The organism is Geobacillus zalihae NBRC 101842 (genome assembly GCF_001544135.1).
Taxonomy (GTDB): domain Bacteria; phylum Bacillota; class Bacilli; order Bacillales; family Anoxybacillaceae; genus Geobacillus; species Geobacillus zalihae.
In genome coordinates this window covers 1-48,557 of record NZ_BCPV01000029.1, presented here as the reverse complement: position 1 = coordinate 48,557, position 48,557 = coordinate 1, and the positions used below count along the sequence as shown (strand labels likewise).

The 48,557-nt window shown below is 54.2% G+C and carries 45 protein-coding genes and 6 pseudogenes; 6 read left to right on the top strand and 45 right to left on the bottom strand.

Annotated features, from left to right (window positions below):
- From GZ1_RS19615 to ilvD, 21 genes and pseudogenes are all read right to left on the bottom strand, one after another.
- Positions 1-163: pseudogene (locus tag GZ1_RS19615) on the bottom strand (RNA-guided endonuclease TnpB family protein); the annotation flags it as partial.
- A 138-nt stretch (positions 164-301) separates the two neighbouring features.
- Positions 302-1,137, bottom strand: a pseudogene (locus GZ1_RS09895) (NAD(P)H-dependent flavin oxidoreductase); the annotation flags it as partial.
- A gap of 49 nt (positions 1,138-1,186) precedes the next feature.
- Positions 1,187-1,786, bottom strand: a complete 600-nt coding sequence (locus GZ1_RS09890) for a trypsin-like serine peptidase (protein WP_255211284.1) — start codon at positions 1,784-1,786, stop codon at positions 1,187-1,189.
- A 326-nt stretch (positions 1,787-2,112) separates the two neighbouring features.
- On the bottom strand, positions 2,113-2,370 hold the full coding sequence (locus GZ1_RS09885) for a hypothetical protein (RefSeq protein ID WP_060788396.1): 258 nt from the start codon (positions 2,368-2,370) through the stop codon (positions 2,113-2,115).
- A gap of 57 nt (positions 2,371-2,427) precedes the next feature.
- Positions 2,428-2,787: a DUF3221 domain-containing protein gene (locus GZ1_RS09880; protein WP_033008036.1), complete on the bottom strand. Its 360-nt coding sequence runs from the start codon at positions 2,785-2,787 to the stop codon at positions 2,428-2,430.
- 398 nt (positions 2,788-3,185) lie between these two features.
- Positions 3,186-3,335 (bottom strand): zinc ribbon domain-containing protein, encoded by a 150-nt coding sequence (locus GZ1_RS19610; protein ID WP_227412597.1) that lies wholly within the window; start codon positions 3,333-3,335, stop codon positions 3,186-3,188.
- Positions 3,336-3,587, bottom strand: coding sequence for an IS200/IS605 family accessory protein TnpB-related protein (locus tag GZ1_RS19605; RefSeq protein WP_080729534.1), 252 nt, complete (start codon positions 3,585-3,587; stop codon positions 3,336-3,338).
- A 93-nt stretch (positions 3,588-3,680) separates the two neighbouring features.
- Positions 3,681-4,538: a phenylacetic acid degradation operon negative regulatory protein PaaX gene (gene paaX / locus GZ1_RS09870; protein ID WP_060788395.1), complete on the bottom strand. Its 858-nt coding sequence runs from the start codon at positions 4,536-4,538 to the stop codon at positions 3,681-3,683.
- 210 nt (positions 4,539-4,748) lie between these two features.
- Positions 4,749-5,960, bottom strand: coding sequence for a thiolase family protein (locus tag GZ1_RS09865; protein WP_060788394.1), 1,212 nt, complete (start codon positions 5,958-5,960; stop codon positions 4,749-4,751).
- Between the two features lie 26 nt (positions 5,961-5,986).
- Complete coding sequence (locus tag GZ1_RS09860; RefSeq protein WP_015375100.1) at positions 5,987-6,850, bottom strand: 3-hydroxyacyl-CoA dehydrogenase; 864 nt, start codon at positions 6,848-6,850, stop codon at positions 5,987-5,989.
- A 251-nt stretch (positions 6,851-7,101) separates the two neighbouring features.
- A complete protein-coding gene (locus tag GZ1_RS09855) occupies positions 7,102-8,619 on the bottom strand; it encodes an aldehyde dehydrogenase family protein (protein WP_015375101.1) in 1,518 nt (505 codons plus the stop codon).
- 17 nt (positions 8,620-8,636) lie between these two features.
- A complete protein-coding gene (locus GZ1_RS09850; RefSeq protein WP_015375102.1) occupies positions 8,637-9,410 on the bottom strand; it encodes an enoyl-CoA hydratase-related protein in 774 nt (257 codons plus the stop codon).
- A gap of 12 nt (positions 9,411-9,422) precedes the next feature.
- Entirely contained in the window at positions 9,423-10,199 is a 777-nt protein-coding gene (locus tag GZ1_RS09845; protein ID WP_015375103.1) for an enoyl-CoA hydratase/isomerase family protein, read from the bottom strand.
- Entirely contained in the window at positions 10,192-10,503 is a 312-nt protein-coding gene (locus tag GZ1_RS09840) for an EthD family reductase (protein WP_025950499.1), read from the bottom strand. Before GZ1_RS09840 ends, GZ1_RS09845 begins: the two co-directional genes overlap by 8 nt.
- 24 nt (positions 10,504-10,527) lie before the next feature.
- Positions 10,528-11,004, bottom strand: a complete 477-nt coding sequence (paaD, locus tag GZ1_RS09835) for a 1,2-phenylacetyl-CoA epoxidase subunit PaaD (RefSeq protein WP_015375105.1) — start codon at positions 11,002-11,004, stop codon at positions 10,528-10,530.
- Between the two features lie 155 nt (positions 11,005-11,159).
- Positions 11,160-11,993 (bottom strand): 1,2-phenylacetyl-CoA epoxidase subunit PaaC, encoded by an 834-nt coding sequence (gene paaC, locus GZ1_RS09830; protein ID WP_060788393.1) that lies wholly within the window; start codon positions 11,991-11,993, stop codon positions 11,160-11,162.
- Positions 11,969-12,322 (bottom strand): 1,2-phenylacetyl-CoA epoxidase subunit PaaB, encoded by a 354-nt coding sequence (paaB, locus tag GZ1_RS09825; protein ID WP_014196085.1) that lies wholly within the window; start codon positions 12,320-12,322, stop codon positions 11,969-11,971. The genes paaC and paaB overlap by 25 nt, the downstream gene beginning before the upstream one ends.
- A gap of 12 nt (positions 12,323-12,334) precedes the next feature.
- On the bottom strand, positions 12,335-13,303 hold the full coding sequence (gene paaA, locus GZ1_RS09820; protein WP_060788392.1) for a 1,2-phenylacetyl-CoA epoxidase subunit PaaA: 969 nt from the start codon (positions 13,301-13,303) through the stop codon (positions 12,335-12,337).
- Between the two features lie 95 nt (positions 13,304-13,398).
- Positions 13,399-13,797: pseudogene (locus tag GZ1_RS09815) on the bottom strand (ABC transporter permease); the annotation flags it as partial.
- Entirely contained in the window at positions 13,751-13,861 is a 111-nt protein-coding gene (locus GZ1_RS19795) for a phenylacetate--CoA ligase (protein ID WP_164832339.1), read from the bottom strand. The pseudogene GZ1_RS09815 and the gene GZ1_RS19795, both read right to left, overlap by 47 nt.
- A gap of 258 nt (positions 13,862-14,119) precedes the next feature.
- Positions 14,120-15,799 carry a dihydroxy-acid dehydratase gene (ilvD, locus tag GZ1_RS09810; protein WP_033006220.1) on the bottom strand — a complete coding sequence of 560 codons (1,680 nt, stop codon included), beginning with the start codon at positions 15,797-15,799 and terminating at the stop codon, positions 14,120-14,122.
- Positions 15,800-16,303: 504 nt separating this feature from the next.
- Here ilvD and proB point away from each other — a divergent pair.
- Both proB and GZ1_RS09800 read left to right on the top strand, forming a co-directional pair.
- Positions 16,304-17,428, top strand: a complete 1,125-nt coding sequence (gene proB / locus GZ1_RS09805; RefSeq protein ID WP_033006218.1) for a glutamate 5-kinase — start codon at positions 16,304-16,306, stop codon at positions 17,426-17,428.
- Complete coding sequence (locus tag GZ1_RS09800; protein WP_060788391.1) at positions 17,425-18,669, top strand: glutamate-5-semialdehyde dehydrogenase; 1,245 nt, start codon at positions 17,425-17,427, stop codon at positions 18,667-18,669. The genes proB and GZ1_RS09800 overlap by 4 nt, the downstream gene beginning before the upstream one ends.
- A 91-nt stretch (positions 18,670-18,760) precedes the next feature.
- On the opposite strand, the gene GZ1_RS09795 is transcribed toward GZ1_RS09800, so the two are convergent.
- The 3 genes and pseudogenes from GZ1_RS09795 to GZ1_RS09785 all read right to left on the bottom strand — a co-directional run.
- Positions 18,761-19,165, bottom strand: a complete 405-nt coding sequence (locus GZ1_RS09795; protein WP_020755996.1) for a GtrA family protein — start codon at positions 19,163-19,165, stop codon at positions 18,761-18,763.
- Positions 19,137-19,631, bottom strand: a pseudogene (locus GZ1_RS09790) (glycosyltransferase); the annotation flags it as partial. The gene GZ1_RS09795 and the pseudogene GZ1_RS09790, both read right to left, overlap by 29 nt.
- Positions 19,624-19,995: pseudogene (locus GZ1_RS09785) on the bottom strand (ArnT family glycosyltransferase); the annotation flags it as partial. The pseudogenes GZ1_RS09790 and GZ1_RS09785, both read right to left, overlap by 8 nt.
- A gap of 153 nt (positions 19,996-20,148) precedes the next feature.
- Between GZ1_RS09785 and GZ1_RS09780 the strand changes: the two are divergent.
- Entirely contained in the window at positions 20,149-20,559 is a 411-nt protein-coding gene (locus GZ1_RS09780) for a hypothetical protein (protein WP_060788390.1), read from the top strand.
- Positions 20,560-20,694: 135 nt separating this feature from the next.
- Here the strand turns inward: GZ1_RS09780 and GZ1_RS09775 are convergent.
- The 6 genes and pseudogenes from GZ1_RS09775 to GZ1_RS09750 form a co-directional block, all read right to left on the bottom strand.
- Positions 20,695-22,790, bottom strand: a pseudogene (locus GZ1_RS09775) (hypothetical protein).
- A 138-nt stretch (positions 22,791-22,928) separates the two neighbouring features.
- Positions 22,929-23,495, bottom strand: a complete 567-nt coding sequence (locus tag GZ1_RS09770) for a shikimate kinase (protein WP_020755990.1) — start codon at positions 23,493-23,495, stop codon at positions 22,929-22,931.
- A gap of 16 nt (positions 23,496-23,511) precedes the next feature.
- Complete coding sequence (locus GZ1_RS09765; RefSeq protein WP_033006215.1) at positions 23,512-24,540, bottom strand: LacI family DNA-binding transcriptional regulator; 1,029 nt, start codon at positions 24,538-24,540, stop codon at positions 23,512-23,514.
- Positions 24,541-24,716: 176 nt separating this feature from the next.
- The gene (locus GZ1_RS09760) at positions 24,717-25,916 is read right to left on the bottom strand and encodes a CaiB/BaiF CoA transferase family protein (RefSeq protein ID WP_020755988.1); all 1,200 of its coding nucleotides are present in this window, start codon (positions 25,914-25,916) and stop codon (positions 24,717-24,719) included.
- A 27-nt stretch (positions 25,917-25,943) separates the two neighbouring features.
- Positions 25,944-26,717 carry a type I 3-dehydroquinate dehydratase gene (aroD, locus tag GZ1_RS09755; protein ID WP_020755987.1) on the bottom strand — a complete coding sequence of 258 codons (774 nt, stop codon included), beginning with the start codon at positions 26,715-26,717 and terminating at the stop codon, positions 25,944-25,946.
- Positions 26,718-26,729: 12 nt separating this feature from the next.
- Complete coding sequence (locus GZ1_RS09750; RefSeq protein WP_060788389.1) at positions 26,730-27,488, bottom strand: IclR family transcriptional regulator; 759 nt, start codon at positions 27,486-27,488, stop codon at positions 26,730-26,732.
- A gap of 482 nt (positions 27,489-27,970) precedes the next feature.
- Between GZ1_RS09750 and GZ1_RS09745 the strand changes: the two genes are divergently transcribed.
- The gene (locus GZ1_RS09745) at positions 27,971-29,287 is read left to right on the top strand and encodes an MFS transporter (RefSeq protein WP_020756270.1); all 1,317 of its coding nucleotides are present in this window, start codon (positions 27,971-27,973) and stop codon (positions 29,285-29,287) included.
- A 102-nt stretch (positions 29,288-29,389) separates the two neighbouring features.
- On the opposite strand, the gene GZ1_RS09740 is transcribed toward GZ1_RS09745, so the two are convergent.
- The 11 genes from GZ1_RS09740 to GZ1_RS09690 all read right to left on the bottom strand — a co-directional run bounded on the left by GZ1_RS09740 (position 29,390) and on the right by GZ1_RS09690 (position 43,170).
- Positions 29,390-30,673: a TRAP transporter large permease subunit gene (locus GZ1_RS09740; RefSeq protein ID WP_020756271.1), complete on the bottom strand. Its 1,284-nt coding sequence runs from the start codon at positions 30,671-30,673 to the stop codon at positions 29,390-29,392.
- On the bottom strand, positions 30,674-31,264 hold the full coding sequence (locus GZ1_RS09735) for a TRAP transporter small permease (protein ID WP_033006415.1): 591 nt from the start codon (positions 31,262-31,264) through the stop codon (positions 30,674-30,676). It abuts the gene before it with no gap.
- 79 nt (positions 31,265-31,343) lie between these two features.
- On the bottom strand, positions 31,344-32,360 hold the full coding sequence (locus tag GZ1_RS09730; RefSeq protein ID WP_060788388.1) for a TRAP transporter substrate-binding protein: 1,017 nt from the start codon (positions 32,358-32,360) through the stop codon (positions 31,344-31,346).
- Positions 32,361-32,633: 273 nt separating this feature from the next.
- On the bottom strand, positions 32,634-33,470 hold the full coding sequence (locus tag GZ1_RS09725; protein ID WP_060788387.1) for a sugar phosphate isomerase/epimerase family protein: 837 nt from the start codon (positions 33,468-33,470) through the stop codon (positions 32,634-32,636).
- 35 nt (positions 33,471-33,505) lie between these two features.
- Positions 33,506-35,269 carry a thiamine pyrophosphate-binding protein gene (locus tag GZ1_RS09720; RefSeq protein WP_013145031.1) on the bottom strand — a complete coding sequence of 588 codons (1,764 nt, stop codon included), beginning with the start codon at positions 35,267-35,269 and terminating at the stop codon, positions 33,506-33,508.
- Positions 35,266-36,264 carry a zinc-dependent alcohol dehydrogenase gene (locus GZ1_RS09715; RefSeq protein ID WP_033006416.1) on the bottom strand — a complete coding sequence of 333 codons (999 nt, stop codon included), beginning with the start codon at positions 36,262-36,264 and terminating at the stop codon, positions 35,266-35,268. Before GZ1_RS09715 ends, GZ1_RS09720 begins: the two co-directional genes overlap by 4 nt.
- Before the next feature lie 17 nt (positions 36,265-36,281).
- Positions 36,282-37,709 (bottom strand): aldehyde dehydrogenase family protein, encoded by a 1,428-nt coding sequence (locus GZ1_RS09710; protein ID WP_033006417.1) that lies wholly within the window; start codon positions 37,707-37,709, stop codon positions 36,282-36,284.
- Positions 37,710-37,718: 9 nt separating this feature from the next.
- The gene (locus GZ1_RS09705; RefSeq protein ID WP_060788386.1) at positions 37,719-38,561 is read right to left on the bottom strand and encodes a citryl-CoA lyase; all 843 of its coding nucleotides are present in this window, start codon (positions 38,559-38,561) and stop codon (positions 37,719-37,721) included.
- 318 nt (positions 38,562-38,879) lie between these two features.
- The gene (locus GZ1_RS09700; RefSeq protein ID WP_050572318.1) at positions 38,880-40,274 is read right to left on the bottom strand and encodes a hypothetical protein; all 1,395 of its coding nucleotides are present in this window, start codon (positions 40,272-40,274) and stop codon (positions 38,880-38,882) included.
- 185 nt (positions 40,275-40,459) lie between these two features.
- On the bottom strand, positions 40,460-41,311 hold the full coding sequence (locus GZ1_RS09695; protein ID WP_060788385.1) for a Cof-type HAD-IIB family hydrolase: 852 nt from the start codon (positions 41,309-41,311) through the stop codon (positions 40,460-40,462).
- 293 nt (positions 41,312-41,604) lie between these two features.
- Entirely contained in the window at positions 41,605-43,170 is a 1,566-nt protein-coding gene (locus GZ1_RS09690; RefSeq protein WP_014196111.1) for a plasmid pRiA4b ORF-3 family protein, read from the bottom strand.
- 273 nt (positions 43,171-43,443) lie between these two features.
- On the opposite strand from GZ1_RS09690, the gene GZ1_RS09685 reads away from it, so the two are divergent.
- Positions 43,444-43,857, top strand: a complete 414-nt coding sequence (locus tag GZ1_RS09685) for an EamA family transporter (protein WP_060788384.1) — start codon at positions 43,444-43,446, stop codon at positions 43,855-43,857.
- 280 nt (positions 43,858-44,137) lie between these two features.
- Positions 44,138-45,256 (top strand): Delta(10) desaturase DesB, encoded by a 1,119-nt coding sequence (gene desB, locus GZ1_RS09680; RefSeq protein ID WP_060788383.1) that lies wholly within the window; start codon positions 44,138-44,140, stop codon positions 45,254-45,256.
- Between the two features lie 150 nt (positions 45,257-45,406).
- Here desB and GZ1_RS09675 read toward each other — a convergent pair whose 3' ends face one another.
- The 4 genes from GZ1_RS09675 to GZ1_RS09660 all read right to left on the bottom strand — a co-directional run bounded on the left by GZ1_RS09675 (position 45,407) and on the right by GZ1_RS09660 (position 48,545).
- Entirely contained in the window at positions 45,407-45,793 is a 387-nt protein-coding gene (locus GZ1_RS09675; RefSeq protein ID WP_021321731.1) for a DUF302 domain-containing protein, read from the bottom strand.
- Between the two features lie 142 nt (positions 45,794-45,935).
- Positions 45,936-46,718 (bottom strand): sulfite exporter TauE/SafE family protein, encoded by a 783-nt coding sequence (locus GZ1_RS09670; RefSeq protein ID WP_060788382.1) that lies wholly within the window; start codon positions 46,716-46,718, stop codon positions 45,936-45,938.
- 72 nt (positions 46,719-46,790) lie between these two features.
- On the bottom strand, positions 46,791-47,927 hold the full coding sequence (locus GZ1_RS09665) for an MBL fold metallo-hydrolase (RefSeq protein ID WP_060788381.1): 1,137 nt from the start codon (positions 47,925-47,927) through the stop codon (positions 46,791-46,793).
- Between the two features lie 48 nt (positions 47,928-47,975).
- Positions 47,976-48,545, bottom strand: coding sequence for a sulfurtransferase TusA family protein (locus tag GZ1_RS09660; RefSeq protein WP_060788397.1), 570 nt, complete (start codon positions 48,543-48,545; stop codon positions 47,976-47,978).
- Between the last annotated feature and the right edge of the window lie 12 nt (positions 48,546-48,557).

Below are 48,557 nucleotides of genomic sequence, written 5' to 3'. Positions count from 1 at the left end.
AGTTTTTCTCATAATTAAGAAATTCCTTGTGTTCAAAATAGTATTGTCTGACATTGTACAATCCGACGTTGTACATGTTCTTGGCAATATGGCACAGTTCTCGAAGAGTCAAGTATTCTTCTTTGGTCAAACCATTTAGCTGTTGTTTGATACAAAAATACATGTTTTCACCTCCCATCTAACTATATGATACTATATTTTACTGAATCTATCCTATTTTCAGCAAAATATAGTTAAGGCGATTCATCTCCCACTTACTCCGCTTCGCTTCGTTGAAGTGGGAGTCTTCTCGCCTAATTAAGATAAATCCTTCATGAAAATCGCCAAGAAGGGCGCCGCGGCGATGACGATCCTCCGATGTATATTCTTGAAACTGCTCGAGCGGCATGCCTTGCTGTTCATACTCCAGCAGCTTCTCGACATACGGCGTGCGCATGACGCGGCGGATGCGCCCGACCGAGCGGCCGACGATGACCGTTTCATTTTCTTTCGCCTCGACAAGCCGCCGTTTATACGCGTCATGAAACGGCGCTTCCTTCGTGGCCACCAGCCTTGTGCCAAGCTGCACCCCTTGGGCGCCGAGAGCGAAGGCGGCGAGCAGCCCGCGCCCATCGCCGATGCCGCCCGCGGCGACGACGGGGATGCGGACGGCGCTGGCGACTTGCGGAATGAGCGTCATCGTCGTCAACTCAAGCGGCGAGTTGATGCCTGCCGCCTCATACCCCTCGGCGACGACGAGATCCGCTCCAGCCGCTTCCGCTTTTTGCGCTTGGTTGACCGAGGCGACGACGACAAGCACCTTGATGCCATGTTCCGCAAAACGCGGAATCCACGGCGCCGGATTGCCGGCGGAAAGGGAAACGACCGGCACTTGATGGCGGATGACGAGTTCGGCGATCTCCGCGGCGTGCGGCGTCACTTGAAGCGGAATGTTCACCGCAAACGGACGGTTGGTGCGCCGCTTCGTTTCAACGATCAGCGCCTCCACCTCATCGGGCGTCATCGTTCCGGCTCCGATCGTTCCAAGCCCCCCCCCGCTTCCGATACGGCGCTCGCCAACTCGGCGTTGCTGATGTTGCCCATCCCCCCTTGAATGATCGGATAACGAAGGTCGAGCAAACGGCAAATATCATTCATTATGATCACACCTTTTAGAAATATTAAGTCCATGTTTCTAATCCTATGGTTAATTTTGCATTGCTGCTCGAATAAAATCATATACCGGTTTAATCATTTTCGGTCCCCCATTGTAAGTAGTACCATTGATACGAAAGCTCCCTCTATGAACAGCAATGATTTCGTTTGATGAGTTTAGTAAAGAGGAACCGGATTGTCCATTATAAGTATCAATCTGATAAAATGCAAGCTCACCGGTTTCTTTGGAAACGGAGCCAGCCATTCCCCATTGAGATATTTCCTTATACTGTTCGATTTTATCCCCTGGATATCCATAAATTTTTACTGACGTACCTTGAATGTTAGATACTTGTCTTAATGGAAGATATCCGACTACATCACCAATATTTTTTCCTAAATATGTGCTAAGCTTAAGAACTGCAAAGTCTTGAGTTGGGTCTCCTGTTTGAATATAGTTGCTCGTAATATAATAATCTACTATTTGATACACACCGTATGAATATATATTATTATTCATGGCGGGATATACATAACCATTTATCGCGCCGGACTGATTCACAACGTCCATAACACAATGTGCATTTGTAAGAACTTTATCTTTTCCGATAACAGTTCCTGTGCAAGCATACCAACCGTCTCTAAATTCCAATTCAATGTACGCAATTTGTCTGTAAGGGGCGACTGAAGTATTGGAGACTTTTGCACGGCCATCAGCACCAATCACAACCTGAGGAAAATATTGATTTGGAGATTTATCACCGATATATGTTGTTTCAGGGTTTAAATTATATTTGTAAGGCTTACTTTTTTTGAAATCTCCTGAATCCGTGATAAAGACGCGTTCAAAGCTGCCAAGAAAACTGGATCAATCAACAAAATATTGCACTCGGGGTTCTTCACCTAATAGGTGAACATTCGAAATGGAGTCGAAGTCTCGACACGATTGGGTTTCCCAGCATTTTTGATACACTTCTGTCACGGATTCAGGAAATCTGTATTTATCTCTGCTTTTGGAAGAACTTCACCGGTTCCTTCTGATCCTTCGGTGACCAAAACTCTTGAATTCTTTAACTTTTTCATGTAATCTTCATACTTAATGATTTCACCTTTTGAATTAATCATGTCATAAGCATTATTACTGTTTTTTTGAGCAAGAACGGTTGCCGGGATATTCATTATAGACGACATAATAAACCCAATCATTACAAAAATGATAAATACAATTTTTTTCATTAAAGTAAGCCCCCTTATAAAATTCCAAAACTATAGCACCGAGATAATTTATATGTTTCAATTATATTGAACAGGCTCAATTTTCGTAACTTTGATTTTACTAGGATACGACTCTAAAACCTCTGAGTACCACACTCTGACCTTTTGCCCGTTTTTTATTCCTCCCAAAGCACCAGCTCCCGTAATCCATAACTTACTCATATGGTATTTTCTTCTTAATTCCTGTATTGATAATTTATTGGCGTCGTCCTGAATAAAATCTTGATCTTCAACTAAATAGACCTCCCCTTCTTTCATAATAATAAAACCTTCTGAAACAGTTGCTTGATTAGGAGATCGATTCGCGCTATATTCACTAAAGAAGAATAATAATGCTATGGAACACAAAATAATACTCACCAAGATATATCTCCTCATACCATCCCCCCAGCAATTTCGTTTCCCGGTCCATCGTTATGAACAAATTTCCCTTTCAGGACAGAATAACACACTAATGAACATTGATGATCCCAAGTGCATTCACGTCTTTGATACCGAACTAGCCAGCTCGGCGTTGCTGATGTTGTCCATCACCCCCTTGTGATTGGATAACGAAGATCAGAAAACGACAAACATCATTCATTATATTCAACAAACGTGAAAAAAACGTTATACATTAACAATACCATATTTTTATGAAAATGAGAATAATTTGAGTGTAACTTGAACGTTCTCCCACCTACACTAATGTTTCGAAGTGGGGGATTCTTGGTAACATCCGCTCTTCGGTAGGTTGTTCACCAAGCCATCCCCGTGCATCCCACAGTTCGACTTCCCTACAACGACAACAAACGAAGCCCTTCATTCAGGATATTTCGGGCGGCGTTATGGTTCCGGTCATGTTCGGCTCCGCCGTTCGGGCACACCCACTTGCAGATGCCAAGCCACTTCATCTCAACCTGCCGATGCCGGTAGCGCGAGCACAATTAGCTGGACGGGAAGATGCTCGCGACACGAGCCACCACCCGCCCGTACCATGTCGTTTTATACTCAAGCATATTGAGAAAACGCCCCCACGCGGAATCGGAAATGGATTTGGCAAACTTGCCGTTTTTTTGCATGCTCCGCACACGCAAATCCTCCACGTACACCACTTGGTTTTCACGGATCGAGCGGGTGGACAACTGATGCAGGAAATCGTTCCGGCAATTGGTGATTTTTTCATGAAGACAGCACATTCGGAGGCAACTTTCCTCTTTCACACTCCTATACCAAACACTCCATAAACGGCAACCGGGATGCCCAGCTGCTGTTGCGCCGTGCATCCCGGTTCATTCCACGGAGGTCTCTTCCTCTTCTTTTTTGTCAAGCTCTGCCCCTTCTTGAAACACCGCTTCAAAGAAACGGCTAGCCGGCGCGGCGAGCTGTTGGTAATAGTCATTGAACAAGGCGGCGGCATGGCTTCCCATCCACTCGTTCGGCAGCAGCTCTTCCGGCAAGCCAGGGTCGATGAACAAAAACTTCCGGTACTCATGAACGAGCTTCGTTCGCTCGACAAAACAGTCCGCATCCGACATTTCGCCGCGCTCGATTTTATGTTTGTCAATGACATATTTTTGGCTGTAGACGGCAATAAACTGCTCGTATTTTTGGTTGATCTCTTCTAAGTTCCAGCACTTTTCCACAAGCTGCTTGTTCGTATGCGGTCCATCGTATTCGGCCAAAAAGAAGTCGACATACGGGCGGATGTCGTACTTGTCGATCAAGTCGTACACTTGTTGCTCCAAATTGTTCGGGGACATCCAGCAGCTGTTGGACATCGTGCCGAACCCGCTCCAAACAAGCTCCTTTCGCAGTTCGTCGCGCAAATGCCGCTTCTCCTCAGGAATCGTATAGATCAGGATCCGCCATTTCCCGTCCCAATGCTCGGGACGCGTTTTGTAAATGCGCCGCGCCGCCTCCTCCATCCGCTTGACGCCGCGCGCCGTAAGGGAATAGTAGCTTTTATTGCCGCGTTTTTCTGCCTGAATCCATCCTTGCTTGCTCATGCGCGACACCGCTGCCCGCACCGCTTGGTCGTTATGGCCGAATTCACGGAGAAGGCGGATGAGGCTCCCGATCCAAATTTCACCGCCGTAATGGCGGATGTAGTCGCCGTAAATGGTAAAAATGAGTGAGCGCGTATTCATTTTGCCGAAACTCCCTTTATCTTGTGTTCGAACTATAATCGTAACAAACTTTTCTCACGCTGGCAAGACGGACGAAAAACAAACGGAATAAAAAAGAGCCGCACCGCTAAAAAGCAGGCGGCTCTCAGCGGCGCGCCAACGGGCGGCCGCAGCCCGGTCCGGCGTCATTTCGCCAAGCCGCCGCGACAAGGCCAACCTGGCGAAATACTCTCACCGTTCGTCTGCGTTTTTCACAATGGTGGCGATTCCTTGGCCGACGCCAATGCACATCGTCGCCAAGCCATAGGCGACGCCGCGTTTTCGCATTTCGTAAATCAATGTCGTCAAAATGCGGGCGCCGCTCGCCCCAAGCGGATGGCCGAGGGCGATCGCTCCCCCGTTGACGTTCACTTTCGACCGGTCGAGCTCTAGCTGGCGAATGCACTCTAGCGCCTGTGAGGCGAACGCTTCGTTCAGCTCGACAAGCCCGATGTCGTCAAGCGACAACCCGGCGCGGCGCAACGCTTTGCGCGTCGCAAAAACCGGGCCGATTCCCATGACGGCCGGTTCAACGCCGGCGACCGCTGAAGTGACATAGGCAGCCAGCGGCTTGAGCCCGAGTTCTTTTGCCTTTTCGGCGCTCATTAACAAAAGCGCCGCCGCCCCGTCGTTAATGCCGGACGAGTTGCCGGCTGTCACCGTGCCGTTTTCAAACAACGGCGGTAGCTTCGCCAGCTTCTCCAACGTCGTATCCGGACGCGGATGCTCGTCTTTATCGACGACAACGCGGTTGCCTTTTCGATCGTGGTATACAACCGGCACGAGTTCATCCGCAAACCGATTCGTTTCGATCGCTTGTTTCGCTTTCATTTGGCTTTCATAGGCAAACTCATCTTGCGCCTCGCGCGTCACGCCGAACCGCTTCGCCACGTTTTCCGCCGTCTGCGGCATGCTGTCGGTGCCGTACATTTCGTGCATTTTCGGATTGATAAAGCGCCAGCCAATCGTCGTATCGTACATCTCGATGTTGCCGCGCGGGAAATCGCTTGCCGGTTTCGGCATGACAAACGGAGCGCGCGTCATGCTTTCCACGCCGCCCGCGATCATGATATCCGCCTCTCCAGCCAAAATCACCCGCGCCGCATAATTGACCGCATCAAGCCCTGAACCGCACAGCCGGTTGACCGTCACCCCTGCGACTTCAATGGGCAGCCCGGCCAACAGCGCCGCCATGCGGGCGACGTTGCGGTTGTCCTCGCCGGCTTGGTTGGCGTTGCCAAAAACGACATCATCAATTTGTTCGACCGGCAGCCCCGGATTTCGCTCGATAAGCGCTCGAATGACAGCAGCTGCCAGATCATCCGGCCTGACGTCTTTCAACACGCCCTTGTAGCGGCCAATCGGTGTGCGCACCGCATCGACAATCACAACTTCTCTGTTCATATTCTCCCCCATCCTTTTTCGACAGATCAGCCGTTTTCCCGATTCGTATAGTCATAGACGCCGCGGCCTGTTTTGCGGCCGAGCCGCCCCGCTTTGACGTATTGCTCCAACAGCGGCGCCGGGCGGTATTTTTCTCCGAGTTTTTCGTGCAAATATTTTAAGTTGTTCAATCTCGTATCGAGCCCGACTAAATCCGCGAGCTCAAACGGACCCATCGGGAAATTGAGGCCGAGCTTGATCGCTTTGTCGATTTCTTCCGGCGTCCCCACGCCTTCTTGCAGCATATAAAACGCTTCATTGCCGACAAGAGCGCTGATCCGGCTCGTGACGAATCCCGGAAATTCATTGACGACAACGGTTTCTTTCCCCATCCGCGCGGCGACTTCCTTCGCCATTTGCGCCGTTTCGTCGCTCGTCTCCAACCCGCGGATGATTTCCACAAGCTTCATTTTATGAACCGGGTTGAAAAAGTGCATGGCGATCACCCGCTCCGGCCGTTTGGTGAACGAACCGATTTCGGTCGGGCTCATGGTGGACGTATTCGTCGCAAAATAGCACGACGCCGGCGCATGAGCGTCAATCGTCTCGAACACTTGCTTTTTCCATTCAAGTTTTTCCGGCACGGCCTCGATCACCAAATCGGCATCGCGCACAGCGCCGGCTAAATCAAGCGAATACGACAGGCGCGCCTCGGCTTCTTGCCGCTCGCCCGTTGTCAATTTCCCCCGAGCGACCGCTTGTTCAAAAATTGAAGCAATCTCCTTCTGGGCGCTCTCCAATTGTTCTTGCTTAATGTCCACTAAGGTCGTCTGAAACCCGCCGACAGCGCCGACATACGCAATGCCTCTCCCCATCACGCCGCTGCCGACGACAACAAGGCGTTCGATCATCGTCTTCCCCCTCCCGTGTGTTGATGTACGGTGGCTGATGCATCGAGCTAGCGTTCTCTCTCACCAAGCGGCGGACGCCGTCAAATGAATGGGCACCCCATCACGCGCGACGGGGTGCTCAGCAAACGGACAGGCGCGTCTCTTCACGCTTGCCCGAATTCGCTCTTGCCTTCAAGGGCGGCAACTTGAACGTTGCGTCCAAGGACGCGACCCGCTCTCGTATGTTGGCAAACGCCAAACGGCAAAAGCCCTTAGACGCCAAACGGATTAAGCGGACGCGGCCCGTAATACGACAGCACGCTTTTCGTTTCTGTGTACAAATCAAGCGCCTCGACAGACAGCTCGCGCCCGAATCCGGACTGTTTGTAGCCGCCAAACGGCGTGCCCGGGAAGGCGGAGAATGGGCTGTTGACCATGACAATGCCGGAACGCAGCTGCTTCGCTACACGAACGGCGCGGCCATGATCTTTCGTCCAAACGGCGGCGGCCAGCCCATAGTCGCTATCGTTCGCCAATTCAACGGCTTCGGCTTCATCGCGGAATTTCATGACGACGACAACCGGTCCGAAAATTTCTTCGCGAACCGCTTTCATTTGATGGTTGACGTTCGTCAAAATCGTCGGTTCATACCAGTAACCGTTTTCAAATCCCTCGACTACCGCTTCTTTCCCTCCGGCAACGATCGTCGCTCCATCCGCGACCGCCGATTGCACGTATTCATCGATCACTTCCAGCTGCCCGCGGCTGATGATCGCCCCGACATGCGTGCCGGCATCAAACGGGTTGCCGAGTTTCAGCTGCTTCGTTTTGGCCACGAACGATTCCATAAAGGCGTCATAAATGCTTTCATGCACATACAAGCGAGAGCGCGCCTCGCACGATTGTCCGCTGTTGTAGAAAATGCCGAACAATGAGCCGGCGACAGCCGCTTCCAAATCGGCGTCCGCAAATACAAGGCTCGGCGATTTGCCGCCCAGCTCGAGCGTCACCCGTTTTAATGTTTTCGACGCTTTCTCCATAATTTCCTTCCCGACCGGCGTCGATCCGGTAAACGCCACTTTGTCGACGAGCGGATGCTCCACCAAATAGTCGCCGACTTCCGCCCCGGCGCCGGTCACCACATTGACGACCCCTTCCGGCACCCCGGCCTCGTGGCAAATTTCCGCCAGCACCAGGCAGGTGAGCGGCGTCAGCGACGCCGGTTTGACGACAACCGAACATCCTGCGGCAAGAGCAGGCGCGATTTTCCAAGCCGCCATCATGAGCGGGTAGTTCCACGGAATGATTTGGGCGCACACGCCAACCGGCTCTTTTTCCGTATAGTTGTGAAACGCCCCTGGCATCGGGTTGACCGCCCCGCGGTGGCCAATGATCGCTCCGGCAAAAAACTCAAAGTCTTCAATGGCTTGCATTACTTGTCCTTGAGCTGCTGACAGTGCTTTTCCGGTATTCAAAATTTCCAATTCCACCAATTCATTGAAACGTTCGCGCATGATGGATGCAATTTGGTACAAGATGCGGGCGCGTTTTTGCACTGGGAAATGGCGCCATTTCCCATGATCAAACGCCCGCCGCGCCGCCTGCACCGCCCGTTCGGCGTCCTCGCGCGTCCCTTTGGCGACGCGGGCGACCGGTTCGCCAGTGGCCGGATTGATCACTTCAAACGTCTCTCCCGAAGCGCTTTCCACCCGCTCCCCGTTCACAATCAAATGATAGAAATCGCGTTTGGTCGGCATCGGTTCCATTTTCTTTTGTTTCACAGTCGCCATCGTTTCATCCCCCTTGCTTAGTTTCCTCGGAATAATGGTTTTCGTTTTTCAAAGAACGCCTTGACGCCTTCGCGGTGATCTGCCGTCATGCCGGCAATGCGTTGGCATTCCGCTTCCCGTTCCAAGTAGCGGTCAAACGTCGTTTCTTCGCCTTCGCGAAGCAGCCGTTTGATGAGTCCAATCGCCTTCGTTGGCATGGCAGCGAGCCGCTCGGCAAACTGCTTGACTCCCTCCTCCCACTCGGAGAGAGGAATGACCTTGGTCGCCAGCCCGAGCGAGGCGGCCTGTTCAGCGGAGATTTTATCCCCGAGCACCGCCAGCTCAAGCGCCTTCGCCCGTCCGACGAGGCGCGGCAAATAGTACAGATGGCCCGCATCCGGCACAAGACCGACGTGAATAAACGCAGGAGCGAAACTCGCTTTTTCCGAAAGAAGCCGGAAATCACACGCCAGCGCCAAGCTCATGCCCGCGCCGGCCGCCGCCCCGTTCACCGCCGCGACAACCGGCTTTTCAAAGCGGTGAAGCGCTTTCATCATCGGCGCGTACCGGGTGCGCAACACGTCGCCGTGGTTCATTTCTTCCGTCACGCCGCTTAAATCTTCCCCGGCGCAAAACGCCCGCCCTGCGCCTGTGATCACCATGCAGCGGACGTTTGGATCCGCCCCTGCTTGTTTGAGCGCTTTCGTCACTTCCGCATTCATCTGCTCCGTAAACGCATTGAGCTGATCCGGACGGTTGAGCGTCAGCCAGGCCACTTGCCCCTTTACTTCATACCGGATCGTTTCGTACATAAAGCGCCCCCCTTATTTTCCTTGGAAGCGCGGCTTCCGTTTTTCGAGGAAGGCCGCCATCCCTTCTTTTTGGTCTTCCGAGGCGAACAATAGGTAAAAGTTTTTTCGCTCAAATTGCATGCCTTCATAGAGCGGATAGTCGACCGCTTTTTGCACCGCCTCTTTGATCAGCCGAAGAGCCAACGGCGGCTGTTGGGCGAGCCGCCCGGCCAACCGCATCGTTTCTTCCATTAGCAGCTCCGGGCTGACGACGCGCGTCACGATGCCCAGTTTGTGCGCCTCCTCCGCCGGCAAGCGCTCCCCGGTCCATAGCCACTCAAGCGCCCGCTTCGGTCCAATGAGTTTCGTTAATCGCTGCGTGCCTCCCGCACCTGGCATGACGCCAAGGTTCACTTCTGGAAAGCCAAATTCGGCCGCCGACGACGCGACAATCAAGTCGCACGAAAGCGCCAGCTCAAAACCGCCCCCGAGCGCCAACCCGTTCACCGCGGCGATCATCGGCGTTTTCACGATGGACAGGCGATCCCAATCGGCAAACTGGTTCAGCCACTCAAGGCGAATCGGGTCATCATCCGCCATCTCTTGAATGTCCGCCCCTGCCGCAAACGCCCGCCCGCGCCCGGTCAGCACGATGACGCGCACTGTTTCATCCCGGTCAAACGCTTCCACCGCCGCCACGATTTCCGCCACCATTTGACGGCTCAACGCGTTCAACACATGCGGACGGGCGAGTTCGATGATCCCGACCGCTCCTTCTTGCCGCACCGCAATGGAATTCCATTCACTCATGCTCTACTTCCTCACCGACCATAAAGGTGACGAGATCGCCGGCAAACGACATGACATCTTTGGCCGATGCTTTGGCTTCTTTCGTTTTCATCGCTTCTTGAAACGCCTCTTGGCTGTCGTAATACATTTCACACAACAAATAATACTCGCTTTCCGTCCCCATCGGCGTGCCGGTAATTTTCGTCACTGTGATTTTGCGCAGGCCCGGAATTTTTTCCGTCAGCGGCACATGCGTTCCGTAGTAATGGGCGTCAAACTGTTCCTTATCTTTCGGCTGTTTGTACAAGGCGATCATTTTAAACATGGCGAACATCTCCTCTCCCTTTTCTTATCGTGAAACCAATACAGGCTTCATCGCTTCAAACGGATTTTTGCATTGTTTGCAATAGAAAATGCTGCGGCAGGCGGTCGGACCGAACAAGTTCTCCATCACGGTCCGCTCCGCCCCGCAATACGGGCACTCGACTTGCCATGCCCCTGGCGACATTTGCCGAGGCGGCGGGGCGATGCCGAACTGCTTTAGCCGCTCCCGTCCGGCTTCGCTGATCCGATCGGACGTCCACGGCGGATGGCGGAGAAACTCCACCGTCACCGCCGAAGCCCCTGCCTGCTTCACCGCTTCCTCCACCTTGGCGCGGATGATGTCAAGCGCCGGACACCCGAGAAACGTCGGCAGCAAAGAGATCGAGACCGCTCCGTCATGAACGTCAACCCGTTCCACCATCCCGAGATCGACGATGCTAACGGAATGGATTTCCGGGTCTTTCACCAACTCCAACGTTTTCCAAACCTCTTCCTTTGTCATGATTCTCCCTCGCATTTCCCAATCCGCCGCCGTTTTCCCGCTTTGGCTGCCTGGCGCCGCCAATGTTGCATCGTTTTGCTTCTTCAACAAACACCTCGCCGGCACAAAGAGGCATCATGCCCAACGCTGCACGTTGGCAAACAGCGGCGCCGGCATCACCAGACCGCATGCGGGACGGCGCGGTATACTTCTGACAACGTCGCCAGCGCTTCGTCCAAATCCGGCGTATGTTCGCCGTTGCGGCCGTTGCCATGTTTCATGCCAAACGGCATCGGCCAATCAAGCCCCACTTCGGCAAACGCTGGCGCCAGCGCGGCAATCGTCCGTTCTGTCAGCACCTTTTCGTCGTCAATCAATCCCCATCGCACCATGTCCGCTCCCTTCGCCCCAAGCGTCAACACGCCGGCAAAATCCGCCGCCACGTCTTGGATGGCTTTCGTCATTCGCGTCCGCGCTTCACCCGGGGCATTCGTCAGCTGGACAAACCACGTATGCCAATGAAGCAAATGGTAGTGCAGCTCCACTTGAATTTTCGCCGCCACCTCGGCCAACGGCGTATACACCCTTTTTGTCAATGATTCAAGACGGATGCGCTTCGCCTGTGTATAAAAGTACTGGCGAACAACGGTGAATGCCCAGTCATAGCGAGGCTCGCGCAAATAATGCCCCGGGCCGTTTACCCGTTCGAGCAGCACCGCGTTGCGCCGGGCCGCAGCCGGGCGGGCGTGCGCCAGTTCGTCGGCTGATCCACAGCCAAGATCTTCAAGCAGCTGATAATACATGGCCGCATGCCCCATCGTGTCCTGGCTGATAGAAGAAAACGCGATGTCCTCCTCGATATGCGGCGCCAACCCAAGCCATTCCGAGCCGCGGTAGGCCAGCAAAAAATCATCATCGGCAAGCTGAAACAACAGCTCGACAAGCGCTTCCTGACCATCGGGATGAAAATGGACTTGTGTTTTGCTCATCGCTGAATCTCGCCTTTCCATGACAAAATTTCCTTCTCATCAAATGCCTCTTGTTCATATTTGCGCCATCGTTTCTTCACATCCCCATATCCCCGCGTCAGACGATAATCTTTGTTGTCAAGCCGTTTGAGCGCCGCTTTTTCCTCTTCGTTGATCCGCCGGATATAATCCCGCCTCACAACCCAAAGGTCGGAAACCGGCTCGCGGCGCATAAAGTTCTCCTGCGCCATCACGAGCGCGATCTCCTCATTAGGGGCAAGCAAACTGAATTGATGCTGCATCGGTGCATCCGGCGCTTTGCGGCTGAACACTTCAAACACTTGATAAAATCCTTGTTCTTTTCCCGCCATGGCCATCCCTCCTCATCCAGCCGTCCGGACCGCGCCAAGCGCCTCACGCACCCACGCGTTTTGCTTGTACGCCGTCCGCCGAAGCTCAAGCCGCTCCTGCGACTTCGGTCCGTTGTTGCGGATGATTTCTTTAAACCGCTCCCAATCCGGCTGCCGGTAAATCCATTGGCCCTTCTCTTTGTCAAAATGCATGGTCTCATCAGGAATCTTCAGTCCGAGCGCCCAAATGCGCGGCACGTATTTCGTGAAAAAGTCTTGACGCAGCTGCTCGTTCGTTTTCGTGCGGATGCGGTATTTGATCGTGATGTCTTGCTTCGAGGTTCCTGTCGTATCGGCCGTCGGCGGACCGAAAAACATAAGCAGCGCCTCCCACCAACGGTTGAGCGCCTCTTGGAGCATCTCTTTTTGCTCCTTCGTCCCTTCGGCGAGCGCCAAAATAATCGACTCGCCGTGCTGGGCGTGAAACACCTCCTCGGCGCAAATGCGCTTCAGCGCCCGCGCATACGGTCCGTACGAGGCATCGAGCATGTTCGTCTGCGTCATAATCGCTGCTCCGTCGACGAGCCAGCCGATCAACCCGGCATCCGCCCATGTCGGCGCCGCCATATGAAAGACATTGTGAAACTTCAACCGTTCGTTCAATAAATCTTCGAGAATATCTTCCCGCGTTTTGCCAAGCGGCGCCATCAAATCTTCCGCCACCCGCAGCAGCAACTGGCCGTGCCCCATTTCATCCTGCACTTTCGCCATAATGCCGAGCTTGCGGCGCAGCGACGGCGCTTTCGGCACCCATTCTTTTTCCGGAAGCGCTCCCATAATTTCGCTCACCGCATGCATGGCAATGAGCTTGATGAGCGCCGTCCGATATTCGTCAGGCATCCAGTCATCGGCTTCGATCTTCTCTCCCGCCTCGATGCGCTGCATAAACCGTTCGTATTTCTCCTCATCTGACAGGCGGGTGAACGTCATCATAGCCGCCATCCCCCATCCACCTCTCGTTTAAAATATATAACGTTTGTTTAACGTTATTATATTTTAATGTTATATATTTTGCAATCGTTTTTTTCTTTCTCTAGTCAGATGGATTGCGGCGCTTCAAGATGGCGGCGGTCAACGATGCGGACCGCTTTCCCTTCTGAGCGCGGGAGCGTTTTCGGCGAATGGAGACGGACGTCAATCGAAATGAGACAGTGCGTTTTCAACAATGACTGAATGCGCTGGGCAAGCAGAGCAGCCTGCTCGCTTTGCAAATCTCCGCCGACCTCGCTGTAAAAACGATCGGTCACTTCCGCATGCAACTCGAGCGCTTCCAAATGACCGTGGCGGAGACGATGCAGCTGATAGTGCGGAGCCAGTTCCGAGACGCGAAGCAGATGGTGCTCAATTTCCGATGGAAACACATTGACGCCGCGGATGATGATCATGTCGTCAACCCGCCCTTTGACCCGCGACATGCGCGCCGTCGTCCGCCCGCAGCCGCTCAAGCTGGAGAGCCTCAAGCTCGCTGCGCGCAGCCGTTTCGATATCATGCAAAATCATCGTTTCCGCCCCCTATCTTAAAGCGCTTTCAAAAATGTTAAATATATAACGTTATATAAACGTTATATATTTAAATTATCATATTTAATTTTAAAATAGGTGAAATATTTTAAAATGTCAATACTTTTTTAAGGCGCCAAACAGGCAAAAGCATGAAGAAGAGGGATGGCGACTTGGGCTTTTATTAAGGGTTTGAACATGAAAAAGGAAGGCGGCGCTCATGCTGATGGAGCGCCGCCTTCCTTGATCCTATTTCGCCTAAATTTTCATAATCCCCCCCGTGCTCGCCGAGGTGACGTGTTTCGAGTAGCGGGCGAGATAGCCGGTTTTCACTTTCGGTTCAAAGCCTTTCCAGTTCGCCTTCCGCCGTTCGAGCTCTTCATCGGACAGCTTGACGTTGATCGTCCGTTTCACCGTGTCAATCTCGATGATGTCGCCGTCTTGGATGAACGCGATCGGCCCGCCTTCGGCCGCTTCCGGTGAAACGTGGCCGACGGATAGGCCGCGCGAGGCGCCGGAGAAGCGGCCGTCAGTGACAAGCGCCACTTTGGTGCCGAGCCCCATGCCGACGATTTGCGACGTCGGCGCCAGCATTTCCGGCATCCCTGGGCCGCCTTTTGGCCCTTCGTAGCGGATGACGACAACATGTCCCGGCTTGATTTTCCCGCTGGCAATGCCCTCGAGCGCTTCCTCTTGGGAGTCGAAGACGATCGCGGGCCCTTCATGGCGCGTGATGCCGCCTTGCACCGCCCCGGTTTTAATGACGGCGCCGTCCGGCGCCAGGTTGCCAAACAAAATGGCGAGCCCGCCCGTTTCCGAATACGGGTTGTCAATCGGCCGGATGACGTCATAGTTTTTCACTTCGCAGCCGGCGATGTTTTCCCCGAGCGTTTTGCCCGTGACGGTGAGCGTATCTAAATGAAGCGTGCCTTCTTTTTTCGCCAGCTCGTTCAACACGGCCGAAACGCCGCCCGCTTCATGCAAGTCTTCGATGTAATGGATGTCCGACGCCGGGGCGAGTTTGGCCAAATGCGGCACGCGCGCCGCCACTTCGTTGATGCGCTCAAGCGAGTACTCGATGCCGGCTTCGTTGGCGATCGCCAGCGTATGCAGCACCGTATTCGTCGAGCCGCCAAGCGCCATGTCGAGGGCAAACGCATTGTCGATCGCTTTTTCGGTGACGATGTCGCGCGGTTTAATGTCATGCTCGATCAAATACATGAGCTGTTTCGCCGACTGGCGGACAAGCTCTTTGCGCGCTGGGTCGACCGCCAAAATCGTGCCGTTGCCCGGCAGTGCAAGCCCGAGCGCTTCAGCGAGACAGTTCATCGAGTTGGCCGTAAACATGCCCGAGCACGATCCGCACGTCGGACAGCCGTACCGTTCGAGTTCTTCAAGCCCTTTCTCATCGAGCGTTCCCCCTAAATACGCCCCGACGCCTTCAAATACAGATGACAGTGAAATTTTCCGCCCATCCTTCGTCACGCCGGCTTTCATCGGTCCCCCGCTGACGAAAATCGTCGGAATGTTAAGACGCATCGCCGCCATCATCATTCCCGGCGTAATTTTGTCGCAGTTCGGAATGCACACCATGCCGTCAAACCAATGCGCCGAGATAACCGTTTCGATCGAATCGGCGATGATTTCCCGGCTCGGCAGCGAATAGCGCATCCCGATATGGCCCATCGCAATACCGTCGTCAACGCCGATCGTGTTCATTTCAAACGGCACGCCGCCCGCTTCGCGAATCGCTTCTTTCACGATTCTCCCAAACTCTTGCAAGTGAACGTGCCCCGGAATAATGTCGATGTATGAATTCACCACCGCAATAAACGGTTTATCAAAGTCTTCTTCTTTTACGCCCGCCGCTCGCAATAGGCTTCGGTGCGGAGCACGGTCAAATCCTTTTTTGATCATGTCGCTGCGCCGTTTTTTCATCATCGGTCCCTCCATCATGCGGTTTGATTGATTGCTAGTATTGTACCACTTTTTCTAATAGAAAGACAATTACCTTTATTATGAATGCGTTTTCAAAATCCGCTTCGAAAAAACAAGTCAGAAAAATCAGCCTTTCCTCTTGACAACCGGAGCATTTGGCGTCATAATTTCTTACAAATTGCACTCCTTGACAAGAAAACAACAGGAACGGCACGGGACTAGTAAACCGAGGGAACGCGCCAGAGAGTGGAACCCATAGGCTGGAAGGTTCCTCGCGGGAAGCCGGTTGAACCTGCCCTAGACGGCCGCTTATGCAAACATAAGCCGCACGCCTGCGTTACAGGCTCGAGGGGGCGCTTTAGGCGCCAAAAAAGGTGGTACCGCGGAACGCTTTTCCGTCCTTTTGCGAAAGGAGGAAAAGCGTTTTTTATTGGCCGGCCGCTTCGCAGGACGGCTAGGCAATCCAACTCATGCCATTCAACACGCAAAGGAGGGAGGAACGCGATGAAACGGCAGCGCGTGGTGGTCAAAATCGGCAGCAGCTCGCTCACCGATCCGAAAGGTGGCCTTTGCCGCGACAAGCTGCACGGCCATGTTGAAGCCATCGCCTATCTGAAACAGCTCGGCCATGACGTCATTCTCATCACGTCCGGCGCTGTCGCCGCCGGGTTCGGGCCGCTCGGCTACCCGGCGCGGCCGACGACGATCGCCGGCAAACAGGCCGCGGCTGCCGTCGGGCAAAGCTTGCTTATGCAGGCGTACAGCTCGGCGTTCGCCCGCTTTGGCTTCACGGCCGCCCAATTGTTGTTGACGCGCAGCGACTTTTACAGCCGCGAACGGTTTCGCAACTTGTTCGCCACGATGACGACGCTGCTCGAACACGGGGCGATCCCGATCATCAATGAAAACGACTCCGTTTCCGTTGAAGAATTGACGTTTGGCGACAACGATATGCTGTCGGCGCTTGTCGCCGGCTTTTTGCACGCCGATGCGCTCGTTTTGCTCACCGATATTAACGGGCTGTATGACGCCAACCCGAAAACGAATCCACAGGCGAAAAAATACGCCTTTTTGCCGCACATTACCGACGAAATGATCGAAGCGGCCGGCGGCAGCGGCTCGGCAGTCGGCACCGGCGGCATGCGCTCAAAGCTTCTCGCCGCTCAAAAAGCGTTGTCCTTCGGCGTCAGCGTCTTTATCGGCACCGGGCGAGGCAAAGAAGCACTCGCCGATATTTTAGCCGGAAAAGGTGATGGGACGTACATCGGCGCCCCATTTCCGAAGCAAATGCAAATGCACAAGCAATGGATCGCGTATCACGCGCCTGTCGCCGGCACGATCACCGTCGACAGCGGCGCGGAGGAAGCGCTCCTTGCGCGCGGCAAAAGCTTGCTTCCCGCCGGCGTCACGGCCGTTTCCGGCGACTTTCATGCGATGGATGTCGTCGATGTTGTCAATGAGAAAGGGATCACGATCGGCCGCGGCCAAGTGTATTATGCCGCCGCCGATTTAGAAAAAGTAAAAGGACTTCCGAGCGAGGAAGCGCGGCAATACTCGTACTTGCACCGCCCGGAAGTCATTCACCGCGACAATTGGGTCACGTTGCGAAAGGAGAGTGTATTCAAATGACCGAACTGCTTGAAAAAGCCGAGCGTCTGAAAGCCGCGTCGCAGACGCTGGCTATGCTGTCAACAGAGGAAAAAAACGCCGCATTGGAACAAATCGCCCAAGCGCTTGACCGCGAACGCGCCTTCATTTTGCAAGAAAACGAAAAAGATATGGCCCAAGGCCGCGAGCAAGGGCTGTCACCGGCTTTGCTTGACCGGCTCCAACTCACCAATGAACGCCTGGACCAAATCATCGGCGGCGTCCGCCAAGTCGCTTCCCTTCCCGACCCGGTCGGAGAAATCGTCGAGGAATGGACGCGGCCGAACGGGCTTCGCATCCAAACGGTGCGCGTGCCGCTTGGCGTCATCGGCATGGTGTATGAAGCGCGGCCGAACGTCACGGTCGATGCCGCCAGCCTTTGCCTGAAAACCGGAAACGCCGTCCTGCTTCGCGGCAGCTCGTCAGCGCTTCATTCGAACAAAGCGCTTGTTTCCGTCATGAAAGGGGCGCTCCGCACCACCGCCGTGCCCGATGCGGCCATTGAACTGCTCGAAGACACGCGCCGGGAAACGGCACAACAGATGTTCCGCCTCAATGACTATTTGGATGTGCTCATCCCGCGCGGCGGCGCCGGGCTCATCCGCTCGGTCGTCGAAAACGCCACCGTGCCCGTGCTTGAAACCGGCGTCGGCAACTGTCATATGTTCATCGACGAATCAGCCGAGCGGCAAATGGCGATCAACATCGTCCTGAACGCCAAATTGCAGCGTCCGTCCGTCTGCAACGCCATCGAAACGGTGCTCATCCATGAGCGTTGGCCATATGCCGACGACTTGCTTGAGGCGCTGCACGCCCGCGGTGTCGAGCTGCGCGGCGACGACCGCCTCGCGTCATCGCACCCGTTCATCAAACCGGCGACGGAAGACGACTGGCATGCGGAATATTTGGCGCCGATTTTAGCGGTTAAGCTCGTCGCCGATGTCGACGAGGCGATTGCCCATATCCGCCGCTACGGAACGAAGCACTCGGAAGCGATCATCACCGAAAACGAAGCAAACGTCCGCCGCTTTTTCCAGGCGGTTGATGCGGCGGTCTTGTACCATAACGCCTCCACCCGCTTCACGGACGGGGAGCAGTTCGGCTACGGAGCGGAAATCGGCATCAGCACGCAAAAGCTGCACGCCCGCGGTCCGATGGGGCTTGTCGCCATCACGACGACAAAATCGCTCGTGTACGGGACGGGGCAAATTCGGGAGTCATAACGATGGCTGCAACGAAGACGGCTTCCTTTTTCACTAAGTTTCTAAAGCATAAAACGATCCGGACCCAACGCATGGCTTCCGGATCGTTTTCTTATTTTCCCGTCTCCACAAAAACCCAATAACGGCTGCCGATAAAGTTCACCGCCATCCCGGCGATCGTCGCCGCCAGTTTCGCCAGCCAGAGCGGCGCGAGCCGTTCCGCGGCCAGCAAAACGGCAAGCGATGCGCCGAACGACAGCCCGTTGACGGCAAGAAAGCGCAAAACTTCCTTCATATTGGCCTTTCGTCTCACTTGAAACGTCCAACGCCGATTCCAAATGTAGCTGTTCGCCATCCCGGCGCCGTAGGCAACGGCTTGGGCAACCGCCGCCTTAGCGCCTGCAGCAGTCAACAAAAAAAAGACGGCGAAGTCCACCGCGGTATTGCTCACCCCAACGAGGCCAAACCGCCATACGGCTTGTTTTTCTTTACGGAATATATGAAGGCTTTCGTTCATGTTTCGTTCCGACTCCCCACGTTTCGTTGACAATATAGAGCGGACGCTCTTTCACTTCATCGTAAATCCGGCCGATATATTCGCCAATCGCGCCGAGCATGAGCAGTGTCACCCCGTTGCCAAGCAGCATGACCATCGACAACGACGCCCAGCCGGCGACCGTTGAATGAGCAAACCATTTAAGATAAAGGACAACGAACATCCCCACCACACTGGCCGCCGACATCAAGAACCCAAGCCAACTCGCTAGCTTCAACGGCTTGTATGAAAACGAGGTGATGCCATCAAGCGAAAACCGAATCATCTTTTTGAGCGGGTATTTCGTCTCGCCGGCGAAACGCGGCTCCCGCTCGTATTCAACCGCCGTCTGCCGGAAGCCGACCCAACTTACCAGCCCCCGAACAAACCGGCTTCGCTCTCTCATATAGCGTAACTGATCGCACACTTTCCGGTCAATAGCAGGAAAACACGAAGCTTGCCCAGCGCGCCGCTATCCGCCCCGCCCACGGCTTGACGATCACGTACATCATCCACGTCGAGGCAACCCCCGCCAACGCTTCCGGAAGAAGCACGCTAAAATCGCTCACTCCGAACACTTTCACGCTCAACGCCTGCAGCCAAAGCGCCGCCGGCGGCTTATCGACGGTAATGAATCCCTCCGGATCAAGCGCGGCGAAGAAAAACGCCTTCCAACTTGCGGCCATGCTTTTCGCCGCCGCCGTATAATACACATTGGAACCGCTGTTTCCAATTTGATAGAAGTGCAAAAAAGCTGACCAAGCCATGATCGCAGCAATCCATCCATCCCATTTCCATTGTATTTTCTTCATCGACTCTCCCTTTCCGTCATGTTCTTCGTCTCCTGCCGTTACGTTACCCCGTGTTGGTGAAAGTTTGGTGAAAAAATCGAGCGAATGGACAAGGTTTTCATTTCGCTGACCGCAGACGTGTGCTATGATAAAAGGCGAAAGGAGGTGAATCGTGTGGAAGGAGCCACCATCGTGCAACAAATTTTAAAGGCGCTCGACTTGCATTCCGGAAAAATCCAACAACAAATGAAGGAAATGGAAGATCGGCTGCGCACCGAAATCCAAGATACAGAAAGCCGACTGCGTGCTGAAATTCAAGACACGGAAAACCGACTGCGCGCGGAGATCCAAGATACAGAAAATCGGCTGTATGCCAAAATTCGCGAAACGGAAGACCGGTTGCACCAAAAACTCTTGGATCTGGAAAAACGCACCGACGCTCGGTTTGAGCGCTTGGAAACGAAAATGAACTATTGGCGCCTTGAATGGTCGGAAACACAGGAAACCGTCGACTTCCTCGCCCGCAAAACCCTCCAACATGAACGAAAACTCCGTTCCCGGGCTGGACAAAACGAAATCTCTTAAAAAACGAAAAAAGCCAAACCGGCCGCCCGCGCTTTCCTGCTTGACGGCTGGTTTGGCTTCTGTCTTCTGTTGTTTGAACAGGCGCCTGCTTTGATGAATGATCGTGATGTCGAGAGGAGGCAAGCGCTTTTCTTTTTATTCCGCTCCCTGCTGTATTGCGATGCCCACGCGTGAAAACGCCTCTTTCATCACCTCATACGACCGCTTCAGCCGCTCATGATAGCGCGGCGCTTCCCACACCGGCCATGCATACTCGTAAAATCGCTCCGCTGGCAGCACATTCCCGTTCATCGCCGGGAAAGAAAACGAATCGTCTTCATCCTTGACGTACAAACCAAGGCGAATGCCTTCAATCATGACACGGCTTTTGAGCCCGCCTTTCGACCACATGTCGCCCATCACCTCGCGCCGGCTCGGATCGGTCACGTTCAAAAGCGCCCATGGCAGGCGGATTTCGTACATATCACCATCGCGGCTGACGCTAATATCCGCGAGTGAATCGTACGCTGCATCGTCGGGATTGGCCGTGCCAAACCGCAACACCCCGGTTTCATATGAGTCGAACGGCACGGCCTTGCCGCGGGTTTCTTCCAATTTTTTGTTCAATGTCAGGCGAATCGGGTGGTAGACGCCGTTATCTTTCCGATTGGCGTACGGCGCCGCCGGCATCATATGCAGCTCTTTTCCGTGAAAATGCAGGACTGACGCATGATTTTCATCCCTGGGTGGAGGGCAAAGCGTGCTGCCCATGGATCTTTTCCGTAATGAAAGGAAAACGTGTCGTAATAGCTGTCGACAAGCAGACGGGCGCTCTGTTTTCCATGAATGACCAAGGCAAAGTCGATTCCCGCTGTCCGGACGCCAGAAAGGCCTGGCAGGCGCGATTGCCCTTGATGTGGAATCGTATCAAACGCCATGTAGACCATCGTCCGGTCAGTGATGCGCCTGCTGTCAAGCCGCACGTACAAATACCCTTCATCGCTTGTGACGTACAGCGCTCGCTTGCCCTCTGTCCAAACCGGACGGATTCCATTGAACGTCCAATCGTCTTTCCGCCCGTCGACCTTGATCATCGCGGCCGCGCTTGGACCTGGCTCAAACCGAAGCAGCCCAAAATGTTGTTCGTTCGTCTGCGCGTTCAGCCAAAACGGCCGCCGGTTCGGGCTGTCGTACTCCATCGTGTTCCACGTCCGCTTGAACCATTCATCCTGCCAGGAAAACAACAGCCCTCCCGCCATCCGCTCATGGACGATGTCCTCAAACAGCTCCCGGTCGATCGTTCCTTGCTCCTGTTCCGACAAAAACCCCTGATTTTTCCCGTGCACATTTCGATGCGCCATGCCGCGCGAAGAAGGAACGCCAAATTCAGCGACCAAAATCGGCATCCGGTGCGCCGCCTTCATGTCATGCAAGTAGGCGGCATAGCTGTTGCGCTCGCCGCGTTGGTCAACATAGCTGACGTATTTTTCCTCACGGTTGAAAAAATCCGGATAATACGGATAAATGTGATATGATGCAAACAACCCGGCCTGCAGCTCGTGAGTGGCGTACATGACATTGGGGTTGACGGAAACAAAATCTTCTTTCACAAACGGTTCGGCCGGATGGCGGAGGAGGTCGGTCGTCACCCAATTCGTAAAACTGACCGGCCGCTGCCAGCCGTATGTCTCCGTTTCATACGCCACCGCTTCGTCGATCACGCGGGCCAGCCATGCCTCAAACGGGCTCGCTCCTTTCGTGTACACGTATTTGCCGCGGTAGTCGCCCTGCTTCGGGTGTTTTTCGTTCGTCGCCGCCACAACGTCCGGATCCCACTCGACGCCGAAAATCCAGCCGAGAACATACGGGGAAAGGTCGTATCGGTACACCCCGCCGGCATGACCCGGCCGTTTTGGAATGCGGGCCTTGCCATGAACGAGGTCAATCGTGCGGCGAATGTCGGTGCGAAACGCTTCGTTCACTTCGGGCGCCCACACATCCTTCGTCCGCAGCATCGCCCCTTCATCGATCCAGACGCCATGGAACAAATAAAGCGGCTGCTTCGCTATTTGGTTGTACTCGTAAAGCGCTTCGTAAAACGCCGGCGGGTGGATCGTATAGACGCGGATGGCGTTTGCGCCCATCGCCCCGATGTATTGCAGCCAGCGGAAATATTCTTCCTTCGTAATCTTCGCCTCTCCCGGAAACGCGCCGGGCTTGCTGATGCCGAGGTTGACGCCTTTAATAAGCAGCGGCTCCCACCGTCCATTGCGATATACTTGAAGATAGTCGCGCCCGACCGTTCCCGCCAAGCGGACGCCGCTTTGTTCCGCCGTTTGAACGGCGTCCTGCAGCTTGCCATCTTCCTTATATACCTTGGCTAAATCCTCTCAACGGTTCGGCTCGTACACATCCCACGTCCATTTAATCGACTGAACAATTTGGTCCGCCGCCTGTTCAGCCTCGAGCTCATTGATAATGACGCGGGAATGGTGGAGCGCATAGGCCGATTGGCGCTGGAAAAAGAGCTGCTCCACTTCTTCCAACGTTTTGTTTTTCAACACCGGCCGGCTGTCGACAATGAGCGGCAGCCGCTCTTCCTTCCAATGCTCCCACGACAAGTCAAGGAAAAAGACGATGCCGTGGGCCAAACAGGCGCGCCGCACCTCTTCCTGCAAATACGCGCCGCCGCCGAGCGAAAGGATTTTCAACCTTGTATTCGTGCACAAATCAACGATCAGCTCGCGCTCAACCTGCCGAAAATACGCTTCCCCTTTTTGCGCGAACATCTCCGGAATCGTCATCCCGTGCCGCCGCTCGATTTCCGCATCGACATCGATAAAGTCGCGGTACAGCTTCTTCGCGACAAGCTGCCCGATCGTTGTTTTCCCCGCTCCCATAAAGCCGATCAAAATGATATTTCGCTCGCGGAGCGGGATGGCGGTTTGCCTCTCCACGTTGCTTCACCTCTTTTTACTCTCTCTTTCCGGAAGACTGGCGGATAACGAGCTCCGGATGCAAAATCGTCCGTTTCGGCTCGCCGTCATCCCCTTTCATGCGTTCGTGCAATCGCCGCGCTGCGCACGCACCGATCTTTTCTGGGAATGCAGCCACCGTCGTTAGCGGCGGTTGAAACAGCGCGGATTCTTGAATGTTGTCAAAACCGACGACCGCAATGTCGCGCCCCGGAACGATCCCTTCCTCTTTTAAGCCAAGCATTGCGCCGAACGCGACGACATCGTTGTAACAAAAGAGCGCTGTCGGCGGGTTGGGTTGCTGCAGCACGCGTTTGGCCGCCATTCGCCCGCCTTGCCTTGTCGTCGCCGATGGCACAAGCAGCGTGTCATCCACCTCAATGCCTGCTGTGCGCAAGGCGTCGCCGTATCCTGCCCGGCGCGCCTTCCATACGGACGACTGCGGGGAACCGCCGATAAAGGCGATGCGCCGATGGCCGCGGTCGAGCAAATGCTCGACCGCCATCCGCCCGCCGGCCACATTGTCAATCCCAATATAATCAAACAACCCGGGCGGAAGCTCTTCGCGGGCGAACAATACGACGGGGATGTCCCATTGCCGAAGCCGCTCGAGCATCTCGGTTGAACATCCTGGAACCGGGCTCATGATCACACCGCCCACCCGATGCTCCAGCATCGTCGCCAACAAAGCATCTTGTTTTTCTGGCCGGTCAAACGTCGTGCCTAAAATGACCGTATATCCTTCCTGATCGAGCGCCTCGTGGACGCCGACAAGCAGTTCGGAAAAAAACGGGTTGTCAAGCTCCGTAATGATCAGCCCGACCGTCGATGAACGCTGCGAACGCAAATTGGCCGCCACGCGGTCATAGACGTAGTCAAGCTCTTTCATCGCTTGGAGCACTTTTTCCCGCGTTTCTTTCGAAATATTCGGACTCCCGCGGACGACAAGCGAAGCGGTCGCCCGCGACACGCCGGCGTGCTTGGCGACTTGCTCGAGCGTTACGCGGGAACGCTTTTTATCTGACACCGTTCGAATCACCTGCTTTACCGTCGCTTTCACCTATCAAAAGTATAAAGGCTGGCGGCAAGCAGTGTCAATGCAAGGCGTGGGCTGCCGCGAAAACAAACTTCGAAACAAAAAACCCGGCAGCCTCGCACAAGGCAAGGAGCCGGGAAGGCGGAAAGCCGCAGCCGTTCGTTCATTCATATGATCTCGTTTTCTCGCAGCCGCTCAATGTCTTCCTTGGACATGCCAAGCATCGTTTGCAAAATCTCTTCGGTATGCTCGCCTAAATCCGGAGCAGTGCGGCGGATGGCGCCTGGTGTTTTTTCGAATTTCGGCACAATGCCGGGCATTTTAATTTTGCCAAGGCGCGGATGGGCGACTTCGATGATGTTTTCCCTTGCTTGGTAATGCGGATGCTCAAAAATATCTTTAATGCTCAAAATCGGGCTGACCGGCACGCCATGCTCATCCAAAATGTGAAGCAATTCATCGCGCGTCTTCGTGCGGATCCAGTCGGCGACGATGCCGTTTGTCTCTTCATGATGGGCGAGCCGCCGTTCGTTTGTGCAAAATTTCTCATCCGTCAACAGATCTTCCCGCCCCATCGCCTTCGCCAGCCGCTCGAATGTGGAATCGGTGCTGGTGACAAGCACGACCCAATGCCCGTCTTTCGTCATAAACGTGCCCGCCGGGCTCGAATGGCCGGACAATCCCGGCGACCGCTCGCGCACTTTGCCCAATTGGTCATATTCCGCCACCAAAAACTCCATCATGCGGAACACCGATTCGTAAAGGCCGATATCGACCATCTGCCCTTCGCCGTTCGGATGGACATCGCGGTGGTAAATGGCCGTCACCGCCGCAAACGCCACATAAATGCCGGTAATGTAATCCGTCAACGAAAACGATGGGCTGACCGGCGGACGATCCGGATACCCTTGCAAATACGTAAACCCACTGAACGCCGTTGCCGGTGTACCGAATCCGGCTTTCTCGCGAAACGGACCCGTTTGCCCGTAGCCCGAGACGCGAATCATCACCAGCTTCGGATTGATCCGCTTCAGTTCTTCATATCCGCCGCCCCATTTTTCGAGCGTGCCGGGACGGAAGTTTTCAATGACAATATCGACGTGGCGGACGAGCTCTTTAAAAATGTTCATTCCTTCTTCTTTGCGCAAATCCAACGTGAGCGACCGTTTATTGCGCGCCAGCCCGGGCCAGCGAAGCGGCTCACCGTCCTTGAACGGCCCGACATGGCGGAGCGTATCCCCTTTCCCTGGCAATTCCACCTTGATGACATCGGCGCCAAAATCACCGAGCAAAACCGCTCCAAACGGCGCCGCGATCATCGTTGACACATCGAGCACTTTGACGCCTTCCAACGGCAAACGCCCCATGATGCTCTCCTCCCCCTAAAGGTCCAATTATTGGCTGTATTTCATGATGACCGACAAAGCGGTCCGGACGTCTTCAATCGGAATTTGCCCGGGCGCCGAGCTTTGCCGCCCGACTGCGAAGGTGACAGCAGAGCCGAACAATCCGCCCGCCAGGCGGGTGATGGCGCCCAATGCCCCCATCGACATCGTGATGAGCGGAATTTCCACCTCTTGCCGCGCCTCTTCCGTCGCCTGCAGCAGCACGAGCACATCCCCCCGCGATTTTGGCATCACAGCCGCTTTCGCGATATCAGCGCCGCATTGCTCAGCTTGGCGCATTTTCGCAACAAGCTCTTCCTTCGAGGGCGTATCAGTAAAATTATGATAGGACAGCACAAGGCGCACCCCATAGCGGCGCGTCAGCTCCCGGACTGCGGGGACATGCGGCTCATGGACAAGCTCGTAATCAAGCAAATCGATCGCGCCGCTTTGGCATACAGTTTCAAACAACCGAAGCTTTTCCTCTTCTGTCAAGGAAATCGGTCGGCCGCCCTCCAGTTCGGAACGAACCGTAAACAAAATCGGGATGTCTCCGGCAATCGCCCGCATCTTTCTCGCCGTTGCCGCCACTTGCTGTTCGTCCTGAATCGCCTCGAAAAAGTCCGCCCTCCATTCAATGAGATGCGGCTTTTTCGCGCTGATTTGCCTTGTTTCCTCTAACACTTGCTCCGCGTCCGCTCCGACGACCGGGGCGCAAATGCACGGTTCGTCTCCCCCGATCAAGACATTGCGCACACGGACGGCGCGTTTTGAAATCGCCATATGCTCTCCCCCTTATGGTCGATAACCTAGTTTTTCTGAAATCGCTTGTGCTCCTTCTTTCACGGTCGTTTCGAACTTCCCAAGCACATCCGGCGCAAACCGATGCGTCGGCCCGGAGATGGACAAGCAGGCGCGAACTTCCCCACGAATATTGAAAATCGGCGCGGCAACGGCTGCAGAGCCGACTTCCCGCTCATCGACGCTGGATGCAACGCCGCGCTCCCGAATCACCTCAAGCTCCGCCGCTAGACGAGCCAAGCGTTCCTTTGTCGGCACTTGCGCGAAAATCCGCTCTTGAAAAGCAGGCGATTGATAAGCCAACAATACTTTTCCTCCCGCTCCCGCCCAAAGCGGCAGCCGTTCGCCGATTCTCACCATATGACGCAGCGCCTGAAGCCCCTCGCACTGTTCGACGCAAACGCGGGCATCTTGTTCGAGCACATACAAATTCACCGTCTCCCGCGTCTCATCGCGCAGCCGCTCCATCACAGGCCGCGCGATTTCCCGCACTTCCATCGATTTGCCGGCAATATATCCTAAATAGTACAATCCTTGTCCAAGACGGTACTTTAACGTCTCCGGATCTTTGACGACCAAGCGGTTTTGCTCCAGCGTAGCGAGCAAGCGCGTTGTCGTCGATTTAGGAAGCGAAATCTTTTTCGCAATTTCCGTGAGTGATAGCTCTTGTTCCTCAAGGGTAAAACAATACAAGATGTCAATGGCCCGCTGCACCGTACGCAATCCGGCCTCATGCTTTTTTTCTTCCTTCAACTGTTTGTCTCCCCCCTTCCTTACGTTCCATTCAACGGAATTTAATTTCTTTCAGTGGAACCTTACTCCCATTTTAGCATCTTCGGTCACCGCCGTTCAAGCTTTTTTTCGCGTTTCCTTCCTTTTCGGTTTCAACAAGGGAAAGGACGGCGAAGCCTCTTTTATATTCACACATGCTGCTATGGCCCGTCTTCCTGTCCGTCCATTGGTTGAACGGATTGCATAAACAGTTCAAATTTTTCAACAAGTTATGGACAAACGAGAGCGAACTTTGTTATAATCCATTCAAGAATTCCATTTATAGAAAATGAGTTACACATAATGGAACAAAGAAAGGGGATGATCAGCGAACATTGGGGAATCGATCATTTCATGGGATGATGAAACATCGAAACGCGATGTCCATTGAAAGGGAACTCGCTATTTTTTCTCTCTAACACTGTATGCGTTTTCCCGCATCAACACAAGGATGGTGAACAAAGATGAAGCACAAACGACGTTGGGCGATTGCGTTTTTGATCGCGTTAGGCGTCATTATCAACTATTTCGACCGCATCAACATGTCCGTCGGCATTCAGCCGCTGGCGAAAGAGTTCGGCCTCACGCCCGGACAGCTCGGCATTTTGCTGTCTGCGTTTGCTTGGTCTTATGCCATTTTGCAAATCCCGGCCGGCGTGATTCTCGATAAAATCGGCGTCAAATGGGTGACGCGCATCGGGACGATCATTTGGACAATCGCGTGTTTCTTGACCGCTATCGCCAGCGGCCAAGGCCTTGTCATGTTATCACGCGTCTTGTTGGGCATCGGGGAGGCGCCGTATTTCCCGTCAGCCGCCAAAGCAGTCGGGCAATGGTTCCCGCGCCATGAGCGGGCGACCGCGATTGCTCTTTATGACGCCCAGTCGAAGCTGTCAAACGCCATCGGCACCCCGATCATCGCCTGGATCATCACCGAGTGGGGATGGCGGGCTGGGTTCTATACGACGGCAGTGCTCAGCTTCATTTACGCCATCCTGTTCTGGGCGACATACCGCGACCCACATGAAGACAAACGGTTGTCGAAAGAAGAGTACAACTACATCGTCCAAGGCGGAGCGCAAAAATCAGACGAAACTTCAGGAAACGTTTGGGAGACAATTCGATATTTGCTGACGAAGAAAAAAGTATGGGCGACATTGATCGGGTTTGCTGCGTATGGCTACTCGTGGTTTTTGTTTCTTACGTGGCTTCCCGGCTATTTGGCGACGGAAATGCACATGTCGGTGCTGAAATCAGGCTGGTACGCCTCGATTCCGTGGATCGTCGGCACGATTTCGGAGATCGCGATCGGCGGATGGCTCGTCGATCGGCTTATCAACAAAGGAGGCCATTCAACGCGCGTACGAAAAACGTTTTTGGTCATCGGCATGCTGCTTGGGCTGTCCGTCATCGGCGCCGCTTTCACGACAAACCCAAACATCGCGATCCTTTGCATTTCGATTGCGCTCGGCGGCCTAGTCATCACGTCCTCGATTGCCTACAGCATTCCGACATTTATTGCACCGCCAGGCACGGTCGGGACGTTGACCGGCCTGTTGACGTTCGGCAACAACTCGATGGCGATTGTCGCCCCGATCGTGACGGGATTCATCGTTCAAGCGACCGGCTCGTTCATGTACGCGTTTCTCGTCGCGGCGCTCATTTTGCTCGCCGGCATTTTCAGCTATTTGTTCCTGCTGACCGATTTAGAGCCGATCGAACCGATGGCTCGGCCGGACACAACGCAAAACGCAAGCATCGGACATATAAAAGTGCGATAGCGAAAGAGAAGCGCCTTCGTCCAACGCGGCGAAGGCGCCTTTCTATGCTGCGGATGTGCGGTGAATCAAGCCTTCACTCCTCCTCAACGCAACACCATCCGTTTAATGACCCGCAAACCACCCAAGCGGCACGGTCACAAGAGACGGGAAGAAAATCAACAACAGCAACAGAAGCGTCTCGACCAGCAAAAACGGCCAAACTCCTTTCATAATGTCTTCCATGTTGATTTTCGCCACCCCGCAGGCGACGTTCAGCACTGTGCCGACCGGCGGCGTGAGCAGCCCGATGCAGTTGTTTAAAATAAACAATACCCCGAAGTACACCGGATCAATGCCTGCTTTTTCAATAATCGGCATCAGCACCGGCGTTAAAATGAGCACCGTCGGCGTCAAATCCATTGCCGTCCCGACCAACAGCACCAAGGCGTTAATGGCCAAAAGCAGCGCCAACGGATGATCGATAAACGGCGCGAGCACATCTGTCACGATCGCCGGAATGTTGGCGACCGTAATGAGCCAGGCCGACACCATGGCGGCGGCCACCAAAAACATGACGACGCTTGTCGTTTTCGCCGCGGCCACGAGCACGTGAAACAAGTCTTTCACCTTCAGCTCACGGTAAATGCACAAGCCGACAATCAACGCGTAAAACGCGGCCACCACCGCTGCCTCGGTCGGCGTAAACACTCCTCCGCGCAGCCCGCCGACGATGATCACCGGCAGCAGCAGCGCCCAAAACGCCTCGCGGGTCGCCCGCCAAATTTCTTTTGCCGATTGGCGCGGGAGCACCTCGACTTGATCCTTGCGCGTCACCCACCACCAACAGATGGCCAGTGAAATTCCAAGCAAAATCCCGGGAACAATGCCGGCCATAAACAGCTTTGTGATCGACACGCCGCTTGTGACCCCGAAAATGATCATCGGAATGCTCGGCGGGATGATCGGGGCGATGATGCCGCCGGCAGCGATAAGGCCGGCTGACCGGTTGCGGTTGTACCCGGCTTTGACCATCATCGGGATGAGAATGGCTCCAAGCGCCGCTGTATCGGCCACCGCCGACCCCGACAACCCGGCGAACAACACGCTCGCGATGATCGCCACATACCCGAGCCCGCCGCGGATATGGCCGACAAGCGCCATCGCAAAGCGGATGATCCGCTTCGAAATGCCCCCGGCGTTCATGAGCTCCCCGGCGAGCATAAAGAACGGAATCGCCATCAGCGGAAAGCTGTCTGCGCCGCTGATCAAGTTTTGCGCGATGATTTGCGTATCAAAAATGTCCAAATAAAACATCAAGGCGACGCCGCTGACCAAGAGCGCAAACGCGATCGGCATCCCGAGCGCCATGACCCCTAACAGCGACCCGATAAAGACGACTAACGCCATTTACCGCTCACCTCCAGCGGCGCCTTGCGTTCGCCCGTGCGCCCATTCTGCCGCTTCGTGCTCGACGGGAGCGGCCGCCATGATTTCTTCTTCCGATTCTTTCATTTTCGTCAGCTCCTCAATCGCCCCGGGGCGAAACAGCGCCTGATACAAATGGTACAAAATAATGAGGCCCATGCCGATGCTCACGACAAGCCCGGTCCCATAAATGAACGCCATCGGCAGACCGGTGGCCGGGGCTTTGCTTTCCAATCCGCTCATCGTCATCTTCCAGCTTCCATCCAACAGCAAATAGAGAACGTACAGCACGATCGCATTGCTGATGACAAACACGACGCGCTTGGCGCCGGTCGGCAGCTTCCGCACCAATGTATCGACGCCTAGATGGTCATGGTCTTTCAAAGCACCGACCGCGCCTAAAAACGACATCCAAATGAACAGAAAGCGCGACATTTCTTCCGACCACGTGATGCCGGAGTTAAATGCGTAGCGGAGCACGACGTTGCCGAATACAAGAATGGACATAAACGCGAGGCAGAACGCCATTAAGGCGTTCAGCGCCTTCTCCAGTACGGCTCCGATCCTTTTCATCGCTGTCCCCTCCAAGTCTGCAAGAATGGAAGAACTCTTAAGGGGTGGACTCCCCTTAAGAGCCGGCTTTGCCATTCGGTTATTTTCCTGCGTTAACCAATTCGTTCACGAGATCTTGGCCGAATTTCGGCGCGTATTTTTGATAGATGGGCTGCACTTTTTCGACAAATTTTTGCCTCTCCTCCGGAGAGAGTTCGGTAATGACCATGCCTTGCTGTTTCAAATAGTCGAACATTTTCTCATCTTCTTCTTGGTTCAGCTTGCGCTGATAGTCTCTCGCTTCTTCCGCGGCTTTTTTGATGATGTCTTTTTCCTTGTCCGTCAACGTGTCCCAAAACTTTTTGCTGATGAGCAACGGACTTGCGTTGTAGACGTGGCCGGTTTTCGTCAAATATTTTTGCACTTCGTAAAACTTATTGATCGCCACATTCCCGACCGGGTTTTCTTGGCCGTCGACCACGTGCTGCTCCAAAGCGGTAAACAGCTCCGTAAATGCCATCGGCACCGGTGTGGCGCCCAACTCTTTCCACAAATCAATATGAAGGTCATTTTCCAACGTCCGAATTTTCAACCCTTTAATGTCGTCCACGCTTGTGACTTCCCGCTTATTGTTCGTCAAATGGCGGAAGCCGTTTTCCCAATAGTTCAAGCCGATCACGCCGACAGACGGCAAATCGTTGAGCAAATCTTGGCCGATTTTCCCATCCAGCACTTTGTAAGCGGTTTCTCGATCTTTGAATAAAAACGGCAAGTCTAGCACCCCGATGCGCGGAGCAAACGAAGCGATCGGACCGGTCGACATCGTCGATCCTTGAATCGTACCCATCTTCAGCGCTTCAAACACGGCTACGTCTCCCCCGAGCTGTCCATCCGGATACACTTCCACTTTGATCGAGCCGTTTGTTTCTTTTTCCACGATGTCCGCGAATTTGTACAATCCTTTCGTCAGCGAACGATCCTTCGATGTCGCAACGGCCATTTTCATCACTTTCGGTTCGACCTTCTTCGCCGCTCCGCCCCCTTGCGGTTCAGATTTCGATGAGCACCCCGCAATTACGAACAGGCAGGCCAACAACAACACCAACATCTTTTTCATTCCGTTTTCCCCCTTCTTTCCTCCATAGTGCAATGGTTGATGCAGCCGAACGGATCGACCGGCTGGCATCGTTGTATGTTGAACCCGCATTCCCGTTTGGCCGCACGCCATTCTGTTCTCTCTCGACAGCGTCCGGTCATGCGGGAAACAACCAAATGAACAAACCATTTATTTCTAACAATAGAATTAATATATAAAATTTTCTGATAATTAAGAATGTCCATAAGGCAGCCTCCCGTATCGGAAGCGCTGCCATATTTCTCTGTTGACTAGTCACGCCGATAGATCGCTTTGCGTTGCAATATGACGGGCAAAATAGTCTTTTGCCGACTGCAGGCAGCGGCGTGCATGTTCTTCGTAGCCGAGCTCCTTGACACGTTTGATGTTTGGTAACTCGATCGAGCAGGGAATTTCCGGAATGCGGCGGACAATGCCGGCAATGTCGATCCCACCTTCGCCGATGTACAGCCGCCCTTCGCGGAGAATTCTCGTCATCTCTTCTTTTGACGCCGGAATCTCGCCCGGCGCGTCGCAAAGATGGAGAAAATGGAACCACTCCCGCGGCACGGCTTCCAACGCTTCTGGCGAATCGCCGGCGCGATGAAAATGGTGCAAATCAATCATAACGCCAGCATTGTCTTTCTTTACCGTCTTTAACACATCGATGACTCCGGCCAAATTCGTCACCGCCGCAATCGGCACGTATTCCAAATCAACGGTCAGCCCGTATGGCTTCGCCAGTTCGCACAGCTCGGCAAACTGTTCAATGTAAGCGCTTCGGTCGGCCGTCCAAATGCTGCTTAAGACGTGGCGGCCGCCCAGTTCAGCCGCCACTTCCAAAGCGGGTTCATACCGTTTTGGATCCGTATCAGCGTCAATGCGGGCCAGTTCGATATCCAGCAGCTTGACGCCGGTGTCCCGCAACGCCGCTTTCGTCTCACGCAACAGCTGTGGATTTTCCGCCAACGCATAGTTCGGTTCTCCCGGAAGCCCCATGTAGATGATCCGGAAACTGACGTAATCATACCCTGCCCGGGCGGCAATGTGCGCCATCTCCGGCGGCGGACAGCCGAGCACGGTCAAATGGGCCAAGGAAAACGTTCTAGCCATATCTTCCCCCTCCCCCCGATCTTGAAGGTTTCTCCTTACCGCTCTACGGCCACATGGTGAACACGTTTACCTGGGGAATAGATGTCCATAATATTCCAGTGGCCGGACGTCGGCGTCGGGACGTTGATCATTTCCACATCGATGACAAACGGTTTGTTCGCTTGGATGGCTCGCTCGAGCGCCGGTTTAAACTCTTCCGCCGAGCGGATTTTCACTCCTTCAACGCCGTATGCCCGGGCAATGGCTGCATAATCCGGCGAATACGGCTTACCGTCCTTTTGGAAAACCGTCCCGTGCGTCGTGCCAAAATGCGCCTTCTCGAGCCCGGCGATCGTGCCAAAGGCGTAGTTGTTCATAATGACCCAAACAACGGCGATATTTTCCTCGGCGGCGGTCGCCAACACCGCCGGGTTTTGGCCAAATCCGCCATCTCCAACGAGCGACACGACGACGCGGTCCGGGCAGGCGATTTTCGCCCCGAGCGCGGCCGGAGCGCCAAAGCCCATCGTCGCATAACCGCCTGGCGTCAAAATCGTTCCTGCACCATACGCTGGGAACTGTTGGCCGACCCCGTTTTTGTTCCAGCCGACATCGGTCGTGATGATCGCATCTTTCGGCAGCACTTCCCGCACCTCATGCAAAATGCGTTCCGGACGCATCGGATAGCTGTCGTCTTGAATGTGCGGCGCGTTTTGCCGCCGGAATTCCTCCTTATAGTTAGCGATCCGTTCTTTCAGCGCCTCGTCCGTCCGCCCTTGCGGCACGGTTTGTTTCGCCACGCGGTTCAACACGGTAAGCGCTTGCTTGACATCGGCGACGATGCCGAGTTCCGTTGGATAGTTGCGCCCGATTTCGTTCGGGTCGATGTCAATATGAATGAGCTTCGTTTCCGGAATGTTGAACGTGTACTCCGGCTCCCATGAACTGCAATCAGCTTCGGAAAATCTCGTTCCCAATGCCAAAATGACATCGGCGTTGCGGCACATGTCATTGACGAATTTCGTCCCCCAGAATCCGCTCATGCCCAGTGTCAGCGGATGGTCATCCGGCAGCGCCCCTTTGCCCATCAGCGTGTGCGCAACGGGGAGATCGAAATGTTCGACAAACGTTTTCAATTCTTCCGCCGCATCCGCCAGCATAATGCCGCCGCCGACGTACACAAGCGGGCGTTCCGCCTGCATCAGCTTCTCAATGATGTGTTTCGCGGTTTCATCGTCAATCGACGGCTTATGCAGCGTTTTCGTATGCCGCTTTTGCTTTTCAAACAGCGCCACATCCACTTCTTTGGAGAAAATGTCCATCGGCACGGAAACAAGCACCGGCCCTGGGCGGCCGCTCTCCGCCAGCTGGAACGCTTTTTCCAAAATTTCCGGGAACAAATCCGGCCGGTCGACCCGCCATGCCCGCTTCACAAACGGGCGGTAAATTTCATATTGCGACGCATCAGCGTGCAAGTTGATCTCCTGGTGCGGATGCTTTCCGTAATAATGACTCGGCACATCACCGGCGATGACGACCATCGGAATGGAGTCGAGCGCCGCGTTCGCCACCCCGGTCGCCGCATTCGTCAGCCCCGGGCCGACATGGCACAACACAACCGCCGTTTCCTTTTTGGCGCGTGCATAGCCGTCAGCCATATGCGCGGCGATTTGTTCGTGGCGGACGTTGACGAACTTGATTGAACTATGCTCCAAAGCCGCCAACACTGCGATGTTCGTATGGCCGCAAAGCCCAAAAATATGCGTAACGCCGCGGTCTTCCAAATACCGGACTAACTGTTCGGCTACTGGTTTTTTCATCGCTCTTCCTCCTCCTTGAAACGTAACACGACTTTGCCCGCATTGCCGGATGACGCCAGTTCATACGCCTGCTCATAGTCGCGGACCGGAAAAATGCGGGAAATGACCCGTTCGATCGGATGCGGCATCGTCCGCAAATAATGAATCGCTTGCAAATAGTCATCCGGGAAGCGGTAGATGATGGAACCATGCACGGTCACTTCGTTGCGGACAAGACGCACCACCGGAAACGTCGCTTCATTCGCCAGACCGATCAACACAAGATGCCCCCCTGGAGCGACAAGCTCCGCCGCCTGTTCGACCGCTTCGCGCGCACCGGCCGCCTCGATGACAACATCAAACGTTTCACCCGACAGCGCATCAGGCGCAAGCGTGCGGATGTCGGCCATCGCTTTCACCGTCTCAAGCTTCAACGGATTCACATCGACCGCCGTCACATCCGCTCCGAAATGGCGGGCGAGGACGGCCGCCATCATCCCTTCATTGCCACATCCGATCACCGCTACCCGCATGGCGGGCTCGATCCGCACTTTGCTCAAAGCATGCACGACGACAGCAAACGGTTCGACAAGCACCGCCTTTTCATCCGAGAGATCATCAGGAACAGGAAGCACATACTTGGACGAGATGATGAATTCATGCGAAAATCCGCCGTCCGTGTTGATGCCGAGTGATTGTTTATGTCGGCAGATGTTCGTCAACCCTTTTTGGCACAAATCGCACGCGCCGCAATACGTGTTCGGCAGCACAACGACTCGCGTTCCAATGTCATAGGCGGCTTGTTCGCCTTTTTCGACAATGACGCCGACTAATTCATGCCCGGCGCGAACGGGATAGTTCGCGTGCGGAAGTTTTCCTTTCAGCACCCCAAGATCCGATCCGCAAATCCCCCCGTAAATGAGCTTGATCTTCACCTCATCCCCTTGTGGGGAACGGACGGCCTCGAGGCGCCGCAGTTCTAATTCATTCGGCTTCGCCACATAAAGCGCTAACATGTTGCCACCACCCATCATCACTGTGGAAACTGCCATACAATCATCTTCATTTCCGTCATTTCTTCAATCGCATAACGCGGGCCTTCGCGGCCGATGCCGCTGTTTTTCACACCGCCGTACGGCCAATGATCCAACCGGAAATTCGAGGTGCCGTTCACAACGACCCCGCCGACATCAAGCGCCTCCGCCACTTGATGGACGATGTCCATCCGGTTCGTAAACAGCCCAGCTTGCAGGCCAAAGGCAGAATCGTTCGTCTCTGCAATCGCTTCGTCAATCGTCCGGTACGGGATGACGCTGACGACCGGGCCGAATACTTCTTCACAAACGACTTTGCTTCGCTTCGGCGGGTTGAAGAGCACCGTCGGCTCCACCGTCGCCCCACGCCGTTTTCCGCCGCACACCAGCGTCGCGCCGGAAGCGATGGCTTCATCAATCCAGTTCATCACCCGATCCGCCGCCCGCTCATCGACCATGCAGCCGACATCCGTATCGGGCAAGAGCGGGTCGCCGACTTTCAACGCCTCGACTTCCCGTTTGAGCAAGTCGGTGAACGGTTCAACGACCGACTCATGTACGTAAATGCGCTGGACGGAAATGCAGCTTTGCCCGGAATTGCTGTAGCCGGTTTTCGCGCAAAGCGCGGCCGCCCGTTTCAAATCGGCGTCTTCATGGACGATCGTCGCCGCATTGCCGCCGAGCTCCAGCAGCACTTTTTTCATGCCGGCCAACGCGCAAATGTTGCGGCTCGCCACCACGCCGCCGGTAAACGAAATGACGTTGACGCGATCGTCTTTCACGATTTGCTGCCCAACCTCGGCACCGCCAAGCACCATGTTGATGGCACGCGGTGGAAGCCCGGCCTCTAGCAGCAACTTCAACAGTTCTGTCGCAATCAGCGGCGTCTGCGGCGCCGGTTTTAACACAACGGTGTTGCCCGCCGCAAACGCGGGTCCGACTTTATGGCAAATCAAATTGAGCGGGGCGTTGAACGGCGTAATCGCCGCCACGACGCCGACCGGCACGCGAAACGTCACTGCCACCGCTTTCGTCCCGCGCGCCGAGGCGTCGCCCGGGATCGTTTCCCCAAACAGACGCTTCGCTTCTTCAGCTGACTGCTCAAGCGTTTCAATGGAGCGGGACACTTCATCCAACGTGTTTTTCAGCGGCTTTCCAAGCTCTTCCGAAATCCAGCGGGCAAACGTTTCTTTCCGCTCCTCCAGCAGCATCGACGCCCTTTTTAAGATGCGCGCTCGCTCATAGGACGGAATTCTCGCGATCTCTTTTTTTGCTTCAAACGCACAGGCGAGCGCCCTGTCCACATCTTCCGGCGTCGCCAGCTGCTGTTCGCCGATCACTTCCCCGGTATACGGGTTTTTCACCGGCTCCGCCGCACGCGGTTCTTCGATCCATGTCCCGTTAATATACAGCTGTGCTTTTCTCATCTTGATCACCTACTTTTCCAAATGACGTTTGGCTGGTCCGGTATAGCGGACTAAATCATCGCGGTTCGGGCACGGTCCTTTGATCAGCACGCCGCTTTGCCACTCTTCAAACGCATGGGCGACAATGCCCATCCCGCGCGACAGAGCGAACACACCTTTCGCCGCCGCCGCCGGCACGCCGAGCTCGCACTGGATCGCCGCCGCCACCCCGTCGATGTTCATCGTCATCCGCTTCCCTTTCGTCTTCTCCAAATGGGAACGATACGCTTCCGCGATCGCTAAATACCGTCCACTGATCTCCCCTTCTTCCACAAGCTCGCCCGCCAGCGCATACAGCCGTCTGACGCGCGGGTCGTCATCATGAAGCTGATGGCCAAATCCCGGCAGCTTCCGCCCTTCACGGCGAAACTGTTCAAACCGCTCGCCGATCACATCGGCCATCGCACCTTCCCCGCCGCGGATTTCGATTTGCTCATTTGTCTCGTAAAACAGCGCCATCGCCTTCTCCACCGCTCCCCCGTGCACATCACCAAGCACGTTGATGCCCGTCGCCACACACGAGTTGAACGAAATGCCGCATGTCGCCGCCATGCGGGCCGCCGCAATCGACGGGGCGCGCGGGCCGTGATCCGCCCCGGCGACAAGGACGCTTTCCCATAACTTCGCCTTTTTCTCGCTCAATATCTCCCCGCATAATAAGAGGTACAACATTTGCGTGTACGACACATTGCCGATTAATTCCTCAATCGGATATCCGCGAATGAGAATTTCATTTTTGCGGACGTCGCTGATCGACGTCTCCCACCACGCCCCTCCATCGGCGTACATATCGAGCGCACTTCGCTGCTTCATCCGAGTCGATCCCCCTTTGCCGCTCTTTGTAGATCGATCTAAAAGAATGGAATTTTAGTAGATCGATCTAAAACAAAAGAATGAAGATTAGATCGATCTAAAAACCTCCAGAACAAATCTTCTTTGTTTCCATTTTTAAGCAGACGATCCCGAGCGCACCAACTAGGCACGCCTATTTATTAGATCGATCTAAAAAAGAAATGACAAACAATTCAATCGATTCGATCTCATTATATCGTTCCGCCGAAAACGCTGTCAACCTAAAAATCTTCTTTCTTTGAAAAAAAAGAAGGAAACGACCCCACAACGCCATAGATATCAGCCGAAAAACAGCCGCTCCGCCAACAGCGCAATGCCGATTCCTACGGCCATATAACCGAGCGCAAACGGAACATTCCTCCTGCCGATCCGATACGGATTGTCCCCCAGCTCCTCCGCCAGCAAAGAAACAGAAATATTGTACGGGCTGTACATGACCGTCGCCAAACTGCAACAAATGAGCACAATCGACAACGGCACCGCCGGAACAAGCAGCCGCACCGGCTCAAGCAGCGGCATGAGCAGCGTCAAGCTCACCAGCGGGTGAAATCCGACAAGCGACGTCGTGAAAAAATAAGCGGCAATCATCGCATACAGCCAGACGGAATGTTCCGCCCCGACGCGAAACCAGCCTCCAAGCCCAGCGAGCAGCGGAGACCGGGCCAGCATCTCGACAAACAACCCGGCTCCTAAAAACATGAAAAAGTAGTTTCCCAATCCCTCTGTCCGCTCTTTCCAATGGCAGAGCGCCATCACCGCATACCGCTTCACCCGGCGCACAAGCAGCGCCCATCCGAAACAAAACGGGACAAGCAATAAGACGATCGAAAACAAAAATCCTTTGCCAAGCCAACGCTGAACGAGCGACACGAGCACCGTAAACACGACGAGCACCACTAGCAGCTGGGCGGCCTTTTTCCCGATCGAAACCGCTGATTCCCGCCCCGCTTCCTCGCCGTTGTCCAATGGGATGGATCGGTACGAAACAGCGGCCGTTCCCCAGTCGATCATCGCCATCGTAAAAGCCAGAAGCAGCAAAAACAGCGCCACTTCATAATAGTGCACACCGGTGAAATCAATCGTCGTGCTGATCATCACTTCCATCGGGCTCCACGTCAAACAAAGCGCATACGCCCGCAGCAAATTCCGAACATAAAACGACTCGGCCTTCCGTCCTCCTACATTTCGCAGCGCGGTGCGCAACGATTTGACAAGAAGCGGAATTGTGGCAATGTTCAAAAACAACCCAAGCAAATGACAAACGCTGAAACTGCGGCGGTACAGCGACGAAACGCCCCCGACGTTCCGCTTCAGCCATTCGCTCAAACTCTGATCATACCGCCCGACGCGAATAAGCGTATTCATGAACGGAAGCACAAAAAACAGCGCCAACAGCCCCAACACCCGTTCAAAATGCAGGACAAACGTCGGCCATGCATCGCCATAGAACAAAAACAATCCAACACCAAATGCAAAAAACAGAGCTCCCGACACCTGGTACACCCCGCGGGCGAAAAACGCGGACACAATAAACGCTGACAGCGCTGCAGCTCCCATAGCATAGTGAACGGGGGCCGTCTCGACAAACTGGGCCACCATATACAGCGCCACCGCCGCTGTATACACCGGCACCCGCCACATTCCAATCCAGTCTTGAATGCGATCGTGCGTCATTGTTCTCCCCTTTCGTTGCCATACGTTGAGATGATGATGCGACTGTTGTCCATAAGCGGCGAAAACGATTCCCCTCTCCGACAGCACACATTCACGTTTCAGCAGACGGGGCAAGCACCGGAAACCTGAGCCTCTCTACATCCAAAGCGATGTGGTGAACGTCCAATCGAAAAAAACGGGTGCCGCTACACCCGTTTCGCAAGCAGCCGCTCAAGCCCCGCCGCCACCCCATCTTCTTCGTGGGAGGACGTCACCATGTCGCAGATGGCTTTCAGCTCCGGTTCGGCATTGTCCATCGCCACGCGATAGCCTGCGACCTTAAACATCGACAAATCGTTATGGCTGTCGCCAAAGGCGACCGTGTCGCGCACATCGATGCCGTAATGGGCGGCGAGCTGTTTGAGCGCCTCGCCTTTTGTCGCCCGTTCGTTGTTCATCTCAATATTGTGCGGGTGCGACGAGGTGACCGTGACACCACGGAGCGCGGCGAATCGCGACGCTGCATCACGCAGCCGCTCGCGGTCGAGGGCGAAAATCAGCAGCTTATACATCACCGTCTGCGGGTCGTCCCACACCGTGCGGATGTCATCGACATACATCACCCGCGCCTGCTGGAACTGCTTGTTCACGAGCCACTTCACCTCTGGCGCCGCATCGGCCATCCCGGAAGCGAGCGCCTCCCATTGGGCGCGGTTGTGCAGGCCGACATAGACCGCATCGCCCGTGTACGTCTCGCAATACAAATCGGACTGTTCGCGCACCCACTCAAGCGCCGGACGAACGATTTCCCGCTCGAGCGGCGCCTCGCTGATGACCGTGCCGTCTTCGAGCGAAACGACCGCGCCGTTTAAGCTTGCGATCGGGCAGATAATGCCCGCCTCGCGAAGCGGGGTGAGCGCGTCTTTGCGCGCCCTCCCTGTCACGACAGCGACGATGTGGCCTTGCGCCTGCGCCGCGGTGATGGCCGCCCGGTTTCGTTCACTGATTTTTCCTTCCCCGTTTAATAGCGTTCCGTCCATATCGAGTGCAATCAACATGTTCATCCCTCTTTCTGCGTCGTGCAAAGCGCTCTTAGAAAAACGGAATCCTGGCAGAAGCAGCGGGCTAGTGGAAAGCCGGAAATTCCTGCGCTTTTCACTCCGTACCCCAGCGCCTGCCCCCATCATCTCCTGTTCGGCATCACGATCGGCTTCTTCTTAGAATTCCGGTGAAAAACAGTTGCCACGCGCAAATCAGCGGCATTTCACCAAAAAAGAAGACTGATTTCGCAAGGTTTTCTAATTAAGAAACAACCGGAACTAACAGTGTTTTCTACTAAATCACTAGACCTTTAGATCGCAAACTGTTCAAACAATTCCCTCACTTCATCGGAACGAGGGGTTGGGCCTGTGCTCATATTCACACCCAACTCGCGCAAAAGCGGGGCCAGCAGCGGACCGTGTTCCTTCGTGACGCGCACATGGCTCGGTACACGCCCGAGCGCGCGAGCAAATTCAAGAAAACTTTGTTGCAGCGTCTTCGCCTCCAGCTGGCCGCGAAACACTTGGTGATGCAAAATGACTCCGCTCGCTGCATCGGCAGCCAGCGCCAGCAGCGGAAAATACGGGCGCTCCCAGCGTCGCTCCTGAATCGGCTTGTTCACATAAGCGATCGAAAACTCCGCAAACAGCGGGGCGCGATCGAGCGCCTTGACCTTTTCCAACTCGTCCGTTCCGATTTCAAGCACCGGTGTTTCCTTTTTCTTCGCCTTCGGGCGCGACACCCAGCCGTCGCGCCAATGAAGCCCGTCTTCTCTCCGTTCGGCAATCCGGGCAAACAATCGGTTGCCGCGAGCGGACAAAGCTAGGGACAGCTCGCCATCGCGCAGCCGCTCGGCGACAACGACCGCTTGTTCCAATGCCATAGCCGCCCATGCCGCTTCCTGTTCCGAAAGAAACCATGGATAATATCCAGGGGCAAAACTGCGGAACATCGGCAACAGCTGTTTTCCACTCACAGGAATGTGATACTTCCGCAACATCGCTTTATCGTCTCTTTCCAAGTCGTTTCGGGGCGCGAACGACACGAGCAATGCGCGCTCTTTAAACACAGCGTCTTTTGGATGCAACGTTCCAGATAAAATATCTTGCAAGCATGCATACCCTTCCTCACCGATGTAAATGACAAGGCCGTACTCCTGGCCAAGCGCCCCGATCACCGTACAATACAACGATTCCCCATCAGGAGTCACCACGGCAAAAATTTGATCATCGTCCATCCATGTCCACGGGGCCAAGTCCCTGTAGGCGAGCGCTTGATCGAACAGCGTTTTCCATACATCCTGTTCCACTTCTTCGACTCTGCCTTTGCTTGCGGCTCGTTTCGTTTTTTTCGCCTCACCTTCTTCCTTCACCACTTTTCGTTGAAACGGGGCGAGCGCCACATTCACGTTCGCCGTCAGCTCCGCTGTGCTCATCTCTTCCTCTATGGCTTGCACTTCTCCCCAGCTGTCCTCTTTCAAACCCACTCGCACGGCCTTGATACAGCACGGATACAACGCGTCGGGAACTGGATCGACGATCTTTTCCAAAACGATGTCATGCTCCCACATATCTCCAAAATCATACACGTATTGGGCGCGGTCGCCTTCTTCGACAAACCATTGCCCAATCCTTTCCTCCCGCTCATCGTAATCGGCGCCGTCCCATCCAGCCGCTTCGTTGCCGATTTCAATGCCCAGCCGCGCCGTTCCGCCGACCTTTGTCATGTAAAACGTATGCAAATGTTGGTCCATCCAGCCGAATGCGGCTTGCAACACGCGATGCAGCTCGGCGAACGTCATCTCCCCCGGCACAAGCAACCGACGCCAAATGGGAGGGCGCGTATGCTTCAATTGCACTTTGAGTTGATAAATCATTCTCTTCTTCCTTTCTCATTGGCTTGTCTTGTCCTCTATTATAACAGATCAACGGAAACATGATGAAATCTTCCCTCTTTTCGTAGTATAATAGATGGGCTCTTCACCAAAAGTTGTACTTGATTTTTTCTGAACATACCCTATTTACGCTTGTGAGGGAAAATCAGCACTTTTTGCCTATCCTTACGCAGGAAACCGCATTGCTTGTCAAGTACATGTTGTGGTGAAGAGCCAATAGATGAAAAAATTCTCAACGAAAGCGAAGGGATCGATATGTGGATCGTGTATGCTTTGTTGGCGGCGGTGTTTGCGGCGCTGACATCGGTGCTGGCGAAAATCGGCATTGAGAACGTGAACTCCCATCTAGCGACCGCCATTCGCACCATTGTCGTGCTCGTGCTCGCATGGATGATCGTCTGGATGACAGGGGCTCATCACGGCCTAAAAACCATTTCGACGAAAAGCTGGTGGTTTTTATGCTTATCCGGAGCAGCAACCGGATTGTCGTGGCTTTGTTTCTACAAAGCAATCCAAATCGGCGATGTCTCGCGCGTCACCGCCATTGACAAGTCGAGCTTGGTGCTGACGATTTTGTTTGCGGCGATGTTTCTCGGCGAACCGCTGTCCGCGAAAGTGGTGATCGGGGTGCTGCTCATTACCATCGGGACATTGATCATGATGTTTTAGCCAGCCGCCTTCTCAATCGTTTAGCCTGTTCTTCTCGAAATATTGCCGCCATACTCAATTTTGGCAGTTTTCCATCAAGCCTATAGACAGGACAATCCAAAAGATGTTATGATAAATTTTATAGTGACCTAGAGCTTTTCTCCGCCCTCCACATCATTTCGGCATAGAGGACAGCTTTTGGGATCACTTTATGAAATAAGGTCTTCGTTGCGACCAAGAGTGTGTGAATGGCTTCGCCGCTGCTTGTCAAACGGAGAGTAGTTTGAAAGGAGATCACTGAATGAATGATTTTCACCCGTTCGGCTGGTACGCGGCGAAAATAGCCCCGCATTTGCCGAAAAAAGCGTTTCAACCTGTGAAGTCCCGCTTGTTTGGAGGTCTGGCTTATGTAGGGCTCGTCATCGCCGGCATCCTCGCTGTATCGCTTTTTCATCTTCACCCGGTATGGAACCTCCTCATCTCTGTTGTGCTTGGTTTCAGTTTTGCCGCGTTAGGATTTTTAGGACATGAAATTTTGCACGGCACCGTCGTCAAAACGCCATGGCTGCGCGATCTTCTCGGAGCGATCGCCTTTTGGCCGCTTTGCACCGGTCCGAAGTTGTGGAGAAAATGGCATAACGCCAGCCACCATGTGCATACCCAGCATGAAGAAAAAGACCCGGACGCGTGGCCAAGCATGGAGAAATTAGCGAAAAGCCGCCTGCTCTCTTGGGTATACCGCATCCCGTTTCCGATTCGCGCGTTTTTCTCGTTTAGCTCCTTGTCGGTGATGTTTACCCTTCATTCGGTGCGGATGCTGTTTTACTTTTTCAAAGACTTTCGCCGGAAGAACCGCGCGGTTGTCCTGTTTCAATTTTTCTTGCCTTGGGCGACATGGCTCGGGCTGTTATGGTTTGTCGGCTGGGAAAAATGGCTGTTCGCCTTTTTGCTTCCGTTGCTCGTCGCCAACACGATCGTCATGAGCTATATCGCAACCAACCATCGTCTCAATCCGTTAGTGCCGGTCAACGATCCGTTGGCGAACAGTTTGTCGGTCACCGTGCCAAAGTGGGTGGATATCCTCCACTTCCACTTTTCGCACCATACTGAACATCATCTCTTTCCTGCGATGAGCTCGAAGTACTACCCGCTCGTGAAAAAACACATCAAACAAATGTGGCCCGACCGCTACCACGAAATGCCGATGGGAAAAGCGTTGGCCGCCCTTTGGAAAACGCCGCGCGTCTACTACGAGCACAACGAGCTCATCGAGCCGAAGCAAGGCCATGTGTACGGCACGCTCGGCAATGGGTTGGATCCCGACCGGATTGTGCATCGCGAGCTGGAAACGGAAAAACAGCCGCGCGCAGCCAAAAAACGGGCAAAAACAAAAAAAGCAGCGGGGCAAGAGAATTTGTAGAAAGGATGGGCTTTGCGGCCGTCCGCCTCCTATGTGGATCAAATAGCGGCGAAGAGGGGAAAAGAGCGCTTTTCTTTCTGCAAACCCGCGTTTCCGTGTATGTGCGCACAACCAAAAGGTGCCCCGTCATGTGGGACACCTTTTTCCTTTTCACTGACGGCATTGGTCAATGCAAGCGACCAACCTTTTCTCAATATCTTCCGCGATTTCCTTCAACGCCGGCTCGTTCACCATGCCAACAAGCATTGTCGGCTTCGGCATGCCGATTTTCGTTGTGCCGTTCTCTTGATAGACGACGAGTTTGCACGGCAAAAAGTAACCGACCAACAAGTTTTCATTTAACACCCGCGCCGCTTCTTGCGGGTTGCACACTTCGAAAATGACCATCGGCGTGGAAAAATCAAGCCCCTTTTCTTGCAGCTTCTCGGTCACGCTGAACCGCCAGAGCACGCCAAACCCTTCTTGTTTCAAGTTCTCTTCCAAACGCTCGATCGTTTCGTCCATGCCTGTTGGCACGTCAACCGTGTAATGGAACATTGCTCCTTCTTCCCTTCGTGAAGATTTTCTCACTGTTTATCATGTCCAAATCGATCTGTAGAAAACAAAAGGCGAAACATGATCCGTTTTCGCCTTCACACATATCGGTTTCCCCTCGTTCATCGTCTTTCCATCGATCCACTCATAAAATATCCACCCAAATTTTCACCGCCGTCGCCAAAATCAACACGGCAAGGATGACTTGCAGCACTTTCGTGTTCATGTTTTGCCCCGCTTTCGCCCCCAGCGGAGAGGCAAGCAAGCTCGCGACGACCATGATGAGCGCCGGGATGTAATCGACTTGGCCGGTGGCGATTTTCCCGAACGTAGAGCCAATGGAGGAAATGAACGTAATGGCCAAAGACGTGGCGATCGTCATTCGCGTCGGGATTTTTAGGACAACGAGCATGACTGGCACAAGCAAAAACGCCCCCGCCGCCCCGACGATACCGGACCCGACGCCGATGAGGAACGCCAAGGCGGCCGCCACCCCTTTGTTGAACGTCACTTGGTCAAGCGGAATGTCATCGATCCCTTTTTTCGGCACAAACATCATGATCGCGGCTAATGCCGCCAAGACGCCGTAAACGACGTTAATCGTTCCCTCGCTCATCAGCTTCGAGCCGTAACCGCCGACAAAACTACCAACAAGAATGCTTGCGCCCATATAGAGAATGAGCGATTTGTTCAAATAGCCGCTTTTTCGATACGCCCACACGCCGCCGATCGTGGCGAAAAACACTTGCACCGCGCTGATTCCCGACACTTCATGAGCGCTGAACGCCGCCAGCCCAAACAACGGCGGAAGATACAGAAGCATCGGATATTTAATAATCGATCCGCCGATCCCCACCATCCCAGAAATAAACGAACCGACAAAACCGATGAAAAAGATGACAATGAGAAACGCGAGCGAAACATCCATCGATCATTCCTCCCTTTTCGTTTCAAAAGGGACGGGGCACGCCCCCGCCCCCTGTCAATCTGTGCCGCTTCTTTAGGCATGGGCATGATGCAGCGCGCAGCGGTTCGGGCCGATCTCAAGCTCCCGCTCTGTTTCGATATCCACGGTTTTGAGCCCGCGGTTGATGGCGACAATGTCTTCAAAGTTCGGCGGGGTTTCCGTCTTGGCGCTTTGGATGACGAGGTCGATGAATTCGTCTTTCGGTTTGTTTTGCATCATCTCATTGCGGGCGCGGATGCGGCCCAACGTATCGCCGACATACCCCTCCGCGTTGATTTCTTCGTCTAAGTTCGCGTAGTGAGCCGGCAAGACGATCACATCATCCGCCATGGCCGCCACTTTTTCATATACGGTGTGATACAAGTCTTCCGCCCATTCCGCCACTTTGCCGCCAAGATCCGGCCGCCCGAGACCGCCGACAAAAATCGTGTCACCCGAGAACAGCCATTTGCCGTTGACAAAGAACGAGACGCTGCCTGGCGTATGGCCTGGCGTTTTCACGGCCAACACTTCCAAATGAACGTTGGCAAAGTCGATCGTGTCATGCTGCTCTAGTGGCTCGAAATCAAACACCGCTCCCTCGCTTTTCATCAAGTAGTACGTTGCCCCCGTTCGTTCGGCCAGCGCCTTGCCGCCGGAAAGATGGTCGGCATGCAAGTGCGAGTCCACGATATGCGTGATCTTCACCCCTTCTTGTTGGGCGGCTTGTTCGTACACGTCAATAAATCGCAACGGATCGACGACAAGCGCTTCGCTTCCGGAGATGACCATATACGACAGGCATCCTTTGCCGACGCGGATGAATTGGTAAATTTTCAACTGATCATCTTCGTATACTTTCGCTTGATGGAGATGCTCACTCCACGCCTGCATCCCGCCAGCGAGCGTATAAACGTTGTCAAACCCGGCTTCCGTCAGCTGTTCGGCGACAAACGCCGCCGATCCGCCCTTCGCGCACACGACGACGATGTCTTTGTCTTTCGGAAGACGGTCGACAATCGAGTCAACCCCATCAATCAATTCAAAATACGGCACGTTCAAATAGTCAAAGTTTTTCCCTTCGATTTTCCAATCGCGAAAATCGCTTTCGTTGCGGACGTCCAAGATGAACAGCGATTCTTTGTTGAACACCTTTTCCGTCATTTGTTGCACGGTCATTTCTTTCACCATATTAACATACCCCCTAATGTATATTTGATTGTTAAAAAAGGCCGCTCATTACGATTGAGCGGAATCAAGCGGCCCGTTCCATTGCGACATGCCGGGAACGACGTTGCGCACACGGTCAAATCCTTTTTCGGCCAGCTTTTGCGCAGCCAAATCGCTCCGTGTCCCTGTGCGGCACACGACATAAATCGTTTTGTCTTTCGGAAGTTCGGCCATCCGATTCTCGAGCTCCCCAAGCGGAATTGAAACGGCGCCCGGAATATGGCCAAACGCATACTCCGCCGGTTCGCGGACATCCAAGACAAACGAATCAGGATCGTGAAGTTTTTCTTGCAATTGTTCATTCGATACGACATGAGGGAATGCCGTTTCTTTGCGTGTTTCACTTTCTGCTGCCTTGCGGATATAATGTTTCAAAACCCCATTTTCTTCAATTGTTCCTACATATTGATGCCCTGTGCTTTCCGCCCATGCTTTGATATCGGCTTTGGATCCCTTATCCGTCGCCTGCACTTCCAGCACTTGACCCGGTTGCAATTCATTGATCGCCTTTTTCGTTCGAACGATCGGCATCGGGCAGGACAGTCCTTTCGCATCAACGGTCATATCAACTTTAATCATGAACGAATCCCT

Excerpts from the sequence above, each read along its gene's own strand:
- GZ1_RS09885 (WP_060788396.1), bottom strand. The coding sequence starts at position 2,370 with ATGAAAAAAATTGTATTTATCATTTTTGTAATGATTGGGTTTATTATG.
- GZ1_RS09880 (WP_033008036.1), bottom strand. The coding sequence starts at position 2,787 with ATGAGGAGATATATCTTGGTGAGTATTATTTTGTGTTCCATAGCATTA.
- GZ1_RS19605 (WP_080729534.1), bottom strand. The coding sequence starts at position 3,587 with ATGTGCTGTCTTCATGAAAAAATCACCAATTGCCGGAACGATTTCCTG.
- paaX (WP_060788395.1), bottom strand. The coding sequence starts at position 4,538 with ATGAATACGCGCTCACTCATTTTTACCATTTACGGCGACTACATCCGC.
- GZ1_RS09865 (WP_060788394.1), bottom strand. The coding sequence starts at position 5,960 with ATGAACAGAGAAGTTGTGATTGTCGATGCGGTGCGCACACCGATTGGC.
- GZ1_RS09860 (WP_015375100.1), bottom strand. The coding sequence starts at position 6,850 with ATGATCGAACGCCTTGTTGTCGTCGGCAGCGGCGTGATGGGGAGAGGC.
- GZ1_RS09855 (WP_015375101.1), bottom strand. The coding sequence starts at position 8,619 with ATGGCGACTGTGAAACAAAAGAAAATGGAACCGATGCCGACCAAACGC.
- GZ1_RS09850 (WP_015375102.1), bottom strand. The coding sequence starts at position 9,410 with ATGTACGAAACGATCCGGTATGAAGTAAAGGGGCAAGTGGCCTGGCTG.
- GZ1_RS09845 (WP_015375103.1), bottom strand. The coding sequence starts at position 10,199 with ATGAGTGAATGGAATTCCATTGCGGTGCGGCAAGAAGGAGCGGTCGGG.
- GZ1_RS09840 (WP_025950499.1), bottom strand. The coding sequence starts at position 10,503 with ATGTTTAAAATGATCGCCTTGTACAAACAGCCGAAAGATAAGGAACAG.
- paaD (WP_015375105.1), bottom strand. The coding sequence starts at position 11,004 with ATGACAAAGGAAGAGGTTTGGAAAACGTTGGAGTTGGTGAAAGACCCG.
- paaC (WP_060788393.1), bottom strand. The coding sequence starts at position 11,993 with ATGGAAAGGCGAGATTCAGCGATGAGCAAAACACAAGTCCATTTTCAT.
- paaB (WP_014196085.1), bottom strand. The coding sequence starts at position 12,322 with ATGGCGGGAAAAGAACAAGGATTTTATCAAGTGTTTGAAGTGTTCAGC.
- paaA (WP_060788392.1), bottom strand. The coding sequence starts at position 13,303 with ATGGCGGCTATGATGACGTTCACCCGCCTGTCAGATGAGGAGAAATAC.
- GZ1_RS19795 (WP_164832339.1), bottom strand. The coding sequence starts at position 13,861 with ATGATTTTGCATGATATCGAAACGGCTGCGCGCAGCGAGCTTGAGGCT.
- ilvD (WP_033006220.1), bottom strand. The coding sequence starts at position 15,799 with ATGAAAAAACGGCGCAGCGACATGATCAAAAAAGGATTTGACCGTGCT.
- proB (WP_033006218.1), top strand. The coding sequence starts at position 16,304 with ATGAAACGGCAGCGCGTGGTGGTCAAAATCGGCAGCAGCTCGCTCACC.
- GZ1_RS09800 (WP_060788391.1), top strand. The coding sequence starts at position 17,425 with ATGACCGAACTGCTTGAAAAAGCCGAGCGTCTGAAAGCCGCGTCGCAG.
- GZ1_RS09795 (WP_020755996.1), bottom strand. The coding sequence starts at position 19,165 with ATGAACGAAAGCCTTCATATATTCCGTAAAGAAAAACAAGCCGTATGG.
- GZ1_RS09760 (WP_020755988.1), bottom strand. The coding sequence starts at position 25,916 with ATGGGGCGTTTGCCGTTGGAAGGCGTCAAAGTGCTCGATGTGTCAACG.
- aroD (WP_020755987.1), bottom strand. The coding sequence starts at position 26,717 with ATGGCGATTTCAAAACGCGCCGTCCGTGTGCGCAATGTCTTGATCGGG.
- GZ1_RS09745 (WP_020756270.1), top strand. The coding sequence starts at position 27,971 with ATGAAGCACAAACGACGTTGGGCGATTGCGTTTTTGATCGCGTTAGGC.
- GZ1_RS09740 (WP_020756271.1), bottom strand. The coding sequence starts at position 30,673 with ATGGCGTTAGTCGTCTTTATCGGGTCGCTGTTAGGGGTCATGGCGCTC.
- GZ1_RS09735 (WP_033006415.1), bottom strand. The coding sequence starts at position 31,264 with ATGAAAAGGATCGGAGCCGTACTGGAGAAGGCGCTGAACGCCTTAATG.
- GZ1_RS09730 (WP_060788388.1), bottom strand. The coding sequence starts at position 32,360 with ATGAAAAAGATGTTGGTGTTGTTGTTGGCCTGCCTGTTCGTAATTGCG.
- GZ1_RS09725 (WP_060788387.1), bottom strand. The coding sequence starts at position 33,470 with ATGGCTAGAACGTTTTCCTTGGCCCATTTGACCGTGCTCGGCTGTCCG.
- GZ1_RS09720 (WP_013145031.1), bottom strand. The coding sequence starts at position 35,269 with ATGAAAAAACCAGTAGCCGAACAGTTAGTCCGGTATTTGGAAGACCGC.
- GZ1_RS09715 (WP_033006416.1), bottom strand. The coding sequence starts at position 36,264 with ATGTTAGCGCTTTATGTGGCGAAGCCGAATGAATTAGAACTGCGGCGC.
- GZ1_RS09710 (WP_033006417.1), bottom strand. The coding sequence starts at position 37,709 with ATGAGAAAAGCACAGCTGTATATTAACGGGACATGGATCGAAGAACCG.
- GZ1_RS09705 (WP_060788386.1), bottom strand. The coding sequence starts at position 38,561 with ATGAAGCAGCGAAGTGCGCTCGATATGTACGCCGATGGAGGGGCGTGG.
- GZ1_RS09700 (WP_050572318.1), bottom strand. The coding sequence starts at position 40,274 with ATGACGCACGATCGCATTCAAGACTGGATTGGAATGTGGCGGGTGCCG.
- GZ1_RS09695 (WP_060788385.1), bottom strand. The coding sequence starts at position 41,311 with ATGTTGATTGCACTCGATATGGACGGAACGCTATTAAACGGGGAAGGA.
- GZ1_RS09690 (WP_014196111.1), bottom strand. The coding sequence starts at position 43,170 with ATGATTTATCAACTCAAAGTGCAATTGAAGCATACGCGCCCTCCCATT.
- GZ1_RS09685 (WP_060788384.1), top strand. The coding sequence starts at position 43,444 with ATGTGGATCGTGTATGCTTTGTTGGCGGCGGTGTTTGCGGCGCTGACA.
- desB (WP_060788383.1), top strand. The coding sequence starts at position 44,138 with ATGAATGATTTTCACCCGTTCGGCTGGTACGCGGCGAAAATAGCCCCG.
- GZ1_RS09675 (WP_021321731.1), bottom strand. The coding sequence starts at position 45,793 with ATGTTCCATTACACGGTTGACGTGCCAACAGGCATGGACGAAACGATC.
- GZ1_RS09670 (WP_060788382.1), bottom strand. The coding sequence starts at position 46,718 with ATGGATGTTTCGCTCGCGTTTCTCATTGTCATCTTTTTCATCGGTTTT.
- GZ1_RS09665 (WP_060788381.1), bottom strand. The coding sequence starts at position 47,927 with ATGGTGAAAGAAATGACCGTGCAACAAATGACGGAAAAGGTGTTCAAC.
- GZ1_RS09660 (WP_060788397.1), bottom strand. The coding sequence starts at position 48,545 with ATGATTAAAGTTGATATGACCGTTGATGCGAAAGGACTGTCCTGCCCG.